General features: G+C 40.8%; 52 protein-coding genes and 1 pseudogene (2 of these 53 cut by a window edge). 44 read left to right on the forward strand and 9 right to left on the reverse strand.

Features of this window, described 5'->3' with window-relative positions; genetic code table 11:
- The 11 genes from ACTNC6_RS01575 to ACTNC6_RS01625 all read left to right on the forward strand — a co-directional run.
- On the forward strand, nucleotides 1-236 hold the 3' portion of the coding sequence (locus ACTNC6_RS01575) for an EamA family transporter (protein WP_441043025.1). Its footprint begins 622 nt before the window's first position; 236 of the gene's 858 nt are visible here — the last part of the coding sequence; its start codon lies off the left edge, out of view; the stop codon is at nucleotides 234-236.
- A gap of 751 nt (nucleotides 237-987) precedes the next feature.
- Entirely contained in the window at nucleotides 988-2,457 is a 1,470-nt protein-coding gene (locus tag ACTNC6_RS01580; RefSeq protein ID WP_441043026.1) for an aminotransferase class I/II-fold pyridoxal phosphate-dependent enzyme, read from the forward strand.
- Between the two features lie 5 nt (nucleotides 2,458-2,462).
- Nucleotides 2,463-3,317, forward strand: coding sequence for a polyamine aminopropyltransferase (gene speE, locus ACTNC6_RS01585; RefSeq protein WP_288788590.1), 855 nt, complete (start codon nucleotides 2,463-2,465; stop codon nucleotides 3,315-3,317).
- Nucleotides 3,318-3,320: 3 nt separating this feature from the next.
- A complete protein-coding gene (speB, locus tag ACTNC6_RS01590; protein ID WP_288788592.1) occupies nucleotides 3,321-4,178 on the forward strand; it encodes an agmatinase in 858 nt (285 codons plus the stop codon).
- A gap of 81 nt (nucleotides 4,179-4,259) precedes the next feature.
- Complete coding sequence (locus ACTNC6_RS01595) at nucleotides 4,260-5,519, forward strand: saccharopine dehydrogenase family protein (RefSeq protein WP_441043027.1); 1,260 nt, start codon at nucleotides 4,260-4,262, stop codon at nucleotides 5,517-5,519.
- Nucleotides 5,519-6,727, forward strand: a complete 1,209-nt coding sequence (locus ACTNC6_RS01600; protein ID WP_441043028.1) for a carboxynorspermidine decarboxylase — start codon at nucleotides 5,519-5,521, stop codon at nucleotides 6,725-6,727. The genes ACTNC6_RS01595 and ACTNC6_RS01600 overlap by 1 nt, the downstream gene beginning before the upstream one ends.
- Before the next feature lie 239 nt (nucleotides 6,728-6,966).
- Nucleotides 6,967-10,344 carry an EAL domain-containing protein gene (locus ACTNC6_RS01605; RefSeq protein WP_441043029.1) on the forward strand — a complete coding sequence of 1,126 codons (3,378 nt, stop codon included), beginning with the start codon at nucleotides 6,967-6,969 and terminating at the stop codon, nucleotides 10,342-10,344.
- Between the two features lies 1 nt (nucleotide 10,345).
- Nucleotides 10,346-11,332, forward strand: a complete 987-nt coding sequence (locus tag ACTNC6_RS01610) for an alpha/beta hydrolase (protein WP_441043030.1) — start codon at nucleotides 10,346-10,348, stop codon at nucleotides 11,330-11,332.
- Nucleotides 11,333-11,590: 258 nt separating this feature from the next.
- Nucleotides 11,591-12,979 (forward strand): condensation domain-containing protein, encoded by a 1,389-nt coding sequence (locus ACTNC6_RS01615; RefSeq protein WP_441043031.1) that lies wholly within the window; start codon nucleotides 11,591-11,593, stop codon nucleotides 12,977-12,979.
- Between the two features lie 26 nt (nucleotides 12,980-13,005).
- On the forward strand, nucleotides 13,006-13,236 hold the full coding sequence (locus ACTNC6_RS01620) for an acyl carrier protein (protein ID WP_441043032.1): 231 nt from the start codon (nucleotides 13,006-13,008) through the stop codon (nucleotides 13,234-13,236).
- 47 nt (nucleotides 13,237-13,283) lie between these two features.
- On the forward strand, nucleotides 13,284-14,828 hold the full coding sequence (locus ACTNC6_RS01625) for an AMP-binding protein (RefSeq protein WP_441043033.1): 1,545 nt from the start codon (nucleotides 13,284-13,286) through the stop codon (nucleotides 14,826-14,828).
- A 191-nt stretch (nucleotides 14,829-15,019) separates the two neighbouring features.
- On the opposite strand, the gene ACTNC6_RS01630 is transcribed toward ACTNC6_RS01625, so the two are convergent.
- Entirely contained in the window at nucleotides 15,020-15,598 is a 579-nt protein-coding gene (locus ACTNC6_RS01630; RefSeq protein WP_320813273.1) for a TetR/AcrR family transcriptional regulator, read from the reverse strand.
- Nucleotides 15,599-15,896: 298 nt separating this feature from the next.
- Between ACTNC6_RS01630 and ACTNC6_RS01635 the strand changes: the two genes are divergently transcribed.
- From ACTNC6_RS01635 to ACTNC6_RS01645, 3 genes are all read left to right on the forward strand, one after another.
- Nucleotides 15,897-16,385, forward strand: coding sequence for a pyridoxamine 5'-phosphate oxidase family protein (locus ACTNC6_RS01635; RefSeq protein WP_441043034.1), 489 nt, complete (start codon nucleotides 15,897-15,899; stop codon nucleotides 16,383-16,385).
- 32 nt (nucleotides 16,386-16,417) lie between these two features.
- A complete protein-coding gene (locus ACTNC6_RS01640) occupies nucleotides 16,418-16,900 on the forward strand; it encodes an N-acetyltransferase family protein (protein WP_441036809.1) in 483 nt (160 codons plus the stop codon).
- 87 nt (nucleotides 16,901-16,987) lie between these two features.
- Nucleotides 16,988-17,788, forward strand: coding sequence for an MBL fold metallo-hydrolase (locus tag ACTNC6_RS01645; protein ID WP_441043035.1), 801 nt, complete (start codon nucleotides 16,988-16,990; stop codon nucleotides 17,786-17,788).
- Between the two features lie 93 nt (nucleotides 17,789-17,881).
- On the opposite strand, the gene ACTNC6_RS01650 is transcribed toward ACTNC6_RS01645, so the two are convergent.
- Nucleotides 17,882-18,454, reverse strand: a complete 573-nt coding sequence (locus ACTNC6_RS01650; protein WP_441043036.1) for an AAA family ATPase — start codon at nucleotides 18,452-18,454, stop codon at nucleotides 17,882-17,884.
- A gap of 296 nt (nucleotides 18,455-18,750) precedes the next feature.
- Nucleotides 18,751-19,200, reverse strand: coding sequence for an Rrf2 family transcriptional regulator (locus tag ACTNC6_RS01655; RefSeq protein ID WP_441032274.1), 450 nt, complete (start codon nucleotides 19,198-19,200; stop codon nucleotides 18,751-18,753).
- A gap of 322 nt (nucleotides 19,201-19,522) precedes the next feature.
- On the opposite strand from ACTNC6_RS01655, the gene ACTNC6_RS01660 reads away from it, so the two are divergent.
- Nucleotides 19,523-20,149: a DUF3786 domain-containing protein gene (locus tag ACTNC6_RS01660; protein WP_441032277.1), complete on the forward strand. Its 627-nt coding sequence runs from the start codon at nucleotides 19,523-19,525 to the stop codon at nucleotides 20,147-20,149.
- Here the strand turns inward: ACTNC6_RS01660 and ACTNC6_RS01665 are convergent.
- Nucleotides 20,071-20,718 carry a TetR/AcrR family transcriptional regulator gene (locus ACTNC6_RS01665; RefSeq protein WP_441043037.1) on the reverse strand — a complete coding sequence of 216 codons (648 nt, stop codon included), beginning with the start codon at nucleotides 20,716-20,718 and terminating at the stop codon, nucleotides 20,071-20,073. The genes ACTNC6_RS01660 and ACTNC6_RS01665 overlap by 79 nt on opposite strands.
- 168 nt (nucleotides 20,719-20,886) lie before the next feature.
- On the opposite strand from ACTNC6_RS01665, the gene ACTNC6_RS01670 reads away from it, so the two are divergent.
- The 16 genes and pseudogenes from ACTNC6_RS01670 to ACTNC6_RS01745 all read left to right on the forward strand — a co-directional run bounded on the left by ACTNC6_RS01670 (nucleotide 20,887) and on the right by ACTNC6_RS01745 (nucleotide 38,165).
- Complete coding sequence (locus tag ACTNC6_RS01670; protein WP_441043038.1) at nucleotides 20,887-21,657, forward strand: nucleotide-binding protein; 771 nt, start codon at nucleotides 20,887-20,889, stop codon at nucleotides 21,655-21,657.
- A gap of 85 nt (nucleotides 21,658-21,742) precedes the next feature.
- Nucleotides 21,743-22,675, forward strand: coding sequence for an AAA family ATPase (locus tag ACTNC6_RS01675; RefSeq protein WP_441043039.1), 933 nt, complete (start codon nucleotides 21,743-21,745; stop codon nucleotides 22,673-22,675).
- 6 nt (nucleotides 22,676-22,681) lie between these two features.
- Nucleotides 22,682-24,499: a cobaltochelatase CobT-related protein gene (locus ACTNC6_RS01680; RefSeq protein ID WP_441043040.1), complete on the forward strand. Its 1,818-nt coding sequence runs from the start codon at nucleotides 22,682-22,684 to the stop codon at nucleotides 24,497-24,499.
- A 16-nt stretch (nucleotides 24,500-24,515) separates the two neighbouring features.
- Complete coding sequence (locus tag ACTNC6_RS01685) at nucleotides 24,516-24,710, forward strand: hypothetical protein (RefSeq protein WP_015542178.1); 195 nt, start codon at nucleotides 24,516-24,518, stop codon at nucleotides 24,708-24,710.
- A 22-nt stretch (nucleotides 24,711-24,732) separates the two neighbouring features.
- Nucleotides 24,733-25,482 (forward strand): nucleotide-binding protein, encoded by a 750-nt coding sequence (locus ACTNC6_RS01690; protein ID WP_441043041.1) that lies wholly within the window; start codon nucleotides 24,733-24,735, stop codon nucleotides 25,480-25,482.
- Between the two features lie 203 nt (nucleotides 25,483-25,685).
- On the forward strand, nucleotides 25,686-26,390 hold the full coding sequence (locus ACTNC6_RS01695) for a LytR/AlgR family response regulator transcription factor (RefSeq protein WP_173690855.1): 705 nt from the start codon (nucleotides 25,686-25,688) through the stop codon (nucleotides 26,388-26,390).
- A gap of 23 nt (nucleotides 26,391-26,413) precedes the next feature.
- Entirely contained in the window at nucleotides 26,414-27,721 is a 1,308-nt protein-coding gene (locus tag ACTNC6_RS01700; protein WP_044996326.1) for an ATP-binding protein, read from the forward strand.
- Nucleotides 27,722-27,900: 179 nt separating this feature from the next.
- A complete protein-coding gene (locus ACTNC6_RS01705) occupies nucleotides 27,901-30,762 on the forward strand; it encodes a glycoside hydrolase family 3 C-terminal domain-containing protein (RefSeq protein ID WP_441043042.1) in 2,862 nt (953 codons plus the stop codon).
- Between the two features lie 26 nt (nucleotides 30,763-30,788).
- Nucleotides 30,789-33,227: a glycoside hydrolase family 3 C-terminal domain-containing protein gene (locus ACTNC6_RS01710; protein ID WP_441043043.1), complete on the forward strand. Its 2,439-nt coding sequence runs from the start codon at nucleotides 30,789-30,791 to the stop codon at nucleotides 33,225-33,227.
- On the forward strand, nucleotides 33,224-33,814 hold the full coding sequence (locus ACTNC6_RS01715; protein ID WP_441043044.1) for a hypothetical protein: 591 nt from the start codon (nucleotides 33,224-33,226) through the stop codon (nucleotides 33,812-33,814). Before ACTNC6_RS01710 ends, ACTNC6_RS01715 begins: the two co-directional genes overlap by 4 nt.
- 301 nt (nucleotides 33,815-34,115) lie before the next feature.
- Nucleotides 34,116-34,997 (forward strand): NAD-dependent protein deacetylase, encoded by an 882-nt coding sequence (locus tag ACTNC6_RS01720; RefSeq protein WP_441043045.1) that lies wholly within the window; start codon nucleotides 34,116-34,118, stop codon nucleotides 34,995-34,997.
- Nucleotides 34,984-35,829: an NAD-dependent protein deacetylase, SIR2 family gene (locus ACTNC6_RS01725; RefSeq protein WP_441043046.1), complete on the forward strand. Its 846-nt coding sequence runs from the start codon at nucleotides 34,984-34,986 to the stop codon at nucleotides 35,827-35,829. Before ACTNC6_RS01720 ends, ACTNC6_RS01725 begins: the two co-directional genes overlap by 14 nt.
- Complete coding sequence (locus tag ACTNC6_RS01730; protein ID WP_441043047.1) at nucleotides 35,826-36,152, forward strand: TIGR04076 family protein; 327 nt, start codon at nucleotides 35,826-35,828, stop codon at nucleotides 36,150-36,152. Before ACTNC6_RS01725 ends, ACTNC6_RS01730 begins: the two co-directional genes overlap by 4 nt.
- Nucleotides 36,139-37,005 (forward strand): Sir2 family NAD-dependent protein deacetylase, encoded by an 867-nt coding sequence (locus ACTNC6_RS01735; protein ID WP_441043048.1) that lies wholly within the window; start codon nucleotides 36,139-36,141, stop codon nucleotides 37,003-37,005. The genes ACTNC6_RS01730 and ACTNC6_RS01735 overlap by 14 nt, the downstream gene beginning before the upstream one ends.
- A 27-nt stretch (nucleotides 37,006-37,032) precedes the next feature.
- Nucleotides 37,033-37,269: pseudogene (locus ACTNC6_RS01740) on the forward strand (radical SAM mobile pair protein A); the annotation flags it as partial.
- Nucleotides 37,257-38,165, forward strand: a complete 909-nt coding sequence (locus ACTNC6_RS01745) for a radical SAM mobile pair protein B (protein WP_441043049.1) — start codon at nucleotides 37,257-37,259, stop codon at nucleotides 38,163-38,165. The pseudogene ACTNC6_RS01740 and the gene ACTNC6_RS01745, both read left to right, overlap by 13 nt.
- A 101-nt stretch (nucleotides 38,166-38,266) precedes the next feature.
- Here the strand turns inward: ACTNC6_RS01745 and ACTNC6_RS01750 are convergent, their stop codons facing one another.
- Nucleotides 38,267-39,061, reverse strand: a complete 795-nt coding sequence (locus ACTNC6_RS01750; protein ID WP_441043050.1) for an MBL fold metallo-hydrolase — start codon at nucleotides 39,059-39,061, stop codon at nucleotides 38,267-38,269.
- Between the two features lie 148 nt (nucleotides 39,062-39,209).
- On the opposite strand from ACTNC6_RS01750, the gene ACTNC6_RS01755 reads away from it, so the two are divergent.
- Nucleotides 39,210-39,755 carry a LysR family transcriptional regulator gene (locus ACTNC6_RS01755; RefSeq protein ID WP_441043051.1) on the forward strand — a complete coding sequence of 182 codons (546 nt, stop codon included), beginning with the start codon at nucleotides 39,210-39,212 and terminating at the stop codon, nucleotides 39,753-39,755.
- Nucleotides 39,756-40,194: 439 nt separating this feature from the next.
- Here ACTNC6_RS01755 and ACTNC6_RS01760 read toward each other — a convergent pair whose 3' ends face one another.
- Nucleotides 40,195-40,398 carry a response regulator transcription factor gene (locus ACTNC6_RS01760; RefSeq protein ID WP_441043085.1) on the reverse strand — a complete coding sequence of 68 codons (204 nt, stop codon included), beginning with the start codon at nucleotides 40,396-40,398 and terminating at the stop codon, nucleotides 40,195-40,197.
- A 143-nt stretch (nucleotides 40,399-40,541) separates the two neighbouring features.
- Between ACTNC6_RS01760 and ACTNC6_RS01765 the strand changes: the two genes are divergently transcribed.
- The 5 genes from ACTNC6_RS01765 (at nucleotide 40,542) to ACTNC6_RS01785 (ending at nucleotide 45,019) form a co-directional block, all read left to right on the forward strand.
- Nucleotides 40,542-40,763 carry a hypothetical protein gene (locus ACTNC6_RS01765; RefSeq protein ID WP_118508673.1) on the forward strand — a complete coding sequence of 74 codons (222 nt, stop codon included), beginning with the start codon at nucleotides 40,542-40,544 and terminating at the stop codon, nucleotides 40,761-40,763.
- A gap of 28 nt (nucleotides 40,764-40,791) precedes the next feature.
- A complete protein-coding gene (locus tag ACTNC6_RS01770; protein WP_441043052.1) occupies nucleotides 40,792-40,935 on the forward strand; it encodes a hypothetical protein in 144 nt (47 codons plus the stop codon).
- A gap of 101 nt (nucleotides 40,936-41,036) precedes the next feature.
- Nucleotides 41,037-42,404: an MATE family efflux transporter gene (locus tag ACTNC6_RS01775; RefSeq protein WP_441043053.1), complete on the forward strand. Its 1,368-nt coding sequence runs from the start codon at nucleotides 41,037-41,039 to the stop codon at nucleotides 42,402-42,404.
- 12 nt (nucleotides 42,405-42,416) lie between these two features.
- Nucleotides 42,417-43,004, forward strand: a complete 588-nt coding sequence (locus ACTNC6_RS01780) for an AAA family ATPase (RefSeq protein ID WP_441043054.1) — start codon at nucleotides 42,417-42,419, stop codon at nucleotides 43,002-43,004.
- Between the two features lie 314 nt (nucleotides 43,005-43,318).
- Entirely contained in the window at nucleotides 43,319-45,019 is a 1,701-nt protein-coding gene (locus tag ACTNC6_RS01785; RefSeq protein ID WP_441032322.1) for a glycogen synthase, read from the forward strand.
- A gap of 153 nt (nucleotides 45,020-45,172) precedes the next feature.
- On the opposite strand, the gene ACTNC6_RS01790 is transcribed toward ACTNC6_RS01785, so the two are convergent.
- Together ACTNC6_RS01790 and ACTNC6_RS01795 are read right to left on the reverse strand one after the other, a co-directional pair.
- Nucleotides 45,173-45,916 carry a GGDEF domain-containing protein gene (locus ACTNC6_RS01790; protein WP_441043055.1) on the reverse strand — a complete coding sequence of 248 codons (744 nt, stop codon included), beginning with the start codon at nucleotides 45,914-45,916 and terminating at the stop codon, nucleotides 45,173-45,175.
- A 15-nt stretch (nucleotides 45,917-45,931) separates the two neighbouring features.
- On the reverse strand, nucleotides 45,932-46,612 hold the full coding sequence (locus ACTNC6_RS01795; RefSeq protein WP_441043056.1) for a hypothetical protein: 681 nt from the start codon (nucleotides 46,610-46,612) through the stop codon (nucleotides 45,932-45,934).
- A 379-nt stretch (nucleotides 46,613-46,991) separates the two neighbouring features.
- Between ACTNC6_RS01795 and clpB the strand changes: the two genes are divergently transcribed.
- The 4 genes from clpB to ACTNC6_RS01815 all read left to right on the forward strand — a co-directional run bounded on the left by clpB (nucleotide 46,992) and on the right by ACTNC6_RS01815 (nucleotide 52,612).
- Complete coding sequence (gene clpB / locus ACTNC6_RS01800; RefSeq protein ID WP_441043057.1) at nucleotides 46,992-49,583, forward strand: ATP-dependent chaperone ClpB; 2,592 nt, start codon at nucleotides 46,992-46,994, stop codon at nucleotides 49,581-49,583.
- Nucleotides 49,584-49,757 (forward strand): DUF4250 domain-containing protein, encoded by a 174-nt coding sequence (locus ACTNC6_RS01805; protein WP_008706656.1) that lies wholly within the window; start codon nucleotides 49,584-49,586, stop codon nucleotides 49,755-49,757. It begins immediately after the preceding gene.
- Nucleotides 49,758-50,155: 398 nt separating this feature from the next.
- A complete protein-coding gene (locus tag ACTNC6_RS01810; RefSeq protein WP_441043058.1) occupies nucleotides 50,156-51,595 on the forward strand; it encodes a sodium:proton antiporter in 1,440 nt (479 codons plus the stop codon).
- A gap of 15 nt (nucleotides 51,596-51,610) precedes the next feature.
- Nucleotides 51,611-52,612 carry an AAA family ATPase gene (locus ACTNC6_RS01815; protein WP_441043059.1) on the forward strand — a complete coding sequence of 334 codons (1,002 nt, stop codon included), beginning with the start codon at nucleotides 51,611-51,613 and terminating at the stop codon, nucleotides 52,610-52,612.
- A 202-nt stretch (nucleotides 52,613-52,814) separates the two neighbouring features.
- Here the strand turns inward: ACTNC6_RS01815 and ACTNC6_RS01820 are convergent, their stop codons facing one another.
- The gene (locus ACTNC6_RS01820) at nucleotides 52,815-54,149 is read right to left on the reverse strand and encodes a sodium-dependent transporter (protein ID WP_441043060.1); all 1,335 of its coding nucleotides are present in this window, start codon (nucleotides 54,147-54,149) and stop codon (nucleotides 52,815-52,817) included.
- Nucleotides 54,150-54,315: 166 nt separating this feature from the next.
- On the opposite strand from ACTNC6_RS01820, the gene ACTNC6_RS01825 reads away from it, so the two are divergent.
- The 3 genes from ACTNC6_RS01825 to ACTNC6_RS01835 all read left to right on the forward strand — a co-directional run.
- Nucleotides 54,316-55,200: a LysR family transcriptional regulator gene (locus ACTNC6_RS01825; protein WP_441043061.1), complete on the forward strand. Its 885-nt coding sequence runs from the start codon at nucleotides 54,316-54,318 to the stop codon at nucleotides 55,198-55,200.
- 233 nt (nucleotides 55,201-55,433) lie between these two features.
- Nucleotides 55,434-55,907 (forward strand): MarR family winged helix-turn-helix transcriptional regulator, encoded by a 474-nt coding sequence (locus ACTNC6_RS01830; protein ID WP_441043062.1) that lies wholly within the window; start codon nucleotides 55,434-55,436, stop codon nucleotides 55,905-55,907.
- A 68-nt stretch (nucleotides 55,908-55,975) separates the two neighbouring features.
- Nucleotides 55,976-57,671 carry the 5' portion of an ABC transporter ATP-binding protein gene (locus ACTNC6_RS01835; RefSeq protein WP_291809096.1) on the forward strand. Its footprint extends 467 nt past the window's final position, so 1,696 of the gene's 2,163 nt are visible here — the first part of the coding sequence; it begins with the start codon at nucleotides 55,976-55,978; the stop codon falls past the right edge of the window.

Genomic DNA, 57,671 nt, shown 5'->3' on the forward strand with positions numbered 1-57,671 from the left:
TTGACAGAAAAAGCTGGTTGTTCCTTATTCTTTCCGGGTTTGCAACAGGCAGTTCCTGGTTATGTTATTACAGAGCACTTCAGACAGGTCCGGCCAGTGTGGTAGTTCCGATTGATAAACTGAGTATCCTTGTGACCATTGCATTCTCATATGTGATGTTCCATGAAAAGCTGTCATTAAAATCAGGAGCAGGACTGTTGCTGATTGTTGTTGGAACGTTAGCTTTGTTGATATAAGAGATTTTTTTGAGATAGCGTTGTGATAAAAACAGATGTGCTTAAATGAGAAGAAAACGGAAGAATAGCAGATAAATTTTACGTTACTGTTTACTGGTAATATCCCGCGAGGTGTTTTTGGTGAGCGAAGGTCACAGAAAACCCGAGACATACCGCGCGAATTTATGCGACTAGCATAAATTCTGTGCATCGCGAAGCGTGTTGCTGAGAACGGAGTGAACAGTAACATTTTACATAATCTTATCAATTATTTTAACTGTATATTATTGACAGTATGTTTTTTACATGTTATGATAAACGCGATTTTGAAAGACGAAGATGCAGAGTAATAGACAGAGTCTTTTCAAAGCAATTGTTTTGGACCACCCGGGAGGGTTAAGGCCATACGGACAGCCGGGTCCACTGCCGATTATGGTAACTTTGGTTACCTTATTGATTGAGTTAGAAACTCAAATTTTATAAGTAGGTTCCTTTGATAACCGCGATGCGCCGGACGCGCAGACTTGTGAAACGGTCAATAAGAGTAGTAAAAGTATAATTGCTATATAGACTCTGACACGCATGATCCAGAAGTTTTATTTATGATGCTGAAAGAAGGTATTATCTGCTTTTTTATGCTTGTTGATAAAACATATAGATACAGATCAAAACGCAGGTTTGTGGCTGAGTGCCCTACCTGCGTTTTTTTGTTTTGTTCAGTCTGTGAAATTGCTGATTGGGGGGTGAAGCAAAGGAAACTGGAAATGGAGGAATGATGAAAGGAAGTCGTTTTAAATTAAACCAGAACCATGCACCCATACATGAAGCTCTGGAGACTTTCCGACGAATGAGAGTGGTGCCATTTGATGTGCCGGGTCATAAACGCGGAAGAGGTAATCCGGAATTGACAGAATTCCTGGGACAAAAATGTGTAGGTGTGGATGTTAACAGCATGAAACCACTGGACAATCTCTGTCATCCTGTATCTGTAATACGGGAAGCGGAAGAGCTGGCAGCAGATGCTTTTGGGGCAGCACATGCATTTTTGATGGTAGGAGGCACAACAAGTTCTGTTCAGACAATGGTATTGACTGCCTGTAAACGGGGAGATGAGATCATACTTCCCCGTAATGTTCACAGGAGCGTTTTAAATGCCCTTGTTTTGTGCGGTGCGATCCCTGTTTATGTAAATCCGGAGGTGGATCAGAGACTTGGAATCTCTCTTGGAATGCGCAGGGAACAGGTTGAGAAGGCCATAAAAGAGCATCCCAAAGCAGTTGCAGTACTGGTAAATAACCCAACCTATTATGGAATATGCAGTGATTTACGTGCGATCGTTAAGATGGCACATGATGCAGGAATGCTGTGTCTGGCAGATGAAGCCCATGGAACTCATTTTTATTTTGGCGGTGGTCTTCCGGTTTCTGCTATGGCAGCAGGTGCAGACATGGCAGCTGTATCCATGCACAAGAGCGGTGGAAGCCTTACACAGTCAAGCCTTCTCCTTACAGGACCGGCTGTACACGCAGGATATGTTCGCCAGATTATTAATCTGACGCAGACAACATCAGGAAGCTATCTTCTGATGTCCAGCCTTGATATTTCAAGAAGAAATCTTGCACAGAGAGGCCGCCAGATTTTTCATCAGGTAGCAGATATGGCAGAATATGCCAGAGAGGAAATTAATGCCATTGGCGGTTATTATGCATTTGGAAAAGAACTGGTCAATGGAAATTCAGTCTTTGATTTTGACATTACGAAATTAAGTGTACATACGCTGGACATCGGACTTGCAGGGATCGAGGTTTATGATATTTTGCGGGATGAATATGATATCCAGATAGAATTCGGTGATATTGGAAATATTCTGGCCTATCTTTCCATTGGTGACCGTGCCCAGGAGGTGGAGCGGCTTGTAAGTGCACTTGCTGAAATCCGCAGACGTTTTCAGACAGATGGCTCCGGGCTTTTGAGCCAGGAATATATTGATCCTCAGGTGGTGACCAGTCCACAGGAAGCTTTTTATGCAGATAAATGCAGCCTGCCTCTCCGGGAGACTGAAGGGAAGGTCTGTAGTGAATTTGTAATGTGTTATCCGCCTGGGATTCCCATCCTTGCACCTGGAGAGAGGATTACAGCAGAAATCCTGGATTATATTGAATATGCCAAAGCAAAGGGCTGCAATATGACAGGACCTGAGGATCCGGATATTTTGAGACTGAATGTTCTGGCAGGGAGGTAAAGACAATGGAAATGTGGTTTTCAGAATTTCACACACCGGATGTAAAGCACAGTATCCGGGTAAACCGTCAGCTTTATTCTAAGCAGAGTGATTATCAGAGAATTGATATTTTTGAAACACCTGAATTTGGACGTGTGCTGACTCTGGATGGAAATGTAATGCTCACAGAGAGAGATGAATTTATTTATGATGAGATGATCACCCATGTGCCCATGGCAGTCCACAAAGAAGCAAGGGATATTCTTGTGATCGGTGCAGGAGATGGCGGAGTTGTCCGTGAACTGACCAGATATGACAGAGTCAGACATATCGATCTGGTAGAAATGGACCCTCTGGTTGTGGAAGCCTGTCGCGCATATCTTCCGGAAAATGCATGCAGACTGGATGACAGAAGAGTACATCTACATTACGAAAATGCGCTGAAATTTATTCGGCGATGTGAGGGAAAATATGATCTTATTATTGTGGATTCTTCGGATCCCTTTGGCCCTTCTGAGGGACTGTTTACCCGTGAATTTTACGGAAACTGTTATAATGCATTAAAAGATGATGGAATTATGGTTAATCAGCAGGGAAGCCCCTTCTATACAGAAGACGCACATGCAATGCAGCGCAGTCATAAGAAAATTGCCAGTACATTCCAGATCAGCCGTGTTTATCAGGCACATATCCCTACATTTGCCGCAGGTTACTGGTTATTTGGATTCGCAAGTAAAAAATATCATCCTGTTGATGATCTGGATCCGGAAGCATGGAATGCATTAAATTTTCGTACACGTTACTATACAACAAGACTCCATAAAGGAGCATTCTATCTTCCTGCATTTCTGGAAGATATGCTGAAGGAAGTGGAGGGATAACTTATGATTCAGTCTAATGTAGAAACCTTTATCGGCTGTGAAAGCAGTTTTGAGGAGGCATCTGTTGTTCTTTATGGTGCTCCCTTTGATTCCACAACAAGCTTTCGTCCAGGTGCCAGGTTTGGCCCGTCTGCCATGCGTCATGAGAGCTTTGGACTGGAGACCTACAGTCCGTATCAGGACAAAGATCTTATGGATATCAGAGTATTTGACAGTGGTGATCTGGAGCTTTGTTTCGGAAGCAGTGAAATGGCTCTTTCAGACATTGAAAAGCGGGCAGAGGAAATATTGAAAGCAGAAAAAATCCCGGTGCTTCTGGGAGGGGAACATCTGGTAACATTAGCAGCTGTACGTGCTGTATTCAATAAATATCCGGATCTTCATATCATACATTTTGATGCACATGCAGATTTGAGAGAGGATTATCTGGGAGCCAGATTAAGTCATGCCTGTGTGCTGCGAAGATGCTATGAGCTTCTGGGAGATAACCGTATCCACCAGTTCTGCATCAGAAGCGGGGAGAGAGAAGAATTTCAGTTTGCTTCGAAGCATACGGATTTTCATCCCTTTACTTTTGATGGACTGAAAGAGACAGTCAGAGAACTGAAAGAAAAAAAGGTTCCGGTATATTTTACAATTGATCTGGACTGTCTGGATCCGTCAGCTTTTCCGGGAACAGGAACTCCGGAGGCAGGAGGTGTGACCTTCCTGGAACTTCTGGAAGCAATACAGACAGTTTCTCAGACTAATGTGGTAGGTGCAGATGTGAATGAACTGGCACCTATGCTGGATGTAAGTGGTGTTTCCACTGCAACAGCATGTAAGGTACTTCGGGAACTGCTTCTGGCAATTACAAAATAAATCTGAAGGATACAGATAATATAAACACTATAAAAAACTGTTGAAGAAACGGTTATATATAAGGAAAAAGGAGAAGAAGTTATGAGCAGAGTACTTGTGATCGGCTGCGGAGGAGTAGCCAGTGTAGCAATCCAGAAATGTTGTCAGGCAGATGAGGTGTTTACAGAATTATGTATTGCAAGCCGTACAAAGGAAAAATGTGATGCCCTTGCAGAAAAATTAAGAGGAAAGACAAAGACTGTTCTTACCACAGCCAAGGTTGATGCGGATGATGTGGATCAGCTGATCAAACTGATCAATGATTATAAGCCGGATCTGGTAATGAACATTGCACTTCCATATCAGGATCTGACGATCATGGATGCATGTCTGGCCTGTGGTGTAAACTATATGGACACCGCAAACTATGAGCCGGAAGATACGGATGATCCACAATGGCGTGCTATTTATGAGAAACGTTGTAAAGAAGAGGGCTTTTCCGCTTACTTTGATTACTCCTGGCAGTGGGCATATCGCAAAAAATTTGAGGATGCAGGTCTTACAGCTTTACTTGGCTGTGGATTTGATCCGGGTGTTACACAGGCATACTGTGCCCATGCATTAAAGCATGAATTTGACCAGATTGATACGATTGATATTCTGGACTGCAATGGCGGAGACCATGGATATGCATTTGCCACAAACTTTAATCCGGAAATCAACCTCCGTGAAGTAAGTGCACCGGGAAGCTACTGGGAAAACGGACACTGGGTGGAAATCCCGCCGATGGCCATTAAGAGAGAATATAAGTTTGACCAGGTGGGAGATAAGGATATGTATCTGCTTCACCATGAGGAAATCGAGTCTCTGGCAAAAACAATTCCGGGTGTAAAACGGATTCGTTTCTTTATGACTTTTGGACAGAGCTATCTGGATCATATGCGTTGTCTGGAGGATGTGGGAATGCTTTCTACAACACCGATCCAGTATAATGGACAGGAAGTTGTTCCGATTCAGTTTCTGAAAGCACTGCTTCCGGATCCTGCAAGTCTTGGACCACGTACAAAAGGTAAAACAAATATTGGCTGTATTTTTACAGGCGTAAAGGATGGAAAAGAAAAAACATATTATATTTATAATGTATGCGATCATCAGGAATGCTATCATGAGGTGGGAAGTCAGGCAATCAGCTACACAACAGGTGTTCCGGCAATGTGTGGTGCACTTATGATGCTGACCGGAAAATGGATCAGACCAGGTGTGTATACAGTAGAAGAATTTGATCCGGATCCGTTCCTGGAAGCGCTTGACAAGTATGGTCTGCCACGCAGTGAAAGCCACGATCCAAAGCTGGTAGACTAATGGAAGGATTGGATAAAAGAGCCCCATTTGCAGCAACCGGCGGAGTTATTCCGCCGGAATTTAGGAATATAAAAACTCCCTGCTATATCCTGGATGAAAAAGCTCTTATAAAAAATGCTGAACTTCTTGGTAAAGTGGCTGAGCGAACAGGATGTAAGATGCTTCTGGCGCAGAAAGCATTCAGTAACTATGACTGTTATGGCTTTTTAGAGCCATATCTTGCAGGTACTGAGGCCAGCGGACTGTTTGAGGCAAGACTGGGTGCAGAAGAATTGCCTGGAAAGGAAGTCCATGTATTCTGTGCCGGTTATCGGGCAGATGAATTTGAAGAACTGCTTCAATATGCAGATCATATTGTGTTTAATTCTCCGTCTCAGCTCCTTCGGTTTGGACTGAGGGCAAAGGAAGCTGGAAAGAGTGTGGGACTTCGGATCAATCCGGAATGTTCTACCCAGGAAGGCCATGAGATTTATGATCCCTGTGCACCGGGGAGCCGTATGGGCACAACAAGAAAGCAGTGGGATGAGGCAATTGGGAAAAATCCGGAGCTTCTGGATTTACTGGATGGTCTTCATTTTCATACTCTCTGTGAACAGGATTCTGATGATCTGGAGATAACACTTGTTTCTGTAAAGAAGCATTTCGGTGATCTGGCTTCTCAGGTAAAGTGGATTAATTTTGGTGGTGGCCATCATATTACAAGACCAGGGTATGACATTGAACGACTGGAACGATGTATTCAGATGGCAAAGAATGATTGGGATGTGGAAGTTTATCTGGAACCAGGAGAGGCGTGGGCATTAAATGCTGGATTTTTCCTGACCAGTGTACTGGATGTTCTGAAAAATGGAGAGACACAGATTGCAATTGTAGATGCCAGTGCTGCCTGTCATATGCCGGATGTACTGGAAATGCCTTATTGTCCGCCATTACTTGGTACAGATAAACTGAAAGAAGAGGGGATTACGGTTCGGCTTGGAGGCCCTACCTGTTTATCAGGAGATGTGATCGGAGATTACAAATTCAGGCAGATTCCCCAGTATGGAGATCTTCTTATGTTTGGAGATATGGCCATTTATACTACCTGTAAGAATAATACATTTAATGGAATGCCACTGCCGGATATCTGGCTCAGACGTGCTGACAACACTATGTTACGGCTTACAGAGTTTGGTTACGCAGATTTTAAGGGAAGACTTGGAAGATAACAATATTATCCTGGAGATTTTTGAACATTAGTGATGAAAAGATCATTTACTGCAAAAATGTAGATGGTCTTTTTTATATCCTGGGAGAAAAAATGGATTTATCCAAAAAGAAAGTGTCAAAAATTACTAACAATTATTCAGAAATCTATGATACAATGAAATAAGCGAAATGCAGAAATACAAATGAAATTATATTGGATATGTCTCAGAATGCAGGCATATTGGAAAAGGAAGAGGCTATGAAAATAGAAAAGAAATTATGGATCACCCTGTTCGCATTTGGACTGTTTGCCATTTGTTTTTCAGGTTGGATCTTCAGCCAGAGTACGACCAGGGAAAAATTGTTCTGGGATAATACGATCCGGTGCGAAACAAAAGAACTGAAAGAAGGAGAAATCAAATCAGAGAATATTGCTCTGCCTGAAGATTTCGATATTCCCAGATCCATCTTATTTAAAACCACCCACACCATTGCAGAAGTTTGGCTGGATGGAGAAAAAATATATGAATACGGAAATGAACCGGATGCTCCGGGATTTATGGAAACACCTGGATGCTGCTGGCACATTGTGGATATTCCGGGAGACAGCGCAGGCAAAAGTCTGGAGGTCAGAATTATTCCGGTATATGAGGGCTATTATGGAAATGAAGTCAGCCTTGTATATGGAACACGAGGCGATTGTATTCTGAAAATCCTGACGGACAGTCTTGGAACTCTGGTAATCAGCTGTGGAATCCTGTTTGCCGCTGTTATCTGCCTGATTCTCTATTGTGGCGCAGCGCGAAGAAAAAGAAGAGACAAGACAGAAGCAAAAATTGAGATTTTTTTAAACCTTGGATTTTTCTCATTGCTGGTCGCAGTATGGACACTGGTACAATGTGGTTTTGTGCAGTTTTTGATTCCGGATGGAAGAACCTTATATTTTGTGGATTATTTTTCACTCTTTCTTTTCCCGGTACCATTTAATTTCCTGTTATATGATATCTGCAAAAGCAGGTACCACAAAGTTGCATTAGTTTTTTCCAGCCTTTATCTTGCAAATATGGCAGTCGATGTTTTACTTCAGTGTACAGGAATTATTGATATGTCCCGGTTACTTTCTGTAACTCATGTTATTATGGTTGCCAATGCGGTTTACACAGTTGCGATCATTCTTTACGAAGCCAGAAAAAAAGAAAATGATGTAGCCAAAAAATTCCAGTATCCTATGTACGTGGTCATGGGATTTGGAATGGCAGAAATGTTTCTTTATTATTTAAGAAGATTTGAACAGACATCCATTCTGCTTTCCACAGGAATCATGCTGTTTATTATTATGCTGATCTGGATTCAGGTTTCTCAATATTACGATCAATATATCCAGAAACAAAAGGTGATCTATCTGCAGAAAATAGCCAATATGGATATGCTCACAGAAGCCATGAACCGAAATGCTTACGAGAATATGGTGAAGTATCTGGATGAAGGTGAAATAAAACTGCGCACTACAGGTGTAGTACTTTTTGATCTGGATAACCTGAAAGTGATCAACGATAATTTTGGACATGAAAAAGGAGACGAGGCACTGAAACTGTGTTATCAGTGTATCAGTCAGGCATTTCAAAATGTCAAGAACTGTTTTCGAATCGGTGGCGATGAGTTTGCGTATGTATTTCACAGTGATGAGAAGGACAGGATTCCGGAACGACTGAAGACACTGGAGCTGATTTTGAAGAAAACAGCGGAAATACATAAGCTGGATTATCCGCTTAGCATATCAGCAGGATATGCCTATTATCAGCCAGATATAGATTTTGACTTTAAAGATATTGTAAGACGAAGTGATACCATGCTGTATCGTCAGAAGCGCAGGAAGAAGATCGCGCGGTCAACTGATCTGGAACATCTGCTTTCCCGTATGGAAAAGCATTCCACAGAGGAGATTACAGATGAGGTAATCCTGCAGGAGAAAAAATATCAGGGAATGCCATTGGATGAGCTTTGCAGCATGATCGATCTTCTGAGTCCGACTACAGATAATTACCCGTATGTGGTTGATTTTCGGACAGATTTTTATTACATAGCAAACCAGGCCCTTGACCGTTTCTGCATTCCGAAAAATGGTTTTCATAATGTAATTTCAAATCATAAAGAATTTGTATATGAATCTGATTATGAAAAACTGAAAGAGGAATTTGATGATCTTCTTAAAACAGACCGCTGTACCCATAGCATGGAGTATCGATGGCTGGATCTGAAAAAAATGCCGGTCTGGATTCATTGCAAAGGTTATTTGGTTCGGGATGATAACATGAAACCTCTTTATATGATCGGCTGTATCAACGAGATCGGAGAGAGACAGAAGGCCGATAATATAAGCGGATTATTGGGAGAAACAGGATTCCGGCAGTATATGAATCAACAGGATACACCTTTGGAAACAGGATATCTGCTTCGTATAGGAATCGATCATTTTAAGGAAATCAATGATAACTTCGGACAGGAGTACGGTGACTTTGTACTTAGAAAAACAGCAGATTGTATTTCCGGCTGCCTGTCAGAAGGACAGAAAGTGTACAAGCTTGTGGCAGATGAATTTCTGATCCTGGATGTTTCTTCTGACAAGGTGAGGGATGCAGAGAAGCTTTATGATAAAGTGAGAGAGGCAATAGACAGATTCATTGAAGCTAACAAGTTTAAGGTTATGTATACGGTTTCTGGAGGCATTGTGCCATTTGGGACATTAGGGGGAGACCAGTATTCAGAAGCTCTGAAGCTGACGGATTTTGCTTTGAATGAGGCCAAGAAGCTGGGAAGAAACCGCTGTTATATATTTGACAGGGAAACCTACAGAAAATTTCTTCGGAAGAGGGAGATTACCCAGGAACTGCGGGAGGCTGTGAACAATGGACTCCAGGGATTTACGGCTTTTTATCAGCCTGTATTTGCGGAAGATAAAAAGGTGCCTTATGGAGCAGAAGCTTTAATGCGTTTTGCTTCTGAAAAATTCGGAATGGTTTCACCGGCAGAGTTTATTCCGATTTTGGAAGAAACAGGACTTATTATTCCTGCTGGCCGCTGGATGATGAGAGAGGTTATGGGGAAATGCAATGAAATCCGAAAAGTACTTCCTAAGTTCCGGGTGAGTATTAATATTTCCCAGGTGCAGGCATCCAAGTCTGATGTGATCCAGGATATCAGTGCGGAAATGCAAAAAGCCGGACTGCCGCTGGGAGCCTTGATCGTGGAATTGACAGAAAGTGATCTTCTGGAACAAAATATTAATGAGAAGCATTTTCTATCAGAACTGAGGCGGATGGGAATCAGTCTTGCACTGGATGACTTTGGAACCGGATATTCGAACTTCCATTATCTCAGCGAGCTGAAACCGGAGATCATTAAGATTGACCGCTCTTTCACTGCCAAAGCAGTTGCAGATGAACAGGAATATTATCTGCTGAATCAGTTTTGCACCATGATTCATAATCTGGATATGAAGATTTGTATTGAAGGCGTGGAAAATGCTCAGGAATGGCTCAAAATCCGAAAGCTGCGCCCGGAATTTACCCAGGGATATTTCTGGGGAAAACCTTGTGGGTATGAAGAATTTATGAGAAAATTTATAGAAAGAAAATGAGATGAAGAAAAAAATTTGTAAGTTGTCAGCAGCAGGATTGCTTTTTTTCTCAGGGATTATGGAAATTGGCTGGCGTTTTTTTAACATGGTGGTCCGCTGCAAAAGAGGGGGAAGGAAAAAGGAAAGAAAAAAATGGTTTGAATTATCCCATATACGAGATAATCATCCCAGAAACGGATATGCAAAGGAATATGAGGAGAGCAGGGCATGGTGCGAAGCTCAGAAGATGCAGGACTGCTATATCCGGAGTGTGGATGGATTAAAACTCCATGGATTCTATCTGCCTGCAGAGAATGCAAAGAGATTTGTCATATTAAGCCATGGCTATCGGGGCAGCAGATTTGGTTCCCTGTCATTTATGGCAAAATATCTCCATGAGCATCAATGTAATCTTCTGTTTATGGAACAGCGATGCTGTGGAGAAAGTGAAGGAAAATATATCACCTTTGGAGCAAAGGAAAAATGGGATGTGCAGCGTTGGGCAATTTATGTGTCCGAAAGAAACAAGGAGAAGCTTCCAATCTATCTGTATGGACAGTCTATGGGGGCTGCCGCTGTACTGATGGCATCCGGATACAGGCTTCCGTCAGAGGTGAAAGGGTTGATCGCAGATTGTGGTTTTCAGTCTATGGAAAGACAGATGCGGGATATGGCTGACAACTGGTTTCATTTGCATTATATTCCTTTGCTTTTGAAGGAAATGAACTGTCTGTGCCATTTTGTGGCAGGATTTCGTATGAAAGATGCAGATACCACAGAAGCTATGAAAAGGAATACAAGACCTGTCCTTTTCTTTCATGGAGAGAAGGATACTTATGTGTACCCGAACAATTCATTCCAGAACTATATGCTGTGCAAAGCACCAAAGGAACTGGTCATTGTACAGGGAGCAAGGCATCTGTGCAGTGCCTATGCAGATCCGAAACTGTATCAGCGTACAGTGATGGAGTTTTTTGAGAAATATGATGTCAGTAATTCTGAAAAATAATGTGCCTGTTTTTAACCGCCAAAGGCGATTACGAATGACAACAATCCCTGACCGGGACTTATCAGATGCGTTTTGTTAAATGCATGATAAGTCTCGGTCAATTTTATGTAAAGTGTTCATTAAGTGCTGAGGGTACTGGTATTTGGGAAAAATCTGTGCTATTTTTTGTCACGTAATAAAAAAGGAATGATGAACAAGTATGTAATGTTTTTGTACCCGGGAAAAGAGAAAAAACGGGTGATGGAGGTTAAATAAAGTATGACAAACTACTATCCTTTAACAGCAGCACAGAAAATGCACCACAACTGGATCATGGATTACGGTACACAGCAGGTATCCGGTGTCAGTGTTGTGGCATCTGTACAGGCTGAACTAGATTTTGGATTATTAAAAAAATGCATTCAGATGGAAACAGAACGTTCCGGATGCACCAGAATCCGTTTTACAAAGCCTGATAAAGACGGAAATGTACAACAGTACCTTGTAAAACAGGATCCAAGGGATATCGGATTCAAGGATCTGTCAGGAATGGGAAGCCTTGCAAAAGCAGACGAGCTGATGCAACAGTGGGCATACGAAACCTTTGACGGTGATGACATTCCCATGTGCGAGTTTACTATGCTGAAGCTGCCGGAAGGATATAATGGTTTCTTTGTACATATGGATCATAGACTGATCGATTCCTGTGGTCTGGTAGTAATGATCGGTGATCTGTTTCAGTTATATACCTATTATAAATATGGAACAGCCTATCCGCAGGAACTGGCAGATTTTGAGACAGTACTGAAAAAAGACCTGGCAAAAGCAGGCAACGAGAAACGTTTTGCAAAAGATAAGAAGTTCTGGGATGACCAGCTGGATGCACTGGGCGAACCTCTGTATTCTGATATTCAGGGACCGTCCGTACTGGAGGAAGCGAGAAGGCGTCATGGAAATCCCAAACTTCGCTCTTCTGATATTGAGATGAAGGATCTGTTTGTGGCAGTTAAGGATTATTATCTGGAGCCGGAACCAACTAAAAATCTGATGGATTTCTGTATGAATCATCAGCTGTCCATGACTAATCTTCTTCTACTTGGCATCCGTACCTATCTGTCAAAGGTAAATAACGGACAGGAAGATATCACTATTCAGAACTTTATATCCAGACGTTCTACTCATGATGAGTGGACTTCTGGAGGAAGCAGAACCATCATGTTCCCATGCAGAACAGTGATCGCACCGGAGACAGATTTCCTTTCTGCTGCTTATGAGATCCAGAATATGCAGAATCGTATCTATATGCACAGCAACTATGATCCGGCACTTATTATGGATGAGATGAGAAAGAGATACAATACACCGGAGCATACAGGATATGAAAGCTGTTATCTGACTTATCAGCCAATGACTGTGAAGGTGGAGAATGAAATGCTTGGAACCATCCGTCAGCATGCAAAATGGTTTGCAAACGGTGCAGCCACCAAGAAGATGTATCTGACCGTATCCCATACAGAAGATGGAGGTATGAACTTCTCCTATCATTACCAGACTGCTCATCTGGAGGAACATGATATGGAGCTGCTTTATTATTATATGATGCGTATTCTTTTTAAGGGAATCGCAGAGCCGGATATGAGCATCGGCGAAATTATGGAACTGGTTTAACTAAATCAATATCAGGAGGAAATGCAATGAATCAGGAAATGGAATTTAAAAATATCGTAGCACAGTACAGCAGGGTAGCACCGGAAGAAATGAATAATGAGATGAAATTCCGGGAGGATCTGGGGTTCAGTTCTCTGGATTTTATGTCCTTTTTAGGTGAGCTTGAGGATACCTTTGATCTTGAACTTGATGAGAGCGAAGTGCTGAATATCACAACTCTCGGTGAAGCCTTAAATCTGCTGGAAGAACTTCAGTAATCTTTTTTGGAACAATTGAACAGTTCAGATAATAATGGGGGACAGATATGCTGATCAGAAATATATTAGAAGAAAGTGCACGTAAATTTGACGAAGTAAAAGCAGTAAAATGGCTCAATAAAAAGGAAATCATGGAAAGAAGCTATGGCGAACTGATGGAAAATGTAGGTTTCACCAGAAAAGGTCTTCTTGCAGAAGGCTTTGAGGGAAAGCACATTGCACTGATCGGAACCAGTTCAGTAGAGTGGATGGAAAGCTATCTGGGAATCATTACAGGATGTACCACAGCAGTACCGCTGGATGCCGCACTTCCCTGTGAGGATCTGATCGATTTGCTTAACCGTTCTGATTCCGTAGCTCTTTTCTTAAGTCCGAAGCTTAGGCCATATCTGGATGCATTTCTTGGAAACTGCCCGAAACTTCAGAAAGTGTGGATGCTTCAGGAAGAGGTAGAAGATGCACCGGCAAAAGCATATGGTATTGGTGAACTTCGAAATGCAGGAAAGAGCGCATCAGCAGATTCTGTCTGCCCGGATGCAGAGGATATTGCGACCATTATTTTCACTTCCGGAACAACAGGAAAGAGCAAGGGTGTTATGTTGACACAGAACAATCTGGCTTCCAATGTTGAGGCAGTAAATATCACAGCAGAACCGGGAACTGCCGTGCTCAGTGTGCTTCCGATCCATCACGCATTTTGCCTGGTTATGGACTGGCTGAAGGGATTCTCTCTGGGTGTAACTCTTTGCATCAATGATTCCCTGCTCCATATGGTAAGGAATATGAGTATTTTCAAACCGGATATTATGCTTATGGTTCCAATGATGATCGAAACTATTTATAAGAGACTGGCTGCCGCTGATCCGTCAATCCCGAAGGCAGTTCTGGCAGAAAAGGTATTCGGCGGAAAACTGCGCATTATCTTTACAGGCGGTGCACATCTGGATCCGTATTATATTGACCGTTTTGCAGAATATGGCGTTGAAGTACTGGAAGGCTATGGAATGTCAGAGTGTTCCCCTGTTATCAGCAATAATACACCGGAAAATCATAAAAAGGGTTCTATTGGAAAACCCCTTGAAAATGCAGAAATCAGATTTGAAAACGGTGAAATCCTGGTAAAGGGAAGCAGCGTTATGAAAGGATATTATCAGATGCCTGATGAGACAGCAGAGACTTTAAAGGATGGATGGCTGCATACAGGTGACAAGGGATATATGGATGAAGACGGTTATCTGTTTATCAATGGACGTGTGAAGAACCTGATCATCCTGTCCAACGGTGAAAATGTATCTCCGGAGGAGATTGAGAATAAGCTGGCGCTGAATCCGTTGGTAGGCGAAGTTATTGTGACAGGCGAGGATAATGGCCTGACTGCCCGTATTTATCCGGAGCAGGCAGTTGTAGAAGCGAAAGCATTGGATGCAGAGGCAATTCAAACACAGCTTCAGGCATTTCTGGATGAATATAACAAAAATCAGCCCACCTATCGCCGTATTACAGGACTGGTTGTCCGCAAAAATCCGTTTATCCGCAACACAACAAAGAAAATCAGGAGACAGGATGTCCTGATTGATGAGCCTCTGGAATAAAACAGAGGCTTATATTTTGCGGAAAACACACTAGTACATCGTTTCGTAAATAACTATACCAATCGCGTAGAATGCGGATTCGAGTGTGCTGGTATAAAAACGCAGGCGTAGCGGGCTACGCTGAGGCTTTTAGACCTGTGCAATCGGATTCGCAGACAAGTGAGTGGTATAGTTACTTCGAAAACGATGTACTAGGATAAAAGTGGAAGCATACCGGATAGAAAAATCTCAGACAGAATATCAGCGATTACTTCCGGTGCCAGATTAAAATTATCCCGGCTCCATTTGTGGAGAACGCCGATAGTACTGCCGATGGCGCAGGTGATCACATAGGAAACTTCTTCCTTTGTATGCCTGGCAGGTCTGGAATTAGATGTAGTTTCTGTAACATAATGATGGAGCATAGTCAGCATTTTTTCAAACAGATCATTTCCATGAGGCGTACTCAAAAGACCGGACAGAAAAGGATTTTCCATAGTGTACCGGCACAGGGTCAGAAAATAGGAACTGCAGATATCCCGGTCATTTTTTGGTTGGAAATTTTCCATCATGGAAAAAACATCATGAATGGTTTTGTCCTCAACTGCAGAGAGCAGTGAAGGGATGTCCTGATAGTGATTATAAAAAGTACTTCTGGCAATACCTGCTGTTTTAGTGATGTCGGATACAGTAATCCTGTCAGGCTTCTTTTCTTTTACTAATTTGAAAAAAGCACCTAAAATGGCTTCGTCAGCCACAGAATATCTTTCATCGGGAATTATATTTTGCATAGCCGTCTCCTCCCGGGAGTCTGTAAGTAATACATAAAGTATATCACAAATCTGACCATAAAAAAATTATTTTTTCCAGGACTTTCCAGAGCCTTTTTCAGACACGCTCTAGTCCCAGAATATGTTCATTCTCTGTCAATTCTTTTACTTTCTGCATAATCCCATATCCACAATTATTGCATGGCAATGTATTTGTCAAGCAGGAAGGTATGTGCTATGATTAAATTGACTATGGAATAATCCGTTATCCGGAGAAGAAAAAAATGAAAATATCAGAGGTACGATGGGAGGATTTTTTATGCGTAGAAGAGACAGAGAAGTAACAGATCTTAATGAGATCATACATATACTTGATTCTGGTAAGGTCTTGCACCTTGGGCTGGTGGATCAGGGAAAGCCATACATAGTTCCTATGAACTACGGTTATGTTATGGAAAATGATAAACTTGTATTTTATGTGCACGGTGCTTTGGAAGGCCGTAAGCTTGATATTATCAGAAACAATTCAGACTGCTGTGTTCAGATTGAGTGTGATGTTCAACCATTTTCAGGTAAAGTAGCCTGCCAATATGGGTGTAGTTATTATTCTTTTGATGGATTTGGAACTGCGGAGATTGTGGAAGCACCACAAGAAAAAATTAAGGCCATGAGTGCCTTAATGAAAATACAAACAGGTAAGGATTTTGAGTTTAATGAGCGGCTGGTTTCAATTGTCAGTGTCATCCGGATTGAGTGTGATTATTATACTGCAAAGTACAGACCATTACCGGCAAAGCCAGTAGTGTAAATTGAGAATAATCTGTTAGCTGGAGGATAAAAATGACTATTAGAAAAGCAGAAGAAAAAGACATTCCAAGAATAATTGAACTGTTGGGACAGGTATTACAAATCCATGCAGATATAAGGCCTGATATATTTATTCCTGACACCACAAAATATACTGTAAGCCAATTGACAGAGCTATTAGAAAAAGAAGAAAAACCCATATATGTAGCAGTGAACGAGGAAGATGTTTGTGTGGGATATGCATTTTGCCAATTACAGGAACAGCCTTTTTCAACTAATATGGTACAGTTTAAGTCTCTTTTTATAGATGATCTATGTGTTGATCAGCAGGCACGAGGACAGCATATCGGCGAGAGTTTGTTTGAATATGTAAAAAATGAAGCAAAGCGAATGGGCTGTTATGAAGTAACACTGAACGTATGGGCAGGAAATACTTCAGCTGAAAAGTTCTATGAAAAAATGGGTATGAAAACCAAAGAAAGACAGATGGAATATATCTTAAATCAGAGTTTATAAACATGGATAAAACGATATAATTAAAGCGGTAATTCAAGAAAAATAACAAGGGAAAAGTTAATTGGAATTGATTTAGGAGAAAAATAGATGAATCTTACAATGTTAGGTACTGGAAATGCACTTGTTACAGAGTGTTATAATACTTGTTTCATATTACAGGAAAATGATCAGTATTTTATGGTTGATGGTGGCGGTGGAAATACAATACTTCATCAATTAAAACATGCAGGAATTGATTGGAAAAATGTGAAAACTATTTTTGTAACACATAAGCATATTGACCACATTACAGGTATATTATGGATGATGCGTATGATATGCCAGTATATGAGACAGGGAGAATACGAAGGAGAAGCCACAATATATGCTCATGATGAAGTGATTGATCTGCTAAAAGATTTAGCAGAAAAGCTTCTGCAGAAAAAAGAAATTGGTTTTATCGGTAAACACCTTCATCTGATTGCTGTTAAGGATGGAGAAGCTGTTAATATTTTAAATAAAAAGGTTACATTTTTTGATATACAGTCAACAAAAGCAAAACAGTTCGGATTTTGCATGGAACTGGAAAAAGGCAAAAAACTGACTTGCTGTGGAGATGAACCATACAATGATTATGAAAAGAAATATGCAGAAAACAGTACATGGCTATTACATGAAGCATTTTGTTTAGACGGTCAGGCAGATATATTTCATCCCTATGAAAAACATCATTCAACAGTAAAAGATGCCTGCCAGTTGGCAGAAGAACTTAAGGTGGAAAATCTGCTGCTATATCATACCGAGGACAAAAATATAGCCCAGCGAAAAGAACTTTATCATAATGAAGGAAAGAAATATTTTAATGGAAAAATTTTGATACCAGATGACCTGGAGTCATTTGAACTTTGAAATTCTATGTCAAAAGAGAAGAGATTTGTAAGGGATTTTTCAGATCCGGTTGCCGTTTCAGATTGCGGCAGCCGGATTGTTTTACAGGAGCTTTTATTTTGACTTTTTAGCATTGATATAATTTATGATCATGTCTGCTACATCGGAAATACTAAGTTTTCCAGTATCAATAGACAGCTGATACTGGCTGGCGTCTTCCCACTCTTTGCCTGTACAGAATTTGTGGAAGGATGCTCTCTTTTCATCTACTTCTTTTATCAGTTTCGCAGCTTTTTTCTCATTGATGCTGTCTCGCTCCATTACACGTTTGATACGGCAGTCTTTATCTGCGTGAAGAAAAACAGTAGTTGCCTCAGAATCATTTGCATAAATCGCTCCTGAACAGCGTCCGATGATTACGGCAGGTTTTTGCTGCGTAAGTTCACGTATAAGTTCAAAAGATTTTTCCATTGGATTGCTTTCTCCGTAGCTTAGAGCAATGCTGTAGAGCAGGCTGTTTACAGCTTTTTCCTGGAAAAATTCTTTGTTTTCGTCAAGCTTTCCAAGTTTTTTTGCTTCTTCTTCAAGCTTCTTTCTGTCATAGAATTCCAGTCCAAGTCTGGAAGCCAGTTCTTTTCCTATTTCATGTCCGCCGCTTCCGCACTGTCTTGCTATTGTAATAATCATATCCCATGCCTCCTGTACGATAATGTCGCATTTAATTTACTATCAAAGTACTTTTTCGGAATTATTATACTCAAAAAAAATCGAAATGTATATGCCAAAATCTACTATAAATTGCCTTCGCAAATCCTGATATTCTGGTACTTATGGCAAATTGGTATGACAAATATTTGCTTAATAGAAACATTAGACAAATACTTTATATTGAGATATGATGGGAATTGTGGGAGCTGCTTTGCAGCGGAGCAATTCGTAGATATCAAGTGCTTTTACAATATCTGAAAAAGAATATTCTCCTGTCATATAATGTTTTGTAAATCATTTTGCATGGATGTTCGCTGATAATAGGTATTTATGATATCCTGTAAAGTAATCGTATTCATTTTTTCTTCAGTAGTTTTTTGAATTTCATTATAGAATCCCTGCAAAGATAACTGAATGTTAATGCCAACGCCACAATCCGGATTGGTATGAGTATCTAAATGAAGCAATGGTTTATCACCTTCAACTGCTTTATAAATATCCAGCAATGTAATCTGGTCTGCTGGTTTTGAAAGAGAAGGACGGGCATGTCCGGCTACACTGGTCATAAGTCCGGCTTTTTTTAGTTTTAACATAAGCTGGCGTACAAAGCCGGGATTTGTATGGACACTTTCTGCAATTGAGGCGCTGGAGAGAGATTTTTCCTGGTTGATAGCAATCAGAACCATCACATGAACAGTATCACTTAATTTCGTTGAATATTTCATGATAAGAAACTCCTTGTAGTATGATATAATGATCTTGCTTTCACATTTTTGAGACAAAAATATTTCTGGTTTGTCTAAAACATCCTAAGTTCTCAACAGTTCTTTTTAATGTGTTGAGAAACTGTGCATATTTATTATTTTGATGATTGTAAATAATATAATTACAACTATAATGAAATTTAAAGGAAAAGTCAACACAGGAATGAAAATTACGGAGGATTGTATAATATGCTGATCGTAGACAAATTTATGAAACCACCAAAATCCTTGAATAAACATTAATTATTACATGATGCGATAAAATATTTACAAAGGAGAACTTATGGAATACAAAAATCAAACAGAAAATCGTGCATTTCAGGAAATGTTGCGGGCAGCAGTAAAACGGTTACAAAATCGTTCTGGAGAGGAGATTGCTGCAAAAAGTGGGGCTGTTTTTCATAGCAGCCGAAATGTACTTGAGATAATGAGTTTTTATGAAACGATTGAAATTCAACTTCCTGAATTCTATATTAACTCAGACATAGATGAATGGCATTATCTGACGTTGTTGCATTATCTGGATATGGCCGATGGCACAGAAGGCTCACAGAAGCTCATTACTTTTGGTAACCTGAAAGATGGATTGATACGTGGAACCAAGTTTGACCGGACAGCAGAGCAGAAACTGGAAAAACTCTTACAGGGCAAAGATCCTGAAAAAATTAAAAAAGCATGTAAAAGCCTGGGTGCAGAATTCACAGAGACAACGGCCGATCTGTGTGCTGTTTTTCCAGTTCTGCCAAGATATCCGGTAACTTTAAAGATATGGTTTGCGGATGAAGAATTTCCTGCATCGGGAAAACTATTTCTTCAGGATCATGCCGATCATTATCTGAGTGTAGAAGATGCGGTAACAGTTGGAGAAATTTTGCTGCAAAAATTATCGGAAGCATTTTCTTCTCTCTGATCATGAATCAGAAAACTTTCCAGCCCGGATTTGATAAATTTGTCGATTACTGTCTGAATCTGTTTCCAGTCATTACAGTGATTGCGGAGCATCAGTCTGTTGATGGAAAGGCAGCCATTCATTTGAAAATAAAAAACTGATTCTGCCTGTTCAAAGGTCAGGAGGCTGTGTGACATAAGCCAGGTCACATAGCCTTCTTTTGTATTTTCTGCTATTTTTTCCAGAAGAATAGGGGCAATTGCATCATCCAGAAACAGTGCCCTGTATTGTGATTCCATCTGTATTTTCTGACAGAACGGATAGGAACAGCTTTTTTGATTTAGACAGAATAAATGATCTACAGTTGTTAACATATCCTGAGTCATATCATTAAAAATATCTGATAATACATCATAGATATCGTAGTAATGAAGATAAAAAGTGCCACGGTTGATTTCAGCATTTTTGCAGACCTCTGTAACTGTAATTTTCGTAAAACTTTTCTGCTTTAACAATTCTAAGAACGTATCTTTTATGGTTTGTCTGGTATAGCGGGTACGGCGATCTTGTTTTTTCGTTTTTTCTGACATTATATACTCCTGTATTATTTGGGATCATATGATTCCTCAACAATTTTTCTGATATGTTGAGTAACCATACAAATCTCACAGACTGATTATTGTAATTTATATAGTAACAACTATAATGAGGTTTAAAGAAAAAGTCAACAGATTGTTCAGAATTTTAGGAGGAAAAATATGGGACATGTAATTGCGGTATCAGGAAAAGGCGGCGTAGGAAAAACAACTCTTTGTGGATTGTTGATCCAGTATTTATGTAAAAGCGGAAAACGTCCGGTCCTGGCGGTGGATGCAGATGCAAATGCAAATTTGAATGAAGTGCTCGGTGTGGAGCCGGAGATCACACTTGGAGAGCTGAGAGAAGAAATTGAGCGGGCAGGCGTAGACCCACGATATCAGATTCCCTCCGGTATGACAAAACAGGCATATCTGGAAATGCGTCTTTCTGATGCGATTGCAGAAGAAGACGATTATGATTTGATGGTAATGGGACGAACCCAGGGACAGGGCTGCTATTGTTTTGTAAATGGCCTTGTGCAGACCCAGGTTCAGAAACTGCAAAGTCATTATCCATATATTGTGGTTGATAACGAAGCAGGTATGGAACATATCAGCAGAGGAATCCTGCCAATGATGGAAGTTGCGATTCTTGTGAGTGATTGTTCCAGAAGAGGTGTTCAGGCAGCCGGACGTATTGCAAAGCTGATGAAGGAGTTAAACTTTAAACCACAGAAAACTGGATTAATCGTGAATCGTGTTCCGGATGGAAAACTGGATGCCGGAACTCTGGAAGAAATCCGAAATCAGGGATTGGAATTGTTAGGGGTTGTACCACATGATGACCAGGTATATCAGTATGACTGTGATGGAAAGCCGATCATACAGCTTCCGAAAGATTCTCCTGTAAGAAGTGCACTGGGAGAAATTGTAAAGAAGTTAGGATTGTGAGTTGGAGGATTGAAAGTTTGAAGATTGAGTAAACAGAAATATTATCTGACTTGGTATAACTAATTGCAAAGAAAGGAAAATCTTCATGAGAAATCATTGGACAGAAATAGAAAAATATTTAGAAGACCAGAAGATAGCGCAGGAACTGATTGGAGAACTGAGAGATTTTCACATGCGTTATGAGGTAGAGGATCAGGTAAAGGAACGGGTAGAAAAACCGGATATCCTATTTTATGGGAAAAAGATTCTGGAAATGTCAATAGCAGCGCTTCTTCAGGGAGATAACCTGTTACTTTCCGGTGCGAAAGCTACAGGGAAAAATGTACTATGTGAGACACTGGCATGGATATTCGGAAGACCGAAATACGACATTTCTTTTCACGTAAATACAGACAGTGCCGATCTGATTGGAACGGATACCTTTATAAATAATGAAGTTCGCCTTCGGAAAGGTCCCATTTACCAATGTGCGGAATTTGGAGGATTTGGAATCCTGGACGAAATCAATATGGCAAAAAATGATGCGGTTTCTGTACTGCATGCCACACTGGATCATCGGCGCAGAATCGATATTCCAGGATATAATAGGATTTTACTTCATCCGGCAACACGATTTATCGGCACGATGAATTATGGTTACGCAGGTACCAGAGAGCTAAATGAAGCATTGGTTTCAAGGTTTATGGTAATTGATATGCCTGAAATGGATGAGGATAGTGTCCTTTTTGTATTAAGACAACATTTTCCAGATGGGGAAAAAAGTGCACTGAAAGTTTTTGCAGGACTGTTTCTGGATTTGCAGATCAAAGCTTATCATGGAGAAATCTCAACAAAATCTCTTGACCTGAGAGGATTGGTTTCTGCTGTAAAAGCAACAAGAAGCGGACTTTCTCCAATTGATGCAATCCAGATGGGGATCATAAATAAAAGTTTTGATGTATTTGAAAAAGAGATCGTAGAAGATGTGGTTTCTACCAGAATCCCATCTTCCTGGACCGGAAAAGACATATGGGGGTAAACTTGTATGGAGGATGTCAGATGGCCGGCGGAACAACTGGAAGAACATCGTCTGGAGATCAGCAATCGTATCAGAAATCTTTTTTGGACAGTCAGTGGTGATTATGATATGGAATTTGAACCGGACACAGAAAAATATGTTTATTCAAAACAAACGGTTCTATATGAGGCAGTGAAGCAGGGTGCCTTTGCACGATATTTTGATCAGAAGAAACTTGGCATGTATTTGATGAAAAAATTACATTTTTCTGCTGGAGAAGATATGCTTTTGCCCCTTGCCGGATTATGCATGGATGCTGCAGTGGAGCGTTTTATCATTCGAGAACGTGTGGGAACAAAGGAAATCAGAGAACGGGCGTTCAGAGAATTGGAAAAGGCCGAGAAAGAGCAGGTATCAGACAAAGCTGGAACAGACCTGATTCACAGGATTAGGCTTCTGTATATAAGGCATGTTCTGGAGAACACAGACGATGAGGGAATGGATCCACAGGCAGAGATTGCATTGTACAAGATTCTTTCTCTGAAGGATGCGGAAAATACGGAAGATGTCATAAACGTGATAGATGAGATTTATAATCATGTTCTGGATCCCTCTTTTGAAAAAAGGAATGGAAATCTGGAGAAGATTCTGAATTTACCGGATATGGCATTGGCCAATGACGTGTGGCAGGAATGCATGACGGATGAACAGATGGAAGACATCATTCAAAAATATCTTTCTAATCTCAAAAAAAAGATGATAAGTCTGGATATCAGAAACAAAAAGAAAAAAAGATTTTATTTCTCTCCGGAAAATGAAGAAATTCCGGAAAGCTCGGAGAATATAAATCCACAGGCAGTGCGACGGATACGGGAATATGTGGAACTGAATTACGGAAAATCGTATCTAAGTGAATCGGAGCAGGCCAGAGTTAACCGGAAATTTTGTACAGGAATCCACAAAAACTGTATCCTGTATCTTACAGATGGAATTTTGCAGAACCCTGTGATAAAAAATAATCAATACCGTTTTTCTCAGCTGCAGTTTGAAAAAAATAAAGCCTATTATGGAAATAATCACTGGATCATCAAAAGAAATATTTCTGTGTTGGCAGAGTCACTGAAACGGGCACTTATAATCCGAAAGGATGATTTTGTCAGCAGATCTGATGCAGGGCAGCTTGTTCCTGAAAGGTTATGGAAAATTGGAAGAACAGACGATGACAAGTTATTTAATAGAAAAAAGAGATCAGAAGATTCTGAGTTTGTAATAGATGTCCTGATTGATTCCAGTGGTTCCCAAGCTGGCAGACAGGCTCAGGTAGCGGCGCAGGGATATATTATCAGTGAAGCATTAAGCCAGGCAGGAATTCCTCATCGGGTGACAGGATACTGTGCTTTCTGGGGATATACAGTACTTCAGAGATTTCGGAATTATGAAGATCCAAGAGAAACAAATGAAAGAATCTTTCAATTTCGGGCATATGCCAATAACAGAGATGGGCTTGCACTGAAAACAGTCTGTTCCTCTCTCATGGAGCGACCGGAAAAAAATAAGATTTTAATCGTATTAAGTGATGGAAAACCCTGTGATATGAGCATACAACGACCAGGAACCCGCCAGCCCAAGATCTATGACGGAGAAGGAGCTGTGAAAGATACTGCATATGAGGTGCGTCGGGCCAGAAATCAGGGAATTTTCGTAATTGGTATTTTTGTAGGGAATGAAGAAGAGCTCTCCGTGGAAAAGAGAATCTATGGAAAAGACTTTGCCTATATTCGTAATATCAGCAATTTTTCCCGTATGGTAGGAACTTTTTTGCGAAGACAAATTGATATGGAATAAAAATGGAGGAATCACTATGGGTAAAATTGAATTTGCCAATTGCCAGGATGTAAGAAATCAGAAAAAGATACAGGAATTAGATTGTCCACGCTGTCATGAACCGGGAGGCATTGAAGCCTTTGTGAAAGACGGGATACTTGCAGAGGATGGAGTATGTGATAACTGCGGATATATTCTTCCAGAAGGAACAGAACTGGAGGAAGTGGAGTAAGAAGTATTTAAGGAGATAAGAGATGAAAATAGCAGTTTGTGGAAAAGGTGGATGTGGAAAAAGTACAGTAACCAGTCTTTTGGCTAAGGCTTTAGCCAGACGAGGAAAAGAAATTTTGGTAATTGATTCCGATGAATCTAATTATGGTCTACACCGACAGCTAGGTATGAAGCTTCCCAGAGATTTTACAGACTATTTCGGTGGTAAACAAAATGTTTTAAATGATATGATGTTATCAAAATTTACTCATCAGTTTTTTGAGGAAACCTGGACAATAGATGATATACCGGAAGATTATTATAGTCTGAAGGACGGTGTAAAACTGATGAGCAGTGGAAAAATTCATCAAGCAAATGAAGGGTGTTCTTGTGCTATGGGAACTGTTATGACTCAATTTATCCAAAATCTCAGGCTTAAAGAAGACCAATTTGCGCTAATGGATATGGAGGCTGGTATTGAACACTTTGGACGTGGAATTGATAACGGTGTAGATTTGATATTGATAATCATAGATCCATCCTATGAATCCCTACGGCTTTCCAAAAAAATCGGGGAATTATCGGAAAGTATTCGAAAACCATTTTATTACGTTCTCAATAAAGTAACAAAAGAGAATCAGGAAATGATGTATGAAGCTGTATGGAATTCAAGTCGAGTCGCTGTATCTCTTGGCGCGGATCCTAGTATTATGGGAGAGGGACTGATGGGGAAAGAACTATCAGAAAAACCAGATGCTATTGAAAACTTAACAGAATTTCTACTTTCTATTTAAAGAATGAGGAGATTTACTGTGGATATATTATAAAAGAACACCAGATCATACAGCTATAATTTGTAATATTACATCCACTTGACGCAAGAAATAAGCAGTGATATACTGAAACAAAAGTTATTTATAAAATAACAATAAAAAACTGGAACTATATTGTGTGATTGAACAGTTACAAAAAATGCAATTCTTGTGGAGGGTATAGGATGATACAGATTGCAATTGTGGAAGATGAAGAAATTTACGTAAAACAATTAACAGAGTATATCCGGAAATATCAAACAGAAAGGGGAAGATCAATAAAGGTTACGGTATTTGGTGATGGCGAAGATATCACTGAGAATTACAGTGGCGGTTTTGATATTATTCTGATGGATATTCAGATGCGGTTCATGGACGGTATGACAGCAGCAGAAAAAATCCGTCAGATGGATCAGAAAGTAATTATTATGTTTATTACAAATATGATTCAATATGCAGTACGTGGATATGAAGTTGATGCAATGGATTATGTAGTAAAACCAGTTGAGTACTTTTCTTTTTCGCAGAAACTGGATAAAGCAGTTGGACGTATGCGCTCTGAGGTTAAAGAATTTCTTACGATTCCGATTGGGGAAGGAGTTGTAAAGATAGATATAGCAGATATCTATTTTATTGAGGGGCAGAGACATAATGTAATTTATTATACTTCGAGAGGAGATTACTGTTCAAGAATTACGATGAAAGAACTCGAAGAAAAACTTGCGGTACACAATTTTTTTCGATGTGCAAAGGGATATCTGGTAAATATGAATCATGTAGAGGGATTTGTTGGTTCTGATTGTGTGATTCATAATGTACATATACCTGTCAGCAGAACCAGAAAAAAAGAATTCATGAATCTGCTTCTGCAAAACCTTAATATGGAATGATTTCATGCGAAATGGAGGATACTATGTTATATCAGGATATTCCAAGAATTTATACGGCAATAGCAGAGTGGGGATCGTGTCTGGTTTATCTTTATATCCTAAAAAAAGAAAACATGAAATCTGTACATTTTCTTATAGGCAGTCTTTTCATGTTGGCAATGCAGAGTATTTTTCTGACTTTGACAGGCAGCGTAACTGAAATTTTGTGGATTCCCTGTATGATGATCGCTGCAGGTATGATGTATGGATTTCTTATGGTCGGAGGAAATATGAAGCCTCTGGGAGCGGCTTATTGCTGTGCCCGTGCATTTGTTCTTGCTGAGTTTGCAGCTTCGCTGCAGTGGCAGATGGTATCTATTGTACAGGCATGGGGGAATCAGAGCCTCGGGGTTGAAATTCTGATCACGATGGTTGTTTTTGGAGGCTGCTTTACTATTGATATTTATTTAGAAAAAGATCTTCTGAAGCAGAATTATCTTGAACAGATGACAGTAAAGGAAGTAGTAGCGGCGGCAATCATGGCTGTTGCAATCTTTGCTTTTAGTAATCTGAGCTTTTTAAATGAAAATGCACCATTTGCGAGCAGAGAACGTGCAGATATTTTTTCTATCAGAACACTGATCGATTTTGGAGGAATTGCAATCCTGCATGCTTATCAGAGCAGGATCAGTGAGTATGTTGCCGAGAAAGAACTTTCAGTAATGAACGTGATGCTGAAAAGCCAGTATGATCAATACCGAAATTATCAGGACAGCCTGGATCTCATACAAATGAAATACCATGATCTGAAACACCAGATAACGGGACTTCGTGCGGAATCAGATGAAGAGAAACGAAAAAAATGGATTGATTCCATGGAAAAGGAAATCGCTGCTTTTGAGAATATAAGCAGAACGGGGAATCAGGTACTTGATACGATTTTGGCAGCTAAGATTTTCCATTGTCGAAAAAATCATATACAGATTACCTGTGTGGCAGATGGAAAATTATTGGATCATATGCATGTAACAGATATATGTTCTATATTTGGAAATGCTTTGGATAATGCGATTGAACATGTAATTTTAATTCCAGATCCGGAAAAAAGACTGATCCATCTGACAGTATCCGCTCAAAAAGGATTTGTGTTCATCAAGATAGAGAATTATTGTGAAGCAGAAATTTCCAAAAATGAAGAGGATCTGATTACAACAACAAAAAAGGATAGTAAAAACCATGGTTTTGGATTGAAGAGTATTCGTAAAGCTGTAGAAAAATATGATGGTTCTGTAGTATTTGGAGTACAGCAGAACTGGTTTGAATTAAAGATTCTTTTACCCAGAGTATTGTAATGCTCTGGGTATTTTTGTTGCCAAGCATACGACAGGTCCGGTGGACCTTTTTTAGTATTTTGTGCCATATTTGCTGCATCTTGTGCCAAAAACGGCACGAAATAATAACCATGTTATAGTAATGTCAACAGGAAATGATACCTGAAAAAGACGAGAGAGTCAAAGGAGGAAAAAAGAGAATGATCAGTGTTGAAATGGAAGATGTTCTGGCGGTATTACAATTATGCAAACCGTATATTATCGGTATTATTGCTGCACTTGTAATTGGAATCGTAATTATGATCGCATGCCGCAGGATGTCCAGGGGCAAAAGATTTCTGATAAGAGGAGAAGCTGCGATCGCAATGGTTCTTGCAGTTGTTGTCTGCGTGAATATGATCTGTTTTGGACCAATGTCTACGTTGATTGGACTGGCAACGGGAAATGGAACTTTAAGCGATGAAACAAATGAAGAAGCTGCGGAAGTAGCAGAAGAAATTATGGAAGACGGAATTGTTCTTCTGAAGAATGAAAGCCTGCTTCCTTTAAATGAAACAAAAAAACTGAATGTTTTTGGTTGGGAATCTATTAATCCGGCTTACGGTGGAGCTGGTTCCGGTGGAATTAATGATCTGTATGATATTGTCAGTCTGAATCAGGGACTTGAAAATGCCGGATTTTCTATTAACCAGGAACTGGTTGATTTTTATAACAATTATGGTGCAGATAATCCGGAAATGTCTATCCAGAAACAGAGCTGGACATTACCGGAGCCACCTGTAGATACTTACAGTGATGAGCTTATTAAAAGTGCGAAAGAGTATTCTGATGTGGCAGTTGTGGTTCTTTCCAGAAAAGCAGGTGAAGGTCATAATGATATTCCTATGGATGTAAGAAAAGCAGCATATGATAATAATTCAGATGAATATGATGATTTTCCTGAGGGAGAGCATTATTTACAGCTTTCACAAACTGAGAGAGATATGGTGGATATGGTTTGCTCAAACTTTGATAATGTGATTGTGGTTTATAATGGAGCAAATCAGTTTGAACTTGGTTTCGCAGATGAATATCCTCAGATTAAATCTGTTGTATGGTGCCCCGGAACGGGAAATGTGGGATTTAATGCACTTGGTAAAGTATTTTCAGGTGAAGTCAATCCTTCCGGAAAAACATCGGATACATTTATTTATGATATGACGACTGCTCCGTGGTGGAATAATGCAGAAAAAACGGAGTATACAAATCTGGCAGATATGGCCGTTGAAGGAATGAACGCAGGAACTGCGCAGGTGTATGCTCCGGCATTTACCAATTATGTGGAAGGTATTTATGTAGGATACAAGTACTATGAAACAGCTGCACAGGAAGGTGCGATTGATTACGATAAGACTGTACAGTATCCATTTGGATATGGTCTGAGTTACACGGAATTTGAACAGAAAATGGGTGAACTGGAGGAAAAAGACGGACAGATTTCTGTAGATGTAGAAGTAACCAACACCGGAGATGTTGCCGGAAAAGATGTAGTAGAAGTGTATTATAAACCGCCATATACAAATGGGGGAATTGAGAAATCTTCTGCAAATCTGATCGAGTTTGCAAAAACAAATCTGCTTCAGCCGGGAGAATCTCAGACTGTTACAGTTACATTCAGTATAGAAGATATGGCCTCTTATGATGAGAATAATGCAAAAGCATATGTTCTTGAAAAAGGCGATTATGTGATTTCTATCAACAGCGATTCACATACTGTGCTGGATCAGAAAACTTATACTGCAGATAAAGATGTAGTATATAAGGGAGAAAATAAAAGAGCATCAGATGATACTGCAGCAACAAATGTATTTGAAGATGCAAAAGGAGATATAACATATCTGTCACGTGCAGATCATTTTGCAAATTATGAAGAGGCTACAGCAGCACCGGCATCTGCAGAGCTGGGTGAGCCATATGTTTCTGAATATCATCTGAACAGCAACTTTGATAAGACTACATATCTCAATGATGAGGATGTAATGCCGACAACGGGAGCAGATAATGGACTTACATTAGCTGATATGCGTGATGCTGATTATGACGATCCTCGTTGGGAAAAACTTCTGGATCAGCTTACTGTTGATGAAATGGCAAATATGATTGCAATGGCAGGTTATCAGACAGCAGCCATGGATTCTGTGGGAAAAGTGGCTACACTTGATTTCGATGGACCGGCAGCAATTAATAACAACTTTACAGGAGTTGGTTCTATTGGATTTCCAATTGAAGTTGTGATTGCTTCCACATGGAATAAGGAACTTGCACAGACCTGGGGGGAATGCATGGGCAAGATTAGCCAGGAAATGGGTGCAGAGGGCTGGTATGCACCAGGAATGAATACTCATAGAACCGCATTTGGTGCAAGAAACTATGAATACTTTTCAGAAGATGGAGTTCTTGCAGGAAATATGGGAGCAAAAGCAGTAGAAGGAGCAAGAAAATATGGAGTTTATTCTTATATCAAACATTTTGCTCTGTATGAGGGAAATGCAAAGATGGTAAGTGTCTGGTCGAATGAGCAGGCAATCCGGGAAATCTATCTGAAACCATTTGAAATTTCTGTAAAACAGGGTGGCGCAAATGCAGTTATGGTTTCCTGGAGCTTCCTTGGAGATAAATGGACTGGAGAATGCAGTAACCTTATGAATACAGTCCTCAGAGAGGAATGGGGATTCAGGGGAATGGCGCTTACAGACTTCTTCCGAAACAATGGTCATGGATTTATGAATGCAGATGCAGCTTTGGCCAATGGAGTAGATGTAATGTTGTCCACATTCAACGGAGAAGAGAACAATGTAGCCAATCCGGAGCATCCGACATCTGTACTTCAGATGAGAAATGCCTGCAAAAATGTCATGTATACAGTTGTAAGCAGCTGGGCTTATGACGGAGAACACGAAGAAACAGGTATGGAAAACTGGAAAAAAGCAGGAATTGGTATCGACATTGTAATAGCACTTTTCATGGCAGGAATGGAAGTACTGGTAATTAGAGGATATAAGAAAAGAAAGAATGCTGAATAAAGATGAAAGTGGGATGGAAAACAGTTATGAAACAGCAAAAATTGGTTGAAAAGATGACAATAGAAGAAAAGGCAGCAATCCTCAGTGGAAAAACTGTCTGGCAGACCAGAGAAATTGACAGGCTTTCCATCCCGTCCATCTTTCTTTCAGATGGACCGCATGGAATTAGAAAGCAGGCAGGGGCAGGAGACCATCTGGGACTGAATGCATCCTTGAAAGCAACTTGTTTCCCCACAGCAGCAACGATTGCAAACAGCTGGAATCAGGATCTGGGGGAAGAGATTGGACAGGCTCTTGGAGAGGAAGCAGCAAGTATGGATGTAAATATCCTGCTTGGTCCTGGATTAAATATTAAAAGAAGCCCATTATGTGGAAGAAATTTTGAATATTTTTCAGAAGATCCATATCTTTCCGGTAAGATGGCGGCGTCATATATTCGTGGAATACAGAGTAAAGGCGTTTATGCCTGCCCGAAGCATCTGGCGGTTAACAGTCAGGAACTTCGGAGAATGGCAATGGACGCAGTTGTTGACGAACGGACATTAAGAGAAATTTATCTGACCGGTTTTGAGATAGCTGTTAAAGAAGGACACGCAAAAGCAATCATGAGCAGTTACAACCAGATTAATGGGATTTATGCTAATGAGGACAAACATCTTTTGACAGATATCTTGCGCAAAGAATGGGGATTTGATGGAATTGTAGTAACAGACTGGGGCGGAAGTAATGACCATGTGAAAGGTGTTGCTGCCGGCTCAAATCTGGAGATGCCGTCCTGTGGGTACGATTCTGCAAGAGAAGTGATTGCTGCTGTCCGAAATGGAACGCTGAAGGAAGCGGATTTGGATGAAAGAGTTGGAGAACTGGTGGATGCAGTGATGGAACTGACATCAGGGAAGAAGCTTTCAGATAAAAACTTTGACAGAAACGCACATCATCAACTGGCAAGGAAAGCAGCAGCAGAAAGCATGATTCTTCTGAAAAATGAAAAACAGATTCTTCCGCTGGATACCAAAAAATCCATCGCTATTATTGGAGATTTTGCTTTTTCACCCAGATATCAGGGGGCAGGGTCTTCTATGGTCAATCCAACAAAAGTAGAAGATATGTCATCGATTTTGCAACAATATGATCTGAATATTTTGGGAATGACAAGAGGCTATCAGAGAAATGGAGATGTAGATGAGAATGATAGAAAGTTTGCATTAAATTTGTCTATGAACGCGGATATTGTGATTTTCTGCTTTGGTCTTGATGAGATCAGTGAATCAGAAGGACTGGATAGAACCCATATGCGTATTCCGCAGAATCAGATAGATCTTCTGCAGGATATCAGTAAAGTGAATGAAAATATTATTGGAATACTGAGTGCAGGATCTGCGATAGAAATGCCATGGCACACCTGCTGCAAAGCGATTTTGCATGGCTATCTGAATGGACAGGCAGGCGCTTCTGCAACATTGGATATTCTGACCGGAAAAGTGAATCCATCAGGAAGACTGGCAGAAACATATCCCATATCTTATGAACAGACACCGGCATTCCGATATTATCCAAGTAATGAGAAAACATCGGAATACCGAGAGAGTGTTTATGTAGGATATCGCTATTATGATACTTCAAAAGTCCGGGTGCAATATCCATTTGGCTTTGGGCTTTCCTATACGGAATTTACATATTCTGATCTTATCATAGAAGAGGATGGAATCAAAGTTTCGGTTACAAATACAGGTGACAGAGACGGAGCTGAGGTTGTTCAGATGTATGTAGGACTTCCTAATGCAATCGTGTTCCGACCGGAAAAAGAACTGAAAGGTTTTGCAAAAGTTTATCTAAAGGCAGGAGAAAGCAGACAGCTCAGGATTCCGTTTGATGATAAGACATTCCGTTATTGGAATATAAAAACGGGACAGTGGGAAATAGAAACAGGAACTTATCAGATTATGGTAGGAGCCAGTGTTGCAGATATTCGTTTAACAGGTATGACTGAGAGAACAGGAAATAGTAAAGGGTATCCGTATAATCCGGCAAAAATGCCTTACTATTATACAGGAATCGTGCAGAAAATATCAGATGAGGAATTTCGTGAACTTCTTGGCCATGAGATACCGAACGGGAGATGGAGTGGAAATCTGGAAATCAATGATGCAATCTGTCAGATGTATTATGCAAAAAGCCGACTTGCAAGACTGATATATAGATGTCTCACAAAAATGAAAAAGAAGAGTGAGGCACAGGGAAAGCCGGATCTGAATATTCTTTTTATTTATAATATGCCGTTTCGGGGGATTGCCAAGATGACCGGTGGGGCAGTCAGTATGGAAATGGTATATGGAATTGTCGATGCTGTGAATGGCCACTTTATGCTTGGAGTAAAAAAAGTAGTTGGCGGATATTTCAGAAACAGAAGAAATAATAAGAAATATGAAAAATTATTAAAAGGAGCCGGAGGGAAGCGCAGATGAATCATATAAAAAATATATGGAAACGTTTTGAAGCGAAACATTCTGCTTTGGCAAAATGGCTTTATCAGATATTCTATTTTGTTATATTCAGTATGGGCGTGACAGTGTTCCAGTATCTTGTATTTACATTTTTACCAGGGATTTTGGGAATTGGTCTGGCTGGTACAGAGTTTATGTGGCCAAAGGTTTCCATGAATCTGTTTGGAGTAAAATTTACATGGAGTTTGCTGGGGTATAATGTATTGCGTGATGCAACGGGGAATATACTGATCGGTGGTGGACTTGGCTATTTTATCAGTTATGAATTAGGGTCATTTCTTGCACAGTGTATCAATTTTCCACTTCAGAGAAATATTACTTTTAAAAGCCATGGAAATCCTGTATATCAGGCAATCTGGTATTTTATAGCATGGGTGGTAATTTCACTGATCTGTAATGGATTTAATAATCTGTGGATGCCAGTTGCATCTGCATATGTGGCACCGGCAGTCTATAACATGCTTGTGACAATTATCACAGGTGGAGTTTCCATGGTGATTTTCTTCTTTGTGTTTAAAATTATTTTCCCGGAGGGGAAGGCTGAATAGAAAAAATAGCAGGTATGCCTGAAATCTAATAATAAAAGGGATGAGGACAGATTGCACTTACACTTCCTATGACAGATGAGAATATTACTGGATTTATTGAAACATCTAAGGAATTAATCACAGAGATTTATAAGTAATTTGTTATTATTTGGAGCCAGCTATTACAGTTTTAGCTGGCTTCGATTATGATGTAATTAATAATATAACAACTACTTGATGTACAGATGATGGGATGATATAATGCCACAAGGAAGTTAGTTATAAAATAACAATAAAAGAACAAGTGAGGAGAACTTACATTATGAAAAAGGAACAATATAAAGAGGCAGTAAATTCTCTGATTCGACACATTCAAGATGCGGATGCTATTGTTGTTGGGGCTGCTTCCGGGATGTCTGCAGCGGCGGGATTTCGTCATTATTATGAGCATGATAAGGATTTTATAGATAATCTTGGTGAGTTTGAAAAAAAGTATGGATATCGTAATTCATTTGATGGATTTTATTATCGGTATCGAACCAGTGAAGAACGCTGGGCATTTATCGCGAGAAATCTTTGTATGATCCTGGATGCGGAAACGGGTCAGCCCTATTATGATTTACATGAGATTTTAAAGGATGAGAATTATTATATTTTAACGACCAACCAGGATACACAGTTTACTCGTGTATTTCCAGAAGAAAAAATCAGTGCAATTCAAGGTGACTGGAGATTCTTACAGTGTAGCCGAAGATGTCATGATGAGCTTTACAGCTCAGTGGACACACTGCAAAAGTTAAATAAAAATATTGATGAAAACCTGCGGGTTCCAAAGAATATGATTCCACGTTGCCCAAAATGTGGTGCAGAAATGGAACCATGGGTTCGGTCATGGACATTTCTGGAAGGGAAAAAATATCGCGAAGAATACAATAAGTTAAATACATTTTTAAAGGCAAACAAAAATAAAAAGATTCTGTTTTTGGAACTTGGTGTAGGCCGTATGACTCCTATGTTTATTCAGGAACCATTCTGGAAGATGACATATGCGTGGCCGGATGCTTATTATATTACGATTAATCCCAGGGATGCGCTTGTACCGGAAGAATTGAATCGGAAAGGTTTTGCCATTCACGAAGATATTGCAAAAGTATTAGCTGATGCCAGAAATAATTTTAATGAGGGGCAGAATGAATCAAAATAAAATAAAAAATGTAGCGGAACTGATCCGGCAGGTAGATGCAGTTCTTGTAGGGGCTGGATCCGGAATGTCCAGTGCAGCGGGATATAATCATTATCATTGCAATGAAATGTTCAAAAAGTATTTTGAAGATTTTAAACAGACTTATGGAATCAGAAATCTATTTCAGGGATTTTATTATGTTTACTCAAAGCCAGAGCAGCAATGGGGATTTTATTCCAGATATATTGCATTCATGGAAGAGTCACCTGCCGGACAGCCATATTGTGATCTCTATGAATGTCTGAAAGGAAAAGAATATTTTATCCTGACTACAAACTGTGATATTCAAATTCCGAAAGTTTTTCCGGAGAACAGAATATGTCAGTTCCAGGGAGATTTTCGATATTTTCAGTGCAGTCAGCCTTGTCATGATCAAATATATGAAAATCATGCCATGATCGAGGATATGCTGGATTCAATGAATGATAATCTGGAAATACCGGCAGAAAAGATTCCACGTTGTCCGAAATGTGGATGGAAAATGGTTCCGTGGGTACAGGATAATACTTTTTTGCAGGGAGAATACTGGAAAACAGCATATCAACAGTATAAAAATTTTGTTGATACCTACAAAAACAAAAAATTGTTATTGCTGGAATTAGGTGTTGGAGATATGACACCGAGTGTGATCAAATTACCTTTTGGAGATATGACATATAATTTTTCGGATACTTTTCTGGTAACAGTAAATTTGACTGCAGGTAGTTCACCTGAGCATTTAAATGGAAAATGCTTAACTGTAAATGAAGATTTATTTTATTTTTTGCAAAAATTACGGGGACAGATTCAATGAAGCGAGATGTAAGAATAACGATTTTAAAATCAGAAATGGATCAAAAGCTTGCAGAGCAATATGCAGTTTCAGGGTTTGAAGCTTGTCCATTTCATAAAGCAGGACAGTTTTTTGTCAGTGACGGTGAGCATAAACCGGAAGGATTGTGCGAGTATGCATGGAAACCAATAAAAGAGCTGGTAAAAATGCTCTCAGAAGGAGAACTTCTTCAGCCGAGAGGTACATGGATGGTAGATGATGACAAAGGTGTTTTTTCCTGCGTAGATGGATTACGGCCGGTTATTATGCTAATCGAGGCGATTCATGCAGATGAGAATGAATGAAATGATGGAAGAAAAATATAAACAAATTGCTAAAAAAATAAAAGACGCAGATGGAATTCTGATCGGTGCAAGCAACGGATTATCCATAGCGGAAGGATATAATATCTTTGCAAATGATGAGAGATTTCAGAGTTATTTTTCTGACTTTCAGAAAAAATATGGTTTTAGAAGTTTGATTCAGGGAAGTTTCAGTAGATTTGAATCAGAAAACGAAATGTGGAGCTATTATAGCCGTATAGCATATTACTATATGTATCATACACAGCCAAGCCCACTCATGCAGACACTCTATGCGCTTGTAAAAGATAAACCATATTTTGTGGTGACTTCTAATACAGATGATCATTTTGCAATGGCAGGGTTTGAACGTCAGCATATTTGGGAATTGGAGGGCAGCATGAAAGATATGCAGTGTGCGAACGGTTGTCACAAGCAGATTTACTCCAATCGAGAAGCAGTATTAACTATGAGAGAACATGAGCATGGAATGGAAATTCCATCAGAATATTTGCCGAAATGCCCAAAATGTGGTGGTGCTATGAAGATTCATGTGCCAGTAAATCAGAACTTTATCAAGGGTTCAGAGACACAGAAAAGTTATCAGAATTATCAGGAATTTATGGTGCGTTTTCAAGGGAAAAAACTGCTGATCTTGGAATTGGGAATCGGTGCCAGAAATCAGATGATAAAAGCACCGTTTATGAAAATTGCAGCAAAAGAACCAAATGTTTTTTATATAACTTTTAACAAAGGTGAGATTTATATTCCAGCACAGATTGCAGATAAGGCAATAGGTGTAGATGGTGATCTGTCTCAGATATTACCTCAAATAGAGAGAGCTTACAGGGAGTGATGATGTTGGGAAAACTTTATTGTTATCGTTACTGTTTCTGGAATCAACTGGATTGTTGTCGACACCATGACCGGAGCTCAGAGCAGGAAGGTTCATACACAGCCGGAGTGGGCGTGGTCTCTGACGGACCAGGCACACGCACTCGGCATTCCGGTGTTTATGAAGGAAGAACTTGTCCCTATCATAGGGGATGAAAATATGATTCAGGAAATGCCGGAAGAATTTAATAAAATGTTGGAGGTACAGAGATCATGGCAGAAGTAATCAATGGAATCCTCATTAGTGAGGTGGAAGCAAAGAACATCATGACCAAGTCCAGTCTGCCTGTAGGAGGTTACTCGGTCAATCCCTATGTAGGCTGTACACATGCCTGCAAGTATTGTTATGCTTCTTTCATGAAGCGCTTTACCGGACACAAGGAGGAATGGGGCACTTTCCTTGATGTAAAGCATTGGCCGGAAATTAAGAATCCGAAAAAATATGCCGGACAGCGTGTGGTCATCGGTTCTGTGACGGATGGCTACAATCCACAGGAGGAGCAATTCGGGAATACCAGAAAACTTCTGGAGCAGTTAATCGGCAGTGGCGCAGATATTCTGATCTGCACAAAGTCTGATCTTGTGGTGCGAGATATTGATCTGCTGAAGAAGCTTGGACGAGTAACCGTTTCATGGTCGATCAACACACTGGATGAAAATTTCAAGAACGACATGGATTCGGCTTCGAGCATTGAGCGTCGTATTGCTGCTATGAAGCAGGTATATGAAGCAGGCATCCGTACAGTCTGTTTCGTATCCCCGGTATTCCCCGGTATCACGGATTTTGAAGCGATCTTTGAGCGGGTAAAGGATCAGTGCGATCTGTTCTGGCTCGAAAATCTCAATCTTCGAGGTGGTTTTAAAAAGACAATTATGGATTATATCGCTGGAAAATATCCTGATCTTGTACCGCTTTACGATGAGATTTATAACAAGCATAACCGCAGCTACTTTGAAGCGCTTGAAGTAAAAGCTGAGGAAATGGCTAAGAAGTATGATTGTCCTTTTGCGGATAATGAAATGCCTTATGGCAGAGTCCCGCAGGGACATCCGGTAATCGTAGATTATTTCTATCATGAGGAAATCCGAGGAACAGAGAATACAGGGAACAGAAATCGTTAAACAGTCTTGGATTGTCATTTAAGACCCAATGGACAGTTATCCCATATCGCACAAGAGAATATGCAGGAGAAAGTAAAAAGCATTAGCGGAACTTCTGTCTTTTAGTAAATAACAGATTCCCCATCTTCAAGCATATCATAGTTAGAAACACTGTACGCTGTTAATTGACCACGCATCGTAAAACGTGTAACTGAGGCATGAGCAACATTATCCATATGTGTTAGGTAAAGCTTTGCCTCTGGTGCTGCCAGTGAAACGTTCCATACGTCCTCAGCACCCATAATCAGACGGCCATTTTCCTTTGTTTCAGCAGCACAACAATTCAAGGCTATAACCTCTGGTTTAAACGCATTGATTGCCTTCTGTACTTTGTGATACCATACTGTATCACCAGCTAGATAAAACGTTTTCTCTGTTTCAGCAGAGAACATGACTCCCATAGCCTCACCACAATTCTTATAAGTACCATGTTGCGCCGGAATCCTGGTTATTGTTACATTACCCGCCTTCAATCCGGTCAGCGGAAGCACGGCAACTCTAGAAAATCCGGACTTTTTCAGTACAGCGGCATCTTCTTCATTCTGACAATAGATCTGGATTTTTTTATCCAAAGGGGCACCTACAGTACCATCGATAGGAGAAATATCAATATGATCCGGATGTAAATGTGTCACAATGACTGCGTCAACGTCTGCCATGATCTGTTCGACCGGAAGCGGAAGATCATAGAATGGCATGGGCTGGTTTTCTTTCACCGGATCAGGAATATGATAAGGCATTCCTGGGATATCCACAAAAGACAGCGTATGCTTTGGTGCCAGCCATGGATCAATCAAAAACGTTGTTCCTGCATATTCCAAACGATTAGTTGCATTGCGAATTTGTGTTAGTTTCATGTGAGTATCTCCTCTTTCATTTTATTATTTGTCTTTAGTTGCTTTTTGTGAATTCATTATAATAGCTTTCTATATTTCAAAAAAGAAAAAAATACATCCCTTGCCGCAACTATGTAGTTGCTGTGTACTAAAATTATAGGAGTTGCCAATGAACCAAAAACAAATGCAATATTTCGTGACTGTCTATGAAACACAAAATATACAGGCTGCTGCTGATCAGTTATTTGTCACACGACAGGGCGTCAGCAAAGTGATCCGTTTACTGGAAACCGAACTCGGTCAGGTACTTTTCGCCCGTAGCAGCAAAGGTGTTATGCCAACAGATTATGCAGTTGCGCTTTTGCCTCATGCCAGACAATTTTTAGAAGCATGTACCGCTATCAGCGGGCTTCATACTCTCGCCGCACAATCACATAGTGTTGTAACAGTTTATGCCATTGATCATATCCTTGCCTTCTTGGGGGCTGATTTTGTTATACAGTTTCATCAGAAATATCCACCAATTATTTTAAATGTGGTCGATACCACAGACGATGCCGCTCTTTCAGCATTATCTGCTCAGCAATGCAATTTTGCGATTGTGACTGGTTCATTTGAACAAACACAGTTTCGAGCTGATCGGTTGTTTTACAGCAGATACAGTGTGATAATGAATCAGCATCATCCAGAGGAATTGATATATTTTCAGATATAATCATCTGCTGTTTTACGGTAAATGCAGACCGGGATATGCGACGAGCCTTGTGACGCACGGCAAAGATATCTGACGCAGGATTTCACACTCTGATGGGCTGGATTAAGATGCATTATTTTAAAAGAGTGCTATAGTGTATCACAATAACTTTTAGCTTACAAGGATGATAATCAGTCATTCTATCATTAGAAAAGATAATCATCAGATATCAATGAAATCGCAAGAAAAAAGCAAGAATTCAGGCATGGTGTTTTTTATAGATAATGTTAAAATAGTGATATCTGTATTTTACGGCCTATATTTTTATGTATTTTGTATTCCGTCCCATGTTTGTATCAAAGGGTGTCCATGGCAGCGGTTCTGCTGATCGTGATCATAATGAATCTTGTATTTTGGTCGATCAGGCCTCAAAAGAAAAAATAATCAGTGAGTGTTCCTGTTATAGTTCAGATCCGCTGTTTATGGAAGAAATCAGCTCTGCCAGTTGTTTCCTTTTGGTGCGTGTATCGGCGTTGATCATCAACTTGGAATAAATCTGGTTGACATATTGTTTCACAGTGCCTTCAGAGAGAAATAACCTCTCTGCGATTTCGCGGTTGCTCAGACGGTCAATACATAGTAAAAATGCCCAAAAACAGAAGATACATTTTTAGCAAAAAACGCTTTTGATATCAAAGTAAAATGGCTTTATAATAAAAATAAGGGCGAGTAGCGTAATGGTAATGAGTCGGAAAACAACAGTTATGCTGCTTGTTTTTATAAAATGAATCTCAGGAGGAATTGCATATGCATGAGTATGAAATTTTTATTGAGGATATAAATCCGTGTGGAGGAGAACAGTACAGTAAAAAAACTTTGATCGAGGCAGAAGCAGCCAGCCCGGAAGCTTATGTAAAAGAAAATGGAAGATTTCCGATTCTGGAATCCATACGCAACGAGAGTGGAGATGTTGTAATAGTAACAGGAGACAATCAGGGTTCTTTTGTACGTTATACTTTTACGGAATAAGAATGTCGGTCAGCAAGGAGTGGTTTTTGTGAAATATGAAATTGGAGACTTTGTCAGCAAACCAGTTACAGGTATCTGTAAAATAGAAAATATTTTATATTTGAATCCGCAGGATGAAAAAAACGATAAGTTATATTATCTGATGAAACCAGTTTTTCTTTTGTTAAAATAGAATATTTGCCATGAAAAAGTGTGTAGCCTGTCAGCGTAAGTCCAGCTTATGTGACAGGGTGCGCACTTTTTTTGTGCAGAAAAGAGAGGAGTTAAAGTAAAATGGCAGAAAGCAACAAAATGAAGGATATGCCGGTGAATAAGCTGATGATCCAGATGGGAATCCCTATGATCTTATCCATGGCATTGCAGGCGGTCTATAACATTGTAGACAGTGCGTTTGTAGGAAATATGAGAGTGGGCAGTGAAGCTGCATTAAATGCCCTCACTCTGGTATTTCCGGTTCAGATGCTTATGGTAGCGGTAGGAATCGGAACAGGTGTAGGAACCAATGCACTTCTTGCAAGGACACTTGGACAGGGAAACAGGGAAAAGGCTGCAAAGGTAGCAGGAAACAGTCTGTTCCTGGGTGTGATCATTTATGTGGTCTGCTTACTGTTTGGTATTTTTGGAGTGAAAGCATACATTTTATCACAAACAGTTGATGCAGAAGTACTTGAAATGGGAGTCAGTTATCTGCGTATATGCTGTGTGATTTCTTTTGGTATTATTTTCTTTTCTTTATTTGAAAAGCTATTACAGGCAACAGGTCGTTCTCTTTATTCTACAATCGGACAGGTGGTTGGTGCTGTTGTAAATATTATTCTCGATCCGATCATGATCTATGGTATTGGACCTTGTCCTGAAATGGGAGTGAAAGGTGCAGCTTACGCAACTGTAATTGGTCAGGTTGCTTCTGCTGTATTGCTGCTTATTTTTCATATGAAACTGAACAGGGAATTCGGGCATGGACCGAAATACATGAAACCGAATGCTGGTGTTATAAAAGAAATCTATGCAATCGGACTTCCGGCAATTATTGCGCAGGCTCTGATGTCTATTATGGTTTATGTGATGAATCTGATCCTGAAATTTAATCCATCAGCACAGACAGCCTATGGCTTGTTCTATAAAGTCCAGCAGTTTGTTCTCTTCCTTGCTTTTGGTCTGCGAGATGCGATCACTCCGATCATTGCATTTGCTTATGGAATGAGAAGTAAAAAGAGAATTCAGGATGGTATCAAATATGGACTTATTTATACCATTGCATTAATGATTCTGGGAATTGCAATTACGGAGATTTTCCCCGGAGCGTTTGCAATGCTGTTTAATGCAGGACAGTCAAGAGAATATTTTATTGCCGCGATGAGAGTGATTTCAGTGAGTTTCTTGTTTGCCGGAATTAATGTTGCTTATCAGGGAATTTACCAGGCATTGGATGGCGGACTGGAATCACTGGTGATTTCACTTTTGAGACAGCTGATTATTATCCTGCCACTGGCGGGAATCTTTTCTCTGTTTGTCAGAAATGGTCAGATGGGAGTTTCGTTGATCTGGTGGGCATTTCCAATTACTGAAATAATTTCATGTTTTGTGGGATATGTATTTTTAAAGAAAATCAGAAAAAATAGGGTTGATGTTTTAAACTAGGAGGAATCAGAGATGGCAAAAAGAATTATTACGATCAGCAGGGAATTTGGAAGCGGTGGACGTTTTATCGGAGAAGAAGTGGCAAAGAAACTCGGAATTGCCTATTATGATAAAAATATCATTGGTCAGATTGCAGAAAAGTCCGGCTTATCACCGGAATATATTCAGGAAAATGCGGAATTATCTCCGAAAAAAGGTTTGTTCGCATATGCATTTTCCGGTCGTGATATCACAGGAAAATCTGTGGAGGACATGGTGTATGAGGCACAGAGAAATATTATTTTAGGATTGGCTGAGCAGGAGCCTTGTGTGATCATTGGAAGAAATGCAGACTATATACTGAAAGACCGGGACGGTGTGCTGAATGTATTTATTCATGGGGACATGCCGGAAAAAATAAAGCGTATCACTGGTTTATACAATGTAAAAGAGAAGGAAGCTGTAAAAATGATGACAGACACAGATAAAAGGCGAAGAACAAATTATAACTTTTACACAGATCAGAACTGGGGAAAAGCCAGCAATTACACACTGTGCCTGAACAGCTCACAGCTTGGATATGACAGATGTGAGATGATAATTATGGAATGCGTGAAATAAAAACAGATTATGTTTTTTATTCAAATTGACTGAGTGGAAGATCCCTTTTTCTATGTAGTGTATCTGTAAAATAAAAGAGGCAGATATAATGAAAAGGAATAAACCAGCTTGTATCATTCAGGTAAGAGTTAAGTGATGGAAGCATTTCAGATAATAAATAATAGTTACTTTGCGCATTTTGTGTTATAATTGAGATTAACAGGAAATGATAAATATCTGCAAAATGAATGTTTATCAGGAACTTGCCGGAGGACATTTTAGTTAAGGCATAATAAATTTCGGACTTTGTAAAATGCAAAAGGGAGATCAATGATATGAGAAAAAAAACAGTTCAAAAAAGCAGTACCAAAGGCAATGCAAAAAGTAGCACAAAGAGCAATGCAAGAAACAGCGTAAAAAACAGCGTAAAAAGCAGTGCAAAAAACAGTCCTCAAAAAGCTGTTAAGACTGTTGCTCCAACAGTAGAGAATGTTTCTGTTAAGCAAGCCGTAATTATTCAGGAGCCATCTGTTGAACAGAATGAACAGAACATTCCAACGAGACAGCCTGATCTGGGACCGCGAAGAAGTGTAGCCTTCATTGGATCAGAATGTTATCCATTTGTTAAGACCGGCGGATTGGGAGATGTAATGTCTGCCCTGCCAAAGAGTCTGGCAAAATTAAATATTGATGTTAAGGTCATTATTCCAAGATACAAATGTATTCCTCAGAAATTTCAGGAAAAGATGGAATACAGGGGTTCCTTTGATATGAATCTCTGCTCTGATGGAAAGCAGTATTATGTGGGAATTATGGAATATCAGGAGGATGGGGTTGTCTATGATTTTATAGATAATGATGAGTTCTTCTCCTGGGGAAATCCATATACGAATCTCATAGATGACATTCCAAAATTCTGTTATTTTGCAAAAGCTGCCCTTGCTGCCCTTAATTATCTGAACTGGACTCCTGATGTCGTGCATTGTCATGACTGGCAGGCAGCTTTAGTACCACTTTATCTGAGAACCTGTTTTCAGGATACAGATGTAGGACGTGCAATTTCAGTACTCACAATACATAATCTGAAGTTCCAGGGTATTTATGACAGAAAAAGGATTCAATACTGGTCAGGACTTCCTGATTATGTATTTAATAAGGACTGCATGATTCAGAACTGGCTAGATGCCAATATGTTAAAGGGTGGCATCGCTTACAGCAATAAAGTTACAACTGTAAGTAACACCTATGCCTGGGAGATTCAGACAGAGGAATATGGAGAGGGACTTGCAGAGCATTTAAGATATCACAACAATAAGATTTTGGGAATTGTGAATGGTATTGATACGGATATCTGGAATCCTGCAACTGATAAGCTGTTAGCAGCTGATTACGATGAGAAGTCAGCAATAAAGAATAAAAAGATTAATAAAAAAGCTCTCCAGGAATCTCTGGGGCTGGATGTAGATGAGCATAAGATGGTAATCGGACTTATTTCACGTCTCACCAACCAGAAAGGTCTTGATCTTGTAAATGACGTAATCCCGGGAATTATGGATGAACATACACAGGTGGTTGTTCTTGGTACTGGTGATTCTCAGTATGAGAATACATTCCGTTATTATGAAAACAAATATAAAGGCAATTTCTGTGCATATATTGCTTACAATGAAAATGTGGCTCACAATATTTATGCAGGATGTGATGCACTTCTGGTTCCATCAAGATTTGAACCATGTGGACTTACACAGCTTATAGCCATGAGATATGGTGCAGTTCCGATTGTAAGAGAGACCGGAGGACTCAAAGATACGGTTCAGCCTTATAATATGTTTGAGAATACAGGAAACGGTTTTACATTTGACAGATATGAAAGCGGGCTGCTTTACGACGCGATAAACAGAGCAAAGACTCTCTATTTCGAGAACAGAAAATCCTGGGATGATATGGTGATCCGCGATATGAATAAAGATGTTTCCTGGGAAAAGAGTGCAAAACAGTACAAAGATATGTATGTAGGTTTAACGCCAAGAGATTAGTGTGCTGACAATATGTTCAGACGTAATGCTGCCAGGCACCATTAAATTACCTGAGCACAGTAATCGAGTAGAGAACATGCCCTCGCTGGGCACGTAAAAAGGGATTTCTGCCCCGGCAACTGATTGCCCGGATGGCAGAAATCCCTTTTCTTTTTATGGACGCACCCCGTTCCCACTAGAGACGGGTGTGCCAGAGGACAGTTTCTTTGCCCGGTAATATTCCTGTTTCTGGGCATACATGGACAAATCTGCTGCCTTGGTAAGCTGCTCTACGGACAAATCCGGATGGTCGCCGGCAAAGGCACACCCGGAGGAAATACTCAGCGTCCCCACCTTTGTCCCGGACCAGGCCGCCGCAATCCGTTGCAGCGCCGCCAGAATTTCCTGCGCCTGGGCTTGGGTCATTTGACCCAGCACTACGAACTCATCTCCACCGATGCGGAAGATTTTCCCCCGATCCCCCACCGCCTGGGTGATACATTGGGCAGCGCCGCATATCAGCTCGTCCCCTGCCTCATGCCCCAGGGCATCGTTGACACCCTTTAAGCCGTTGATGTCCATGAGAAAGACGGTCAGATCTGCCGGAACGGAATCCGCGTACTGCTCCAGACACTCATGATACGCCAGCCGACTGAATACGCCGGTCAGAACATCTACGGAGCTTTTCATACGCTGCTCCATCAGCTTTTTGTTCATCCGAATCCGCTGTGCCGTATAATACTCGTAAATCCATTGAATCAGAACGCTGACAACACTAAAGAGCGCCAACAGAGCCACCAGCGTTTGCAACAAAAAGGCGGTGATATTTTGGTGCAGGTTTTCGCTGACATCTATGCCTTGCAGGTACAGCTCCTTGAAGATGGCCTTTCGCAGAAACAGGATGCACAGAATGCCCACCACTACCGCAACGGTTTACGAATAGATCAGCTGCTTCCGGTTTCCGGACTCTTGCATTGCCGGAGGACAGTCGCATAGCTGCGACAATCTGTTTTTCACCGACTTCCTAGTCAGAACCCAATGGATGCTGCAGCAGGCGATGATCGCCAGGACATAGGACAGCCAGTCCCGAAATATGGGATAGGAAAACAGATTCTCTAAAATCATTTGCCGCAGCATAGGGAAGCTGCAATATAACGCGGCAAAAACGCACAGCCCATGAAGAAAGGTGCTGGCAGCCGCAATCCCCGCAATGCCCAGATAGACATACATGCGAGGCTTCCGAAAATAAAGGTCAAAGAGCCAACCGGCTCTCGCCGCAAACAGCACGCGAGCAAATACCAGCATTATGGATCCAAGGGGCATTCCGCTGGCAAAGGGAGAAAATATCCGGTCGAGCTGGGACAGGCTGTAGGTGCCGATCCACATGGACGTGACCACAAAAACGCATACCACCGGCACACTCCCCTGTGCCCCCAGCATCATAGCCGCCACAATCACAAGAATGTGCAACGTGGTGGTGGAAATGGCCGGAAGCTCAATGTATCCCAGATAAGAAAAGGCAAACACCGCTTCCCAGGCCATCAGCATCAGGATGATCTCCTGCAATTTCTTTTTCGTCAGAGCAATCCCATATCGCTGTCGAAAACGCTCCATACTCCTTACTCCTTCACATCCTTTTCTTCATGTATTATACTTATTCCTGTGTGAAAAGCAATACGATTCATAAATCTTTGCAAACATCAACCTGGACGAGCTTCATGCAAAGCATTCCAAATATTATCGTGAAGAAGCATACCGCCTGTTAGATGCACTCCTGAAACAGTACAACACATAAGAAACATCTTTTCGTAGGAACTTATATAACGTTAAGTGAAATCAAAAACTGTAAATGAAAAATTTTAGAGGAGTTGAAAAAATTAGCACTCACCTCTTGACAGTGCTAACAACATGTGTTATATTACATGCAGAACAAAGAAAACAACATATTTCTCCTGTGGGAGAGATATTTCTCATATAAGAGGAGGGTTAGCCTATGAATATCAGTAAATTTACACAGAAATCCGTACAGGCTGTCCAGGATCTGGAGAAGGTTGCTTATCAGTTTGGCAATCAGGAGATGGAAGAGGAGCATCTTTTATATGCTTTGCTGGAACAGGAAGACAGCCTGATTCTTAAACTGATCGAGAAGATGGAGATAGATAAAGATTATTTCAGAAATTCTCTGAATCAGGCACTGGATGCCAGGGTTAAGGTATCCGGCGGTGAACTTCGTGTCGGACAGTACCTGAACAAGGCTCTGGTCAGTGCAGAGGATGAAGCAAAGGCAATGGGAGATGAATATGTCTCTGTAGAGCATCTCTTCCTTGCTTTATTAAGATATCCAAGTCCGAGCATGAAGAAGCTGTTTCAGGAATTTGGCATTACTAAGGAGCGTTTCCTGCAGGCACTTTCTACAGTACGAGGCAATCAGCGTGTAGTCAGTGACAATCCGGAAGCTACTTATGATACTTTGAATAAATATGGCGAGGATTTAGTCGAAAAGGCACGTAACCAGAAGCTGGATCCTGTGATCGGACGTGATGAGGAAATCCGTAATATCATCAGAATCCTTTCACGTAAGACCAAGAACAATCCGGTGCTTATCGGTGAGCCTGGTGTAGGTAAGACTGCAGCAATCGAGGGCCTTGCACAGCGAATCGTGGCAGAGGATGTGCCGGAAGGTCTGAAGGATAAGAAGATTTTTGCCCTGGACATGGGCGCTCTGGTAGCAGGTGCCAAATACAGAGGTGAGTTTGAGGAACGTCTGAAAGCAGTCCTTGAAGAAGTAAAGAAGAGTGAAGGAAACATCATTCTTTTCATTGATGAGTTACATCTGATCGTTGGTGCAGGTAAGACAGATGGAGCTATGGATGCCAGCAATATGCTGAAGCCTATGCTTGCCAGAGGTGAGCTTCACTGTATTGGTGCCACAACTCTGGATGAGTACCGTCAGTATATTGAGAAAGATGCAGCTCTGGAACGTCGTTTCCAGCCGGTTATGGTGGATGAGCCCACAGTGGAGGATACCATTTCCATTCTTCGTGGTCTGAAGGAGAGATATGAGGTCTTCCATGGTGTTAAGATTACAGACAGTGCACTGGTTGCAGCAGCTACACTTTCACATAGATATATCACAGACCGTTTTCTTCCTGATAAGGCTATTGACCTGGTGGATGAGGCCTGTGCCCTGATCAAGACAGAGCTGGACTCCATGCCTTCAGAGCTGGATGAACAGCGCCGTAAGATCATGCAGCTGGAGATCGAGGAATCTGCACTGAAGAAAGAGACAGATAACCTGAGTAAGGAACGTCTGGAAACACTTCAGAAGGAGCTGGCAGAGCTTCGTGATACCTTTAATACACAGAAAGCACAGTGGGATAATGAGAAGCATTCTGTAGAAAAATTACAGAAGCTTCGTGAGCAGATCGAGGATGTGAATAAGCAGATCCAGAAAGCAAAACAGAATTATGATCTGGAGAAGGCTGCACAGTTACAGTACGGCGAACTTCCGAAATTACAGCAGCAGCTGGAAATCGAAGAAAAGAGTGTGAAAGAAAGTGACAGAAGTCTGGTTCATGAGGCAGTTACTGATGATGAGATCGCAAGGATTATTTCCAGATGGACCGGTATTCCTGTAACAAGACTGACAGAAGGCGAGAGAGCCAAACTCCTTGCTCTGGAAGATCAGCTTCACAAGAGAGTTGTAGGCCAGGATGAAGGTGTGAAGAGGGTTACAGATGCAATCCTTCGTTCCAAAGCCGGCATCAAGGATCCGACCAAACCTATCGGTTCCTTCCTGTTCCTTGGTCCTACAGGTGTAGGTAAGACAGAGCTTGCCAAAACTCTGGCAGAGAATCTGTTTGATGATGAACAGAATATGGTCAGAATTGATATGAGTGAATACATGGAGAAGTATTCTGTATCCAGACTGATCGGAGCGCCTCCCGGATATGTAGGATATGAGGAGGGCGGCCAGCTTACTGAGGCAGTCCGCCGTAAACCATACAGTGTTGTACTTTTCGATGAGATTGAGAAAGCACATCCGGATGTGTTTAACGTACTGTTGCAGGTACTGGATGATGGACGTATCACAGATTCTCAGGGACGTACAGTTGACTTTAAGAATACAATTCTTATCATGACTTCCAACATCGGTTCTCCGTATCTGCTGGATGGTATTGATGAGAATGGAGAGATCAAACCTGAGGCTCAGAGCCAGGTTATGGATGACCTGAGAGGTCATTTCCGTCCGGAATTCCTGAACCGTCTGGATGAAATAATTATGTTCAAGCCCTTGACAAAATCCAATATTGGTAAGATAGTAGACTTGATGGTCGGCGAGCTTGACAAACGTCTTGCAGACCAGGAGCTTTCCCTAGAACTGACAGATGCAGCCAAGGATCAGGTTATCGAGAATGGCTATGACCCGGTATATGGTGCACGTCCGCTGAAACGTTATCTGCAGAAATATGTGGAGACTCTTGCGGCACGAAAGATTTTGTCCGGAGATGTTCACGCAGGTGATACTCTGGTGCTGGATGTTCAGAATGGGGAATTCATTGTTACGGTAAAGGACGGAAACTAAATGATACCCAAAGATCCAATGATTCTGCTGAGTTATGTGAATACTCAGCTCAGGGATTACTATGATTCCCTGGAAGCACTCTGCACATGCAGAGGATTGAAGAAAGACGAACTGGTGGCGAAGATGCATTCCATCGACTATGAGTATGATGAAGCAACCAATCAGTTCATATAAGAAATATGCGAAATGCTCTCTGACAGCGGGAATTGCTGTCGGGGAGCATTTTTCTGTATAAAATCAAATACCTTCTGTAAGCACCGGAAAGACAAGTGTGTTTTGAAATCAGTACAATTTGCAAAAATACATAAGATAAGACCAAAAAGTATTAGCAAAAAAGACTAAATCGTTAAGAATAAAACAAAAGAAAGTATAAAAAATGTGAAAAATATCTAAAAAAGTACAAAATAAAGCATAAATATTCATTATCCATACAATTGATTTTTGGATGCTGTATGTTATAATTGCATCTGTAAAAAAACAAGCGCATATTAAATAGGAAGAAACACGTATATGAAAAAAATCTCCTGAATGATAATCGCGCTGTACGAAAATACAATATGGAGGTGGCAGTTTTGAAAAAGTTGGTGACCGTACTGGGTGCTTTTTTGGCAGTTCTTCTGGCTTGTCCGTTGAGTGTATTTGCGGCAGAAGGCAGTAAAGCACCATCTACAGTACCTGTATGGCTTTGCATTCCCTTTGCAGGGCTTTTGTTATGTATTGCAGTGATGCCTCTGGTAAAAGCGGAGTGGTGGGAGTCTCATCAGCCACTGGTTGTTGCCTTATGGATCATTCTGATGGTGGTTCCATTTGCTTTCGTTTATGGAGCCGGAAAGACTGCAGAGACAGTTCTGGACTGTATTGTGAATGATTATCTTACATTCATCATTCTGTTATTCGGCCTGTTCTGCGTATCAGGTAATATTACCATGGAGGGCGATTTCGCAGGTTCCCCTCGTGTTAATGTGGGTCTGCTTGCGCTGGGAACTCTTCTGGCAAGCTGTATCGGTACCACTGGTGCCAGTATGCTGATGGTACGTCCGGTAATTAAAATGAATTCATGGAGAAAGAGAAAAGGACATATTATGATCTTCTTTATCTTCATGGTTTCCAATATGGGTGGATGTCTTACACCAATCGGAGATCCGCCGCTGTTAATGGGATTTATGCGAGGTGTTCCATTCTTCTGGAGTCTGCATCTGTTCCCTGTACTGATCTTTAATATGGTCATTTTGCTGTTTGTATTTTATCAGATTGATAAACGTTCCTACAGAAAGGATATTGCAAATGGACGTAAACCGGATATCCGTAAACCGGGTACTCAGTTCCGTCTGGATGGACTGCACAATATCATCTTCCTTGTGATGATCGTTGGCGCGGTAATCTTAAGCGGTGTACTTCCGGGAATGTCCGCATTTCAGGATGCCGCAGGCAATGTAAGAGGCATTCATCTTCTTGGAGAAGTAACCCTGACATTCCCGGCACTGATTGAAATTGTAATCATATTGCTTGTTGCTTTTCTTTCCTTTAAGACAACAGATAAGCAGATCCGTATCAGAAACCATTTTACCTGGGGTGCGATCCAGGAGGTTGCGGTTTTATTCATCGGTATTTTTATCACCATGCAGCCTGCATTGATGCTTCTGAAAGCGGTAGGACCGAATCTGGGAGTTACTGAACCGGCAGAGATGTTCTGGGCAACCGGTGCACTTTCCAGTTTTCTGGATAACACACCTACTTATCTGGTATTCCTTACAACGGCAGGAACGCTGGCATTTACAAATGGAATCACAACTACACTGGGAACAGTACCTACCAAGATTCTGTCTGCCATTTCCTGTGGTGCGGTATTCATGGGTGCCAACACTTATATCGGAAATGCCCCAAACTTTATGGTAAAGGCAATCTCTGATGAGAATGGTGTGAAGATGCCGTCATTCTTCGGATATATGCTGTGGTCTGTTGTATTTCTGGTTCCGGTGTTTATTATCGATATGTTTGTATTCTTTTTATAAGGAGGGAGGATCATTATGCAGGATAATCAGGAAAAATGTAAAGAACTTGCAATACGCATTTATAACCTGGACGAAGAAGTTTATAAATGTGTGGGTTCCTCTCTGGGACGTACATTTACAGGACAGAAAGAAACAACCATCCGTCATCTGGCAGCACTGATGTATACCAAGCCGGATGGACATCTGCTCAGAAGTGAACTGGCGCTGATCAGTAACATGGCTCGTACCATCAGGGATAAGAGCGAGAGAAGACGTCTTATGATAGAGTATGACAGTATTCTGAAAGAGATCGAAAGTCTTCCTGATACATTTGGGAAGACAGATATTGTAGACAAAGCGCGTATCAGTCTGAATAATCTGATCGCAAGACGCCAGAACGAGATTTCAGAGAATGACCATCTGATCATCTGTATCAGTCGTACACAGGGAAGTGGCGGTAATGATATCGGATTTGAACTGGCGGATCAGCTTCAGATCAACTATTATGATGCAGAAATTTTTGATCAGGTTATGAAGCGTCTGCAGGCAGACAAAAATGCAGTCAGTGATACTGGTAATTTTGAAGGATTTGATAAATACAGAAAGAAAAAACACACAGATCTGAAAACCTGGTTCAGGGAATTCAATCGTTATCATGGACTTCCGAAGCAGGACGCAGTATTTTTCAATATGAGTGATCTGATCTGTGAACTGGCAAAGAGTGAAGACTGCGTGATCATGGGACGTTGCGCAGATGCGATTCTTAAGAATAATCATATTCCTCATATCAGTCTGTTTATCAGTGCTCCCTTCCAGGTTCGTGTGCAGCATGTTATGGATATCCGTAATATGAATCTGAAGCAGGCAGTACGTTTTCTGAAGCAGATGGATAAGCAGCATAAGAAATATTATGAATTTTATACCGGTGAGAAATGGGGAAAACCGGAGAATTATGATTTGTGTATCAACAGTGCCAACTATGGACTGAAGGATACAATTGAGCTGATCCAAAGAATGCTGGATCAGAAGGTTCACTGATCAGAGGGAGATTTATCTGTCTGATTTAACCGAATCGAGTAAATAGCGGAGCGGATTGCAAATATCCGCCTGACAAATAAAATAAGCTCTGTGGATAAAAGAAAAATCCACGGAGCTTATTTTTTTGCCAAGTCCAGGCAGATATTTATAAGCAGCAAAGCAATCTGGGAATGCCCGGCGCTTGCTGTAAACGACTTTGATTTTAACGCCAGTTGAATGTACTCATACCATAAACATAGATAAAGGCAATTATAATCGGAAGTACAAACCGGAAGAGCGGTTTCATCCAGCTCTGTACCTTTAAGCCCTTACCGGTATTGCTCTCTCTGATAAAGTTATCCCATCCCCAGCCGAACTTATTACAGCAGAAGAGTGCAAGGATGAGAGAGCCAAGGGGTAAAATATTGTTGGAAACAATAAAATCCCAGAAATCAAGCCAGGTAGTTCCTTCGGCAAATGGCTGGAAGTGGAAAACGCTGAAACCAAGGGCTGTGGTAAGTGCCAGAAGAAAGACACCTGTGCCGCAGACCACGCTGCCTTTTGGACGAGACCAGCCGGTAAGCTCACGTATCATTGCCAGGATGTTTTCGCACACTCCCAGAACTGTTGACATAGCTGCAAATACCATGAACAGGAAGAATAAGGAACCCCAGATGCGACCTCCGGACATGTTGTTAAAAACTGTTGCCATTGTATCAAACAGAAGGCTCGGACCTGCATTTACTTCCAGATCAAAGGTAAAGCATGCAGGGAAAATAATAACTCCTGCCAGAAAAGCAACCAGTGTGTCCAGTGTGATCACATGAATAGCTTCCCCCATTAGAGAATGCTCTTTACCAATATAGCTGCCAAAGATAGCCATGCCACCCATACCTGTAGATAAAGTAAAGAATGCCTGGTTCATTGCCCCTACGATCACCGAACCATCTATCTTTGAGAAATCCGGTTTCAGATAAAAGGTCATTCCCTCACCTGCGCCTTTCAGAAAAAGACTGTGCACAGCGAGAGTAAGCATCAGTACCAGCAGCGCAGACATCATATATTTTGTCACACGCTCCAGTCCTCCCTGAAGATTGAAGGAAAGGATGAAAAATGCAATGACTACAGTGACCAGTAAGAAGAATACATTCACAGAGGGAGAGGAGATCATGGCTGAAAATCCCAGTGAACCATTTTTACCTCTGAGAAACTGTACAAAATAATAAATGATCCAGCCGCAGACAACAGTGTAAAATGCCATTAGGGCAATGTTGCCAAGCAGACAGAACCAGCCGAAAATCCCCCATTTCTGTCCTGGTTTTTCCAGCTTACGGTACATGAAAAGGGGACTTGTCTGAGCCGCTCTTCCGATGGAAAATTCCAACACAAGAGCCGGGATTCCCAGGATGACCAGACACAGAAGATAGATCAGCATAAAGCTGCCGCCACCATTTTGCCCGCACATCCACGGGAATTTCCATACATTTCCGCAGCCAATGGCGCAGCCGGCGGAAAGCATAATGAAGCCAAGCCGGCTTCCAAGCTGTTCACGTTTCATAAGATAACGCTCCCTTCAGAAGTTCATATAAGGGATATTATAAGATAAAAAACAATATTTGTAAAATTGATTGTTTTGTTGTATTTTATTGAAAATATCGTTTATAAAAAATAACGATTCAATGTTTCAATGGAAAAATACTGGAAAGTTATGGGAAGAATGAACTATGGATACAAATGTGTTAAAAACTTTTATTGCAGTATGTGAATATTCCGGATTTTCGGCTGCTGCAAAAGAACTGGGATATACGCAGTCTACAGTTTATTCACAGATTAAACAACTGGAAAAGGAACTTGATGTCAGGCTGTTTGACCGTTATTATCATAAAATCAATCTTACGGAAAAAGGAGTTTTGGTTTTGCAGCAGGCTCGAAATATTCTGAAGGCACAGGCGAAAATGCTTGATTCGCTGAATTCAGCTGAAAGCATTGAAGGTGAGATTCGGTTGTCTATGTCCAGTTCTGTCTGCAGCAGATATTTTAAAAATGATTTTCTGCGTTTTCATCATCAGTATCCGGAAATAAAAGTGGAGATAACAGAAAACGGTACAGAGCAGATGTTTGATAAATTGCGGAAGAACGAAACAGATCTGGTTTTTACTCTGGACAGGCATATTTATGATTCGGATTTTATTATTTGTGCGGAACAGGAAGAACAGGTACATTTTATTGCAGCGGCTGATAATCCTGTTGCAGGCTGTTCATGGAAATTAAGTGAAATTTCTCAGAATGAGTTTGTGTTAACAGAACAAGCCATGAGCTACAGAAAAATACTGAATGAAACTCTTGCATCCCAATCACTGGAAATCCGCCCTGTTCTTGAAATCGGAAATCCGCTTCAGATATGTGAACTGGTAAAAAACAGCAGCCTGCTTTCCTTTCTTCCGGATTTTATTTCGGAGAAATATGTGAAAGACGGACAGATTAAAAGACTGGATGTTGCCGGCTGCCCGGTAACTGTATGGACACAGTTGCTGCTCCACAAAAATAAATGGCGGTCTCCGGCAATTAATGTGTTTATAGAATTTTATAAAGAAGTTATGCAGAGATAGAGCTTGAAGAATACTGGAAATTTTATTCGACCTAAGATGAAAAATATTAGCCGGGCAAAATAAAATTGAATATTTACAAATTGGAAATATCAAAGATAAATCTAAAATAATTATAAACTGCACAAAAAATACTTGCATTTTTTGTCTAAAAGTATATTATATATAATTAGTCAGGCTAATTAAAGAATAATATCAGACCTGAAAGAGGACAGAGGCCGGAAAGGAGTGAAGCTATGTGGTGCCCGGAAGAGGAGAAGAATGAGAAAGAGAAACGAGAAGAGAAAAGCATGCCTGCGCTTTTTATGGAGATCAACCGCCAATATGGTATGAGATGTATGCAGCGTATACGGGAAATCGGTATCCAGCAGGGACAGATGCCAATCATTATGATCGTATACAGAAATAACGGCTGTAGCCAGAAGGAGATCGCAGAATGTATGGGTGTGACACCGCCTACTGTAAATGTAAGTATTCAGCGTCTTGAGAAAGCAGATATTGTCTGCAGGAGACGTGATGTTAAAGATCAACGCATTATGCGTGTATATCTGACAGAAAACGGAAAAAAAATCGTGGAGGAGATTCAGCAGGAAAGCAAAGCTGTGGAAAAAGTGATGTTCAGCAATTTCAGCGAAACAGAGCTATGTCTTTTACGAAGGTTTTTTGGGCAGATTCTGGATAATATTTCGGAGATACCTGTCAACAGGTAGAAACTGAAAAATACATGGTGGAGCAGATTGAGAAAAATATTAAAAATAGGAAAAGAGGGAATCAAGCAATGATTAAACTGATGAAATATCTGAAGAAATCAGCGGGATACATTGTCCTGATCATAGCACTTCTGTTTCTGCAGGCGTACTGTGATCTTTCCCTGCCGGATTATACCTCCAAGATCATTAATGTAGGTATCCAGCAGAAAGGTATTGAAGACAGTGTGCCGGATAAGCTTCGGGATTCAACCTTGCAGAATCTTCAGATTTTTATGGATGAGGATCAGAAAAAGGAAGTTTCACAGAATTATACACAGGAAGATGATACCTGGGTATTAAACGATGATATTTCCAAAGAAACCAGAGAGAATTTAAATGAGGATTTCTCAAAGGCAATGATGATGGTAGCTGCCTTTTCCGAAGACAGTGAGCAGGGGCAGGCAATGGTTGCACAGATGGGCCTTCCGGAGGGAACAGACCCGTTGACAGCACTGGCACAGATGCCGGAAGAAGCAGTACAGCAGATTATGAGTCAGATGGATGAGAAGCTGAAAGATATGCCGGAGTCTATTGTGACACAGGCTGGTGTTTCCTTTGTTGCTTCAGAATATGAAGCATTGGGGAAAGATGTGGATGCCATTCAGATGCATTACATCCTGATGTCAGGTATCAGAATGCTTGCCATGGCACTGGTGATCATGCTGGCAGCAATCAGCGTCACATTTATTTCGGCCAGAGTGGCAGGCAGACTTGGTCATGACCTGAGAAACAGCATTTACCGCAAGGTTATGAGCTTCTCCAGCAGAGAATATCACAAATTCTCCACAGCATCCCTGATCACACGAAGCACCAATGATGTGCAGCAGGTACAGCAGGTTATGGCAATGATGTTCCGTATTGTTCTGTACGCGCCGATCCTTGGTATTGGTGGAGTGATCAAGGTATTAAACACAGATTCTTCCATGACATGGATCCTTGGTGTGGCAGTTGGTCTGATCCTGATTGTGATCTTTGTGCTGTTCCAGGTGGCAATGCCAAAATTCACTATCTTACAGACTCTGATCGACAGACTGAATCTGGTATCCCGTGAGATCCTGACAGGTATTCCTGTTATCCGTGCATTCAGCCGTGAGAAGCATGAGGAAGATCGTTTTGAGAAAGCAAATCTGGATCTGACAAAAACAAACCTGTTTGTCAACAGATGTATGACTTTTATGATGCCCATTATGATGCTGATCATGAATGGTGTATCTGTACTTATTATTTACAGTGGTGCCCATGCAGTAGACAACGGAACCATGCAGGTTGGTAATGTTATGGCATTTATCCAGTATGCAATGCAGATTATTATGTCCTTTCTGATGATCACTGCAATGTCCATTATGCTCCCGAGAGCAAATGTTGCAGCACTTCGTATTGATGAGGTTCTGAAAACAGAGGTTTCTATTCAGGATCCGGAAACTCCGGTACATCCGTCAGAAAATGTGAAAGGTGAGATTGAATTTGACCATGTATCCTTCGCTTACCCGGAAGCAGGTGAGAATGTACTGACAGACATTTCCTTTAAAGCAAAGAAAGGTCAGACAATCGCAGTGATCGGAAGTACTGGAAGTGGTAAGAGTACCCTGATCAATCTGATTCCCAGATACTATGATGTGACAAAGGGTTCTGTTAAAGTAGATGGTGTGGATGTCCGCGACATGACTCAGAAAGAACTTCGTGACAAACTGGGATATGTGCCTCAGAAGGGTGTACTTTTCTCGG

This window comes from Blautia sp. HCP3S3_C4 (assembly GCF_052064095.1).
GTDB lineage: Bacteria > Bacillota > Clostridia > Lachnospirales > Lachnospiraceae > Blautia_A.

Bases quoted from the DNA above. Each gene is read 5' to 3' on its own strand.
- ACTNC6_RS01580 (WP_441043026.1), top strand. From the start codon at position 988: ATGATGAAAGGAAGTCGTTTTAAATTAAACCAGAACCATGCACCCATA.
- speE (WP_288788590.1), top strand. From the start codon at position 2,463: ATGGAAATGTGGTTTTCAGAATTTCACACACCGGATGTAAAGCACAGT.
- speB (WP_288788592.1), top strand. From the start codon at position 3,321: ATGATTCAGTCTAATGTAGAAACCTTTATCGGCTGTGAAAGCAGTTTT.
- ACTNC6_RS01595 (WP_441043027.1), top strand. From the start codon at position 4,260: ATGAGCAGAGTACTTGTGATCGGCTGCGGAGGAGTAGCCAGTGTAGCA.
- ACTNC6_RS01600 (WP_441043028.1), top strand. From the start codon at position 5,519: ATGGAAGGATTGGATAAAAGAGCCCCATTTGCAGCAACCGGCGGAGTT.
- ACTNC6_RS01605 (WP_441043029.1), top strand. From the start codon at position 6,967: ATGAAAATAGAAAAGAAATTATGGATCACCCTGTTCGCATTTGGACTG.
- ACTNC6_RS01610 (WP_441043030.1), top strand. From the start codon at position 10,346: ATGAAGAAAAAAATTTGTAAGTTGTCAGCAGCAGGATTGCTTTTTTTC.
- ACTNC6_RS01615 (WP_441043031.1), top strand. From the start codon at position 11,591: ATGACAAACTACTATCCTTTAACAGCAGCACAGAAAATGCACCACAAC.
- ACTNC6_RS01620 (WP_441043032.1), top strand. From the start codon at position 13,006: ATGAATCAGGAAATGGAATTTAAAAATATCGTAGCACAGTACAGCAGG.
- ACTNC6_RS01625 (WP_441043033.1), top strand. From the start codon at position 13,284: ATGCTGATCAGAAATATATTAGAAGAAAGTGCACGTAAATTTGACGAA.
- ACTNC6_RS01630 (WP_320813273.1), bottom strand. From the start codon at position 15,598: ATGCAAAATATAATTCCCGATGAAAGATATTCTGTGGCTGACGAAGCC.
- ACTNC6_RS01635 (WP_441043034.1), top strand. From the start codon at position 15,897: ATGCGTAGAAGAGACAGAGAAGTAACAGATCTTAATGAGATCATACAT.
- ACTNC6_RS01640 (WP_441036809.1), top strand. From the start codon at position 16,418: ATGACTATTAGAAAAGCAGAAGAAAAAGACATTCCAAGAATAATTGAA.
- ACTNC6_RS01645 (WP_441043035.1), top strand. From the start codon at position 16,988: ATGAATCTTACAATGTTAGGTACTGGAAATGCACTTGTTACAGAGTGT.
- ACTNC6_RS01650 (WP_441043036.1), bottom strand. From the start codon at position 18,454: ATGATTATTACAATAGCAAGACAGTGCGGAAGCGGCGGACATGAAATA.
- ACTNC6_RS01655 (WP_441032274.1), bottom strand. From the start codon at position 19,200: ATGAAATATTCAACGAAATTAAGTGATACTGTTCATGTGATGGTTCTG.
- ACTNC6_RS01660 (WP_441032277.1), top strand. From the start codon at position 19,523: ATGGAATACAAAAATCAAACAGAAAATCGTGCATTTCAGGAAATGTTG.
- ACTNC6_RS01665 (WP_441043037.1), bottom strand. From the start codon at position 20,718: ATGTCAGAAAAAACGAAAAAACAAGATCGCCGTACCCGCTATACCAGA.
- ACTNC6_RS01670 (WP_441043038.1), top strand. From the start codon at position 20,887: ATGGGACATGTAATTGCGGTATCAGGAAAAGGCGGCGTAGGAAAAACA.
- ACTNC6_RS01675 (WP_441043039.1), top strand. From the start codon at position 21,743: ATGAGAAATCATTGGACAGAAATAGAAAAATATTTAGAAGACCAGAAG.
- ACTNC6_RS01680 (WP_441043040.1), top strand. From the start codon at position 22,682: ATGGAGGATGTCAGATGGCCGGCGGAACAACTGGAAGAACATCGTCTG.
- ACTNC6_RS01685 (WP_015542178.1), top strand. From the start codon at position 24,516: ATGGGTAAAATTGAATTTGCCAATTGCCAGGATGTAAGAAATCAGAAA.
- ACTNC6_RS01690 (WP_441043041.1), top strand. From the start codon at position 24,733: ATGAAAATAGCAGTTTGTGGAAAAGGTGGATGTGGAAAAAGTACAGTA.
- ACTNC6_RS01695 (WP_173690855.1), top strand. From the start codon at position 25,686: ATGATACAGATTGCAATTGTGGAAGATGAAGAAATTTACGTAAAACAA.
- ACTNC6_RS01700 (WP_044996326.1), top strand. From the start codon at position 26,414: ATGTTATATCAGGATATTCCAAGAATTTATACGGCAATAGCAGAGTGG.
- ACTNC6_RS01705 (WP_441043042.1), top strand. From the start codon at position 27,901: ATGATCAGTGTTGAAATGGAAGATGTTCTGGCGGTATTACAATTATGC.
- ACTNC6_RS01710 (WP_441043043.1), top strand. From the start codon at position 30,789: ATGAAACAGCAAAAATTGGTTGAAAAGATGACAATAGAAGAAAAGGCA.
- ACTNC6_RS01715 (WP_441043044.1), top strand. From the start codon at position 33,224: ATGAATCATATAAAAAATATATGGAAACGTTTTGAAGCGAAACATTCT.
- ACTNC6_RS01720 (WP_441043045.1), top strand. From the start codon at position 34,116: ATGAAAAAGGAACAATATAAAGAGGCAGTAAATTCTCTGATTCGACAC.
- ACTNC6_RS01725 (WP_441043046.1), top strand. From the start codon at position 34,984: ATGAATCAAAATAAAATAAAAAATGTAGCGGAACTGATCCGGCAGGTA.
- ACTNC6_RS01730 (WP_441043047.1), top strand. From the start codon at position 35,826: ATGAAGCGAGATGTAAGAATAACGATTTTAAAATCAGAAATGGATCAA.
- ACTNC6_RS01735 (WP_441043048.1), top strand. From the start codon at position 36,139: ATGAGAATGAATGAAATGATGGAAGAAAAATATAAACAAATTGCTAAA.
- ACTNC6_RS01745 (WP_441043049.1), top strand. From the start codon at position 37,257: ATGGCAGAAGTAATCAATGGAATCCTCATTAGTGAGGTGGAAGCAAAG.
- ACTNC6_RS01750 (WP_441043050.1), bottom strand. From the start codon at position 39,061: ATGAAACTAACACAAATTCGCAATGCAACTAATCGTTTGGAATATGCA.
- ACTNC6_RS01755 (WP_441043051.1), top strand. From the start codon at position 39,210: ATGAACCAAAAACAAATGCAATATTTCGTGACTGTCTATGAAACACAA.
- ACTNC6_RS01765 (WP_118508673.1), top strand. From the start codon at position 40,542: ATGCATGAGTATGAAATTTTTATTGAGGATATAAATCCGTGTGGAGGA.
- ACTNC6_RS01775 (WP_441043053.1), top strand. From the start codon at position 41,037: ATGGCAGAAAGCAACAAAATGAAGGATATGCCGGTGAATAAGCTGATG.
- ACTNC6_RS01780 (WP_441043054.1), top strand. From the start codon at position 42,417: ATGGCAAAAAGAATTATTACGATCAGCAGGGAATTTGGAAGCGGTGGA.
- ACTNC6_RS01785 (WP_441032322.1), top strand. From the start codon at position 43,319: ATGAGAAAAAAAACAGTTCAAAAAAGCAGTACCAAAGGCAATGCAAAA.
- ACTNC6_RS01795 (WP_441043056.1), bottom strand. From the start codon at position 46,612: ATGGAGCGTTTTCGACAGCGATATGGGATTGCTCTGACGAAAAAGAAA.
- clpB (WP_441043057.1), top strand. From the start codon at position 46,992: ATGAATATCAGTAAATTTACACAGAAATCCGTACAGGCTGTCCAGGAT.
- ACTNC6_RS01805 (WP_008706656.1), top strand. From the start codon at position 49,584: ATGATACCCAAAGATCCAATGATTCTGCTGAGTTATGTGAATACTCAG.
- ACTNC6_RS01815 (WP_441043059.1), top strand. From the start codon at position 51,611: ATGCAGGATAATCAGGAAAAATGTAAAGAACTTGCAATACGCATTTAT.
- ACTNC6_RS01820 (WP_441043060.1), bottom strand. From the start codon at position 54,149: ATGAAACGTGAACAGCTTGGAAGCCGGCTTGGCTTCATTATGCTTTCC.
- ACTNC6_RS01825 (WP_441043061.1), top strand. From the start codon at position 54,316: ATGGATACAAATGTGTTAAAAACTTTTATTGCAGTATGTGAATATTCC.
- ACTNC6_RS01830 (WP_441043062.1), top strand. From the start codon at position 55,434: ATGTGGTGCCCGGAAGAGGAGAAGAATGAGAAAGAGAAACGAGAAGAG.